Source organism: Cognatishimia activa, assembly GCF_017798205.1.
GTDB classification, from domain to species: Bacteria; Pseudomonadota; Alphaproteobacteria; order Rhodobacterales; family Rhodobacteraceae; genus Cognatishimia; species Cognatishimia activa_A.
In genome coordinates, this window is record NZ_CP060010.1 from 2,655,549 (window position 1) to 2,712,570 (window position 57,022).

At 57.7% G+C, this 57,022-nt stretch carries 52 protein-coding genes (2 of these 52 only partly in view); 30 read left to right on the forward strand and 22 right to left on the reverse strand.

Going from position 1 to position 57,022, the window contains the following annotated elements; genetic code table 11:
- The 3 genes from HZ995_RS13075 to HZ995_RS13085 form a co-directional block, all read left to right on the forward strand.
- Positions 1 to 452: the 3' portion of a peptidylprolyl isomerase gene (locus HZ995_RS13075; RefSeq protein WP_209356109.1), read on the forward strand. 58 nt of this gene lie to the left of the window's left edge; the window shows 452 of its 510 coding nt (coding positions 59–510); the start codon falls outside the window, past its left edge; it ends in the stop codon at positions 450 to 452.
- On the forward strand, positions 452 to 1,087 hold the full coding sequence (locus HZ995_RS13080) for a peptidylprolyl isomerase (protein ID WP_245168669.1): 636 nt from the start codon (positions 452 to 454) through the stop codon (positions 1,085 to 1,087). Before HZ995_RS13075 ends, HZ995_RS13080 begins: the two co-directional genes overlap by 1 nt.
- A 318-nt stretch (positions 1,088 to 1,405) precedes the next feature.
- On the forward strand, positions 1,406 to 2,380 hold the full coding sequence (locus HZ995_RS13085; RefSeq protein WP_209356110.1) for a DUF3179 domain-containing protein: 975 nt from the start codon (positions 1,406 to 1,408) through the stop codon (positions 2,378 to 2,380).
- Positions 2,381 to 2,452: 72 nt separating this feature from the next.
- Here the strand turns inward: HZ995_RS13085 and HZ995_RS13090 are convergent, their stop codons facing one another.
- From HZ995_RS13090 to bcp, 5 genes are all read right to left on the reverse strand, one after another.
- Entirely contained in the window at positions 2,453 to 3,580 is a 1,128-nt protein-coding gene (locus HZ995_RS13090; protein ID WP_209356111.1) for a cobalamin-independent methionine synthase II family protein, read from the reverse strand.
- Positions 3,581 to 3,760: 180 nt separating this feature from the next.
- Positions 3,761 to 4,267 (reverse strand): bactofilin family protein, encoded by a 507-nt coding sequence (locus HZ995_RS13095; RefSeq protein ID WP_209356112.1) that lies wholly within the window; start codon positions 4,265 to 4,267, stop codon positions 3,761 to 3,763.
- Positions 4,257 to 5,564: a M23 family metallopeptidase gene (locus HZ995_RS13100; RefSeq protein WP_245168670.1), complete on the reverse strand. Its 1,308-nt coding sequence runs from the start codon at positions 5,562 to 5,564 to the stop codon at positions 4,257 to 4,259. The genes HZ995_RS13095 and HZ995_RS13100 overlap by 11 nt, the downstream gene beginning before the upstream one ends.
- A gap of 185 nt (positions 5,565 to 5,749) precedes the next feature.
- Positions 5,750 to 6,565, reverse strand: a complete 816-nt coding sequence (locus HZ995_RS13105) for a ferritin-like domain-containing protein (protein ID WP_209356113.1) — start codon at positions 6,563 to 6,565, stop codon at positions 5,750 to 5,752.
- Positions 6,565 to 7,026 (reverse strand): thioredoxin-dependent thiol peroxidase, encoded by a 462-nt coding sequence (gene bcp, locus HZ995_RS13110; RefSeq protein ID WP_209356114.1) that lies wholly within the window; start codon positions 7,024 to 7,026, stop codon positions 6,565 to 6,567. Before bcp ends, HZ995_RS13105 begins: the two co-directional genes overlap by 1 nt.
- Positions 7,027 to 7,121: 95 nt before the next feature.
- Between bcp and HZ995_RS13115 the strand changes: the two genes are divergently transcribed.
- From HZ995_RS13115 to HZ995_RS13150, 8 genes are all read left to right on the forward strand, one after another.
- On the forward strand, positions 7,122 to 10,403 hold the full coding sequence (locus HZ995_RS13115) for a DUF3971 domain-containing protein (RefSeq protein ID WP_209356115.1): 3,282 nt from the start codon (positions 7,122 to 7,124) through the stop codon (positions 10,401 to 10,403).
- Positions 10,404 to 10,417: 14 nt separating this feature from the next.
- On the forward strand, positions 10,418 to 11,467 hold the full coding sequence (queA, locus tag HZ995_RS13120; protein WP_209356116.1) for a tRNA preQ1(34) S-adenosylmethionine ribosyltransferase-isomerase QueA: 1,050 nt from the start codon (positions 10,418 to 10,420) through the stop codon (positions 11,465 to 11,467).
- A gap of 159 nt (positions 11,468 to 11,626) precedes the next feature.
- Positions 11,627 to 12,892, forward strand: a complete 1,266-nt coding sequence (locus HZ995_RS13125; RefSeq protein ID WP_209356117.1) for an MFS transporter — start codon at positions 11,627 to 11,629, stop codon at positions 12,890 to 12,892.
- An 88-nt stretch (positions 12,893 to 12,980) separates the two neighbouring features.
- Positions 12,981 to 13,556, forward strand: coding sequence for a DUF924 family protein (locus HZ995_RS13130; RefSeq protein ID WP_209356118.1), 576 nt, complete (start codon positions 12,981 to 12,983; stop codon positions 13,554 to 13,556).
- Between the two features lie 114 nt (positions 13,557 to 13,670).
- The gene (gene lpdA / locus HZ995_RS13135) at positions 13,671 to 15,065 is read left to right on the forward strand and encodes a dihydrolipoyl dehydrogenase (RefSeq protein ID WP_209356119.1); all 1,395 of its coding nucleotides are present in this window, start codon (positions 13,671 to 13,673) and stop codon (positions 15,063 to 15,065) included.
- A gap of 57 nt (positions 15,066 to 15,122) precedes the next feature.
- Entirely contained in the window at positions 15,123 to 15,683 is a 561-nt protein-coding gene (locus tag HZ995_RS13140) for a methyltransferase domain-containing protein (protein WP_209356120.1), read from the forward strand.
- 201 nt (positions 15,684 to 15,884) lie between these two features.
- A complete protein-coding gene (gene uvrA, locus HZ995_RS13145; protein ID WP_209356121.1) occupies positions 15,885 to 18,743 on the forward strand; it encodes an excinuclease ABC subunit UvrA in 2,859 nt (952 codons plus the stop codon).
- 137 nt (positions 18,744 to 18,880) lie between these two features.
- Complete coding sequence (locus HZ995_RS13150) at positions 18,881 to 20,158, forward strand: FAD-binding oxidoreductase (RefSeq protein ID WP_209356122.1); 1,278 nt, start codon at positions 18,881 to 18,883, stop codon at positions 20,156 to 20,158.
- A 52-nt stretch (positions 20,159 to 20,210) separates the two neighbouring features.
- Here HZ995_RS13150 and HZ995_RS13155 read toward each other — a convergent pair whose 3' ends face one another.
- Positions 20,211 to 21,410: an autotransporter outer membrane beta-barrel domain-containing protein gene (locus tag HZ995_RS13155; RefSeq protein WP_209356123.1), complete on the reverse strand. Its 1,200-nt coding sequence runs from the start codon at positions 21,408 to 21,410 to the stop codon at positions 20,211 to 20,213.
- 126 nt (positions 21,411 to 21,536) lie between these two features.
- A complete protein-coding gene (locus HZ995_RS13160) occupies positions 21,537 to 21,974 on the reverse strand; it encodes an excinuclease ABC subunit A (RefSeq protein WP_209356124.1) in 438 nt (145 codons plus the stop codon).
- 121 nt (positions 21,975 to 22,095) lie between these two features.
- Between HZ995_RS13160 and HZ995_RS13165 the strand changes: the two genes are divergently transcribed.
- Positions 22,096 to 22,860, forward strand: coding sequence for a helix-turn-helix domain-containing protein (locus HZ995_RS13165; protein ID WP_209356125.1), 765 nt, complete (start codon positions 22,096 to 22,098; stop codon positions 22,858 to 22,860).
- Positions 22,861 to 22,875: 15 nt separating this feature from the next.
- Here HZ995_RS13165 and mmsB read toward each other — a convergent pair whose 3' ends face one another.
- The 4 genes from mmsB to HZ995_RS13185 form a co-directional block, all read right to left on the reverse strand.
- Positions 22,876 to 23,748, reverse strand: coding sequence for a 3-hydroxyisobutyrate dehydrogenase (mmsB, locus tag HZ995_RS13170; RefSeq protein WP_209356126.1), 873 nt, complete (start codon positions 23,746 to 23,748; stop codon positions 22,876 to 22,878).
- Entirely contained in the window at positions 23,745 to 24,791 is a 1,047-nt protein-coding gene (locus tag HZ995_RS13175; RefSeq protein ID WP_209356127.1) for an enoyl-CoA hydratase/isomerase family protein, read from the reverse strand. Before HZ995_RS13175 ends, mmsB begins: the two co-directional genes overlap by 4 nt.
- A gap of 2 nt (positions 24,792 to 24,793) precedes the next feature.
- Positions 24,794 to 25,933, reverse strand: coding sequence for an acyl-CoA dehydrogenase family protein (locus tag HZ995_RS13180; RefSeq protein WP_209356128.1), 1,140 nt, complete (start codon positions 25,931 to 25,933; stop codon positions 24,794 to 24,796).
- Between the two features lie 156 nt (positions 25,934 to 26,089).
- Positions 26,090 to 27,589, reverse strand: coding sequence for a CoA-acylating methylmalonate-semialdehyde dehydrogenase (locus tag HZ995_RS13185; protein ID WP_209356129.1), 1,500 nt, complete (start codon positions 27,587 to 27,589; stop codon positions 26,090 to 26,092).
- A 109-nt stretch (positions 27,590 to 27,698) separates the two neighbouring features.
- On the opposite strand from HZ995_RS13185, the gene HZ995_RS13190 reads away from it, so the two are divergent.
- From HZ995_RS13190 to HZ995_RS13205, 4 genes are all read left to right on the forward strand, one after another.
- Positions 27,699 to 28,595, forward strand: coding sequence for a LysR family transcriptional regulator (locus HZ995_RS13190; RefSeq protein ID WP_209356130.1), 897 nt, complete (start codon positions 27,699 to 27,701; stop codon positions 28,593 to 28,595).
- Between the two features lie 62 nt (positions 28,596 to 28,657).
- On the forward strand, positions 28,658 to 29,092 hold the full coding sequence (locus tag HZ995_RS13195; RefSeq protein WP_209356131.1) for a CBS domain-containing protein: 435 nt from the start codon (positions 28,658 to 28,660) through the stop codon (positions 29,090 to 29,092).
- 117 nt (positions 29,093 to 29,209) lie between these two features.
- On the forward strand, positions 29,210 to 29,701 hold the full coding sequence (gene coaD / locus HZ995_RS13200) for a pantetheine-phosphate adenylyltransferase (RefSeq protein WP_209356132.1): 492 nt from the start codon (positions 29,210 to 29,212) through the stop codon (positions 29,699 to 29,701).
- A gap of 76 nt (positions 29,702 to 29,777) precedes the next feature.
- Positions 29,778 to 30,749 carry a DUF808 domain-containing protein gene (locus tag HZ995_RS13205; protein WP_209356133.1) on the forward strand — a complete coding sequence of 324 codons (972 nt, stop codon included), beginning with the start codon at positions 29,778 to 29,780 and terminating at the stop codon, positions 30,747 to 30,749.
- 118 nt (positions 30,750 to 30,867) lie between these two features.
- On the opposite strand, the gene tkt is transcribed toward HZ995_RS13205, so the two are convergent.
- Positions 30,868 to 32,841, reverse strand: a complete 1,974-nt coding sequence (gene tkt, locus HZ995_RS13210; protein WP_432417992.1) for a transketolase — start codon at positions 32,839 to 32,841, stop codon at positions 30,868 to 30,870.
- 311 nt (positions 32,842 to 33,152) lie between these two features.
- Here tkt and HZ995_RS13215 point away from each other — a divergent pair, with 311 nt between their 5' ends.
- Both HZ995_RS13215 and HZ995_RS13220 read left to right on the forward strand, forming a co-directional pair.
- On the forward strand, positions 33,153 to 33,716 hold the full coding sequence (locus HZ995_RS13215; RefSeq protein ID WP_209356135.1) for a hypothetical protein: 564 nt from the start codon (positions 33,153 to 33,155) through the stop codon (positions 33,714 to 33,716).
- A complete protein-coding gene (locus HZ995_RS13220) occupies positions 33,716 to 34,105 on the forward strand; it encodes a cell division protein ZapA (RefSeq protein WP_209356136.1) in 390 nt (129 codons plus the stop codon). The genes HZ995_RS13215 and HZ995_RS13220 overlap by 1 nt, the downstream gene beginning before the upstream one ends.
- A 28-nt stretch (positions 34,106 to 34,133) precedes the next feature.
- Here HZ995_RS13220 and HZ995_RS13225 read toward each other — a convergent pair whose 3' ends face one another.
- On the reverse strand, positions 34,134 to 35,348 hold the full coding sequence (locus HZ995_RS13225) for a flavin monoamine oxidase family protein (RefSeq protein WP_209356137.1): 1,215 nt from the start codon (positions 35,346 to 35,348) through the stop codon (positions 34,134 to 34,136).
- A gap of 124 nt (positions 35,349 to 35,472) precedes the next feature.
- Between HZ995_RS13225 and HZ995_RS13230 the strand changes: the two genes are divergently transcribed.
- Complete coding sequence (locus tag HZ995_RS13230) at positions 35,473 to 36,057, forward strand: TetR/AcrR family transcriptional regulator (protein WP_209356138.1); 585 nt, start codon at positions 35,473 to 35,475, stop codon at positions 36,055 to 36,057.
- 78 nt (positions 36,058 to 36,135) lie between these two features.
- Here HZ995_RS13230 and grxD read toward each other — a convergent pair whose 3' ends face one another.
- The 6 genes from grxD to HZ995_RS13260 form a co-directional block, all read right to left on the reverse strand.
- Positions 36,136 to 36,498, reverse strand: a complete 363-nt coding sequence (grxD, locus tag HZ995_RS13235) for a Grx4 family monothiol glutaredoxin (protein ID WP_209356139.1) — start codon at positions 36,496 to 36,498, stop codon at positions 36,136 to 36,138.
- Positions 36,499 to 36,516: 18 nt separating this feature from the next.
- Entirely contained in the window at positions 36,517 to 36,687 is a 171-nt protein-coding gene (locus HZ995_RS13240) for a hypothetical protein (protein WP_209356140.1), read from the reverse strand.
- 118 nt (positions 36,688 to 36,805) lie between these two features.
- Complete coding sequence (locus HZ995_RS13245) at positions 36,806 to 37,036, reverse strand: BolA/IbaG family iron-sulfur metabolism protein (RefSeq protein ID WP_209356141.1); 231 nt, start codon at positions 37,034 to 37,036, stop codon at positions 36,806 to 36,808.
- A gap of 31 nt (positions 37,037 to 37,067) precedes the next feature.
- Complete coding sequence (locus HZ995_RS13250) at positions 37,068 to 37,604, reverse strand: hypothetical protein (protein WP_209356142.1); 537 nt, start codon at positions 37,602 to 37,604, stop codon at positions 37,068 to 37,070.
- Positions 37,605 to 37,634: 30 nt separating this feature from the next.
- Positions 37,635 to 39,794 (reverse strand): phosphoribosylformylglycinamidine synthase subunit PurL, encoded by a 2,160-nt coding sequence (purL, locus tag HZ995_RS13255; RefSeq protein WP_209356143.1) that lies wholly within the window; start codon positions 39,792 to 39,794, stop codon positions 37,635 to 37,637.
- A gap of 262 nt (positions 39,795 to 40,056) precedes the next feature.
- Positions 40,057 to 40,962: a LysR family transcriptional regulator gene (locus tag HZ995_RS13260; protein WP_209356144.1), complete on the reverse strand. Its 906-nt coding sequence runs from the start codon at positions 40,960 to 40,962 to the stop codon at positions 40,057 to 40,059.
- A 177-nt stretch (positions 40,963 to 41,139) separates the two neighbouring features.
- Here HZ995_RS13260 and HZ995_RS13265 point away from each other — a divergent pair, with 177 nt between their 5' ends.
- The 10 genes from HZ995_RS13265 (at position 41,140) to HZ995_RS13310 (ending at position 52,568) form a co-directional block, all read left to right on the forward strand.
- Positions 41,140 to 44,556 carry an indolepyruvate ferredoxin oxidoreductase family protein gene (locus tag HZ995_RS13265; RefSeq protein ID WP_209356145.1) on the forward strand — a complete coding sequence of 1,139 codons (3,417 nt, stop codon included), beginning with the start codon at positions 41,140 to 41,142 and terminating at the stop codon, positions 44,554 to 44,556.
- A gap of 131 nt (positions 44,557 to 44,687) precedes the next feature.
- A complete protein-coding gene (locus HZ995_RS13270) occupies positions 44,688 to 45,566 on the forward strand; it encodes a lysophospholipid acyltransferase family protein (RefSeq protein WP_209356146.1) in 879 nt (292 codons plus the stop codon).
- A 27-nt stretch (positions 45,567 to 45,593) separates the two neighbouring features.
- Positions 45,594 to 46,406, forward strand: a complete 813-nt coding sequence (locus HZ995_RS13275; protein WP_209356147.1) for a glutamate racemase — start codon at positions 45,594 to 45,596, stop codon at positions 46,404 to 46,406.
- 87 nt (positions 46,407 to 46,493) lie between these two features.
- Positions 46,494 to 47,522: an N-acetyl-gamma-glutamyl-phosphate reductase gene (gene argC, locus HZ995_RS13280; protein ID WP_209356148.1), complete on the forward strand. Its 1,029-nt coding sequence runs from the start codon at positions 46,494 to 46,496 to the stop codon at positions 47,520 to 47,522.
- 19 nt (positions 47,523 to 47,541) lie between these two features.
- Complete coding sequence (gene ccmE, locus HZ995_RS13285) at positions 47,542 to 47,985, forward strand: cytochrome c maturation protein CcmE (RefSeq protein ID WP_209356149.1); 444 nt, start codon at positions 47,542 to 47,544, stop codon at positions 47,983 to 47,985.
- Positions 47,986 to 48,072: 87 nt separating this feature from the next.
- Positions 48,073 to 48,681 carry a holin-associated N-acetylmuramidase gene (locus tag HZ995_RS13290; RefSeq protein WP_209356150.1) on the forward strand — a complete coding sequence of 203 codons (609 nt, stop codon included), beginning with the start codon at positions 48,073 to 48,075 and terminating at the stop codon, positions 48,679 to 48,681.
- A complete protein-coding gene (locus HZ995_RS13295; protein ID WP_209356151.1) occupies positions 48,672 to 49,205 on the forward strand; it encodes a holin family protein in 534 nt (177 codons plus the stop codon). Before HZ995_RS13290 ends, HZ995_RS13295 begins: the two co-directional genes overlap by 10 nt.
- A gap of 82 nt (positions 49,206 to 49,287) precedes the next feature.
- Positions 49,288 to 51,255, forward strand: coding sequence for a heme lyase CcmF/NrfE family subunit (locus tag HZ995_RS13300; protein WP_209356152.1), 1,968 nt, complete (start codon positions 49,288 to 49,290; stop codon positions 51,253 to 51,255).
- On the forward strand, positions 51,252 to 51,704 hold the full coding sequence (locus tag HZ995_RS13305; protein ID WP_209356153.1) for a cytochrome c-type biogenesis protein: 453 nt from the start codon (positions 51,252 to 51,254) through the stop codon (positions 51,702 to 51,704). Before HZ995_RS13300 ends, HZ995_RS13305 begins: the two co-directional genes overlap by 4 nt.
- Before the next feature lie 72 nt (positions 51,705 to 51,776).
- Positions 51,777 to 52,568: an enoyl-CoA hydratase-related protein gene (locus HZ995_RS13310; protein ID WP_209356154.1), complete on the forward strand. Its 792-nt coding sequence runs from the start codon at positions 51,777 to 51,779 to the stop codon at positions 52,566 to 52,568.
- A gap of 83 nt (positions 52,569 to 52,651) precedes the next feature.
- On the opposite strand, the gene HZ995_RS13315 is transcribed toward HZ995_RS13310, so the two are convergent.
- From HZ995_RS13315 to gltX, 3 genes are all read right to left on the reverse strand, one after another.
- Positions 52,652 to 53,152 carry a DUF2087 domain-containing protein gene (locus HZ995_RS13315; protein ID WP_209356155.1) on the reverse strand — a complete coding sequence of 167 codons (501 nt, stop codon included), beginning with the start codon at positions 53,150 to 53,152 and terminating at the stop codon, positions 52,652 to 52,654.
- Positions 53,153 to 53,383: 231 nt separating this feature from the next.
- Positions 53,384 to 54,679, reverse strand: a complete 1,296-nt coding sequence (gene gltA, locus HZ995_RS13320; RefSeq protein WP_209356156.1) for a citrate synthase — start codon at positions 54,677 to 54,679, stop codon at positions 53,384 to 53,386.
- An 81-nt stretch (positions 54,680 to 54,760) separates the two neighbouring features.
- The gene (gene gltX / locus HZ995_RS13325; RefSeq protein WP_209356157.1) at positions 54,761 to 56,161 is read right to left on the reverse strand and encodes a glutamate--tRNA ligase; all 1,401 of its coding nucleotides are present in this window, start codon (positions 56,159 to 56,161) and stop codon (positions 54,761 to 54,763) included.
- Positions 56,162 to 56,239: 78 nt separating this feature from the next.
- Here gltX and HZ995_RS13330 point away from each other — a divergent pair, with 78 nt between their 5' ends.
- A protein-coding gene (locus HZ995_RS13330) for a ComEC/Rec2 family competence protein (protein ID WP_245168671.1) crosses the window boundary here: on the forward strand, positions 56,240 to 57,022 show its beginning. The gene runs 1,260 nt beyond the window's last position; only the first 783 of its 2,043 coding nucleotides appear in the window; the start codon lies at positions 56,240 to 56,242; its stop codon lies off the right edge, out of view.

A 57,022-nucleotide genomic window follows, 5' to 3' on the forward strand; every position in this document is an offset into this window, starting at 1 on the left:
TCGTCATCGAACTTTTGCCTGATGTGGCGCCTGGTCACTGTGAGCGCATGAAGGAGCTGGCGCGCTCGGGTCAGTATGACAACGTCTGTTTCCACCGCGTGATCGACGGTTTCATGGCGCAGACCGGCGATGTGGCCAACGGCAATATGGAAAAAGACTTCAATATCCGCATGGCGGGCACCGGTGGGTCGGATCTGCCGAACCTGAAGGCGGAATTCTCGGGTGTGCCTCATGATCGCGGCACCTTGGGCGCGGCGCGTAGCCAGATGCCAGATTCTGCGAACTCTCAGTTCTTTATCAACTTCAAGGACAACCACTTCCTGAACCGTCAATACACCGTCTATGGCCGCGTGATTGAGGGCATGGAGCATGTGGATGCCATCGTACGCGGCGAGCCGCCAATGGATCCTGATCGTATGATCTCGGTCAAAGTCGCAGCGGACGCGGAATAATGAACGGCGGGAGCAACAAACTCGTCGGCGTCGCAATGATGGTGGCAGTTCTGGGTGTAGGCGCTGTGTTTCTGGCGCAGGAAGGCACGCCGGGGCTGACCGATATCACCGAGGTCAGCAGCCAGTTGCCAGACTACGGTCTGGAAATTACCGTCGATGGTGAGGCCGAGGGTACGATTGTGATCGACCTCTTAGAAGGCGTTGCTCCGAACCATGTGGAGCGCATTGTGACGCTGGCGCAGGAAGGGTCCTATGATGACGTGATTTTCCATCGCGTGATCGAGGGCTTTATGGCACAGACGGGCGATGTGCAGTTCGGCAAAGTTGGCGGCGACAAGCGGATGGCGGGTCGCGGTGGGTCAAGCTATAGCGACCTTTTGCAGGAGTTCTCTGAGGTGCCATTTGAGCGTGGCACGGTTGGGATGGCGCGGGGCGGTCATAGCGTAGATTCTGCCAATTCCCAGTTCTTCATCATGTTTGATCAGGGCTATTTCCTGAACGGTCAATATACGGTCGTGGGTCAGGTGACCTCTGGCATGGATGTGGTGGATGCGATCAAACGTGGGCATCCGCGCTCGGGCGCTGTGGACGGCGATCCTGACCGGATGGTCTCGGTCAAGGTCACACAGAACTAAATCTGCTGCATATCTAATTTTAAAGGCTCGGGGTCTCCCGGGCCTTTTCGCATTTGGCCCGAAGCGCCTGCTGCAAGCAGGCAGGGCCATCGCCGGCCCGACCCACCGGGCTGGCGATTTGCTGGCGGCTGGACATGACATAGCTGATTGAGGTTTGTCGCGGGCATTAATCGCAATGCCGGTCACGCCGGACGCCACCCCGTCGGGCCGGCGATGGCCCTGCGGTACCGATGACCACCCATCACAAGCACGTTAGGGGGGCTATGCAGGTGGGGTTTATTGGTCCCAGATGAGGCTAACGCTTTAGGGAGCCCCATCATGTTCGCACGATCTATCCTTTTCGCCGCAGGCCTCAGCCTCGCTGTTAGCACGGCTTTCGCCAGCCCCGCCCGTTGGGTCTTTGAATGGCCCAATACGGATTTTGAGCAGACCTCGATTGAGGATTGGACGGAAATCCTGTCAGGCGGCCCACCCAAGGACGGCATCCCAGCAATTGACGACCCGGTCATGGTGCCCATCAAAGAAGGCGCTCAGATCGGCGAACGCGAACCAGTGATCACGGTTGAGATCGAAGGCGAGCTGCCGCGGGCCTATCCGATCCGCTATCTCACCTGGCATGAGATCGTGAATGATCAGGTCGGAGACCTACCGATTGCCGTCACCTTCTGCCCGCTTTGCAATTCCGGCATCACCTTTGATCGGCGCGTGGGCGACGGTGTGCTGAGTTTCGGTGTCTCGGGCAAGCTGCGCAACTCGGACATGGTCATGTATGACCGCGAGACCGAAAGCTGGTGGCAACAGGCCATTGGCACGGGCATCGTGGGTGAAATGAATGGCGTCGAATTGACCACCTTGCCGACCTGGATGGAAAGCTGGCGTCAATTCGCCGAGCGTAATCCCGATGGTTTGGTGATGGCAGAGCCTCGGTTCGGGCGGCCTTACGGGCGCAATCCTTACGTGAATTACGACAGTTCAGCGCGGCCGTTCCTTTATCAGGGTGAAAACCCGCCCCACGGTATTCCGCCGCTGGTGCGTGTGATACGCGTGGGCGATCGCGCCTGGCCAATGACGCGGCTGCGTGAGGCCGGAGAGGTCACCGAGGCAGGCGTTACGTTGACATGGACCGAAGGGCAGGCGTCAGCTTTGGACGGGCGCGATATCGCGAAAAGCAAAGAGGTCGGAACTGTGCGCGTGAAGGACGCCAACGGCAAGGATCTGGCGCATGATGTGATGTTTGCTTTCGCCTATCATGCGTTCTGGCCGAACGGCGAATGGATGCTGGGGGACGGTTAAACACCGTAATCCCAAAATAGACAGCCCCGCGAAAATCTCGCGGGGCTTATTTTTGTTACGAATCCAGAATAATCAGTTCCGCGCTTCCGCCAAATCCGCGCCCGTGCGCAGGTTGCGGAGTTTCTTCCACGTCACGTCTGGATCAATCTTGCCATAGCCCGCGAAGGTGCCAAAGCCGCAATCAGTGCTCGCTACCACGCGGTCCATGCCGACGATATCGATGAAGCGCTGCAGACGCTGGGCGATAAGTTCAGGGTGTTCGACGTAGTTCGAGCACGTGTCAATCACACCCGGCGCGAGGATCTTATCCTCTGGAATGTCAGCGTCGCGCCAGACGGTCCATTCGTGTTCATGACAGGGATTAGCGCTCTCAAACAGGATCGTGTTCGGGCGTGCAGACAGCACGATATCGATGACTTTTTCCAAGGCGATGTCGTGATCGTGCGGGCCTTCGTAGTTGCCCCAGCAAAGGTGCATCCGCATTCGGTCAGCAGGCAGGCCTTCGGTTGCGGCGTTCAGAACCTCGACATTGGCGGCGGCCATTTTCACGAATTCTTCTTCAGTCGCGTCCTGATAGCCCGTGTGACGTGACATCGCCAAATCCGGGCAGTCGAACTGAATATCAAGCCCCGCATCCAAAATGGCCTCATATTCTGGGCGCATCGCACTGGCCAAAGCCTCGAGATAGGCTTCGTGGCTGGGGTAGTATTTGTTCACCTGAAAGGCAGTGATCAGACCCGGAGACGCCGCATTCATAAAGGCGCGTGTGCCTTGGCCCTCTTTGTCGAGCGCTTCTTTGTAGCGGCGAATGTCTTCAAGGGCAGGTTCGAGGTTGACCAGTTTCACCTCTCCAACACAGGAGGCACGGGTGAATTCCTGGCTACCCATAATCGCGCTGAGCTTTTTGGCCAGACCCGGATGGGCCGCAAGGTCTTTGGCCGGTTTGCGATCAATATGGCCGCCAAACCCGCTGAGGCGCTCTTGCATGTAGGTGGAGTAACCGACCTTGCCGAGTTCTCCATCAGAGACAATGGTCACACCGGATTCCCGCTGCTTTTTTACGGCTGCCGTGATGGAGTCCTGAACGGTCGTCTCAAACTCTTCCTTGTCGTAGTCGCGGCCATTGTCTTTGGCCAGAAGCAATTCCGAGAGGTGGTCTCCGCGGGGGAGGCTGCCGACATGGGTTGTCTCGATGGTCATAATGCGTCCTTCGTCTTTTAGGTGAGAGGAGCATAGGCGGTGTCGGAGCGGGGGCGAAGTTAAAACTTAAAAAATATGCTGACGGGCCTCACAAGGTGAGATTTGTGTGAATGAATCAGCGGCCAAAAATGAAAAAGCACCGCCGAGGCGATGCTTTTCAGATTGATATTTAAGCAAGGCTTATTTGCCAGCAGGTGCCGGAGCTGCTTTCGCTGGGGCAGGGCGTTTGCCTGCGCCACCCAGTGGGTCGTCCTGACGCTGAACAGAGCCTTCGAAATGCGCGCCGCTTTCGATGGCGATGGTTTTGTGGATGATGTCACCCTCAACACGTGCGGTCGAGGTCAGGCGGACCTTCAAGCCACGGACGCGGCCCACGATGCGGCCGTTGACGACGACGTCGTCGGCAACCACTTCGCCTTTGACGGTGGCGGTTTCGCCGACAGTCAGAAGATGCGCGCGGATGTCGCCTTCGATGGTGCCTTCGATTTGTACGTCACCGGTGGTTTTCAGATTGCCTTTGACATGCAGGTCCGAAGACAAAACGGATGCGCCCACTTTTGGACGTGGCGCCGCGGCTGGGGCAGCGGCCGCTGCTGGAGCGGCCTTTTTGGCTGCTTCTGGCAGAACCGGCTTTGCGGTATCAGCAGGTGTTGCGGCAGGTTCGTTGATTTTGCTTTTAGAAAACATCTCTTGCAGCCTTGATAAATTTCATCGGGTTTACGGCCCGACCGTTAATCCGCACTTCATAGTGCAAATGGGTTCCTGTCGAGCGTCCTGTGTTGCCCATATCACCTATGTGTTGCCCGCGCGACACTCGGTCTCCCTTTTTTACGCGGAATTTCGCCAAGTGGGCATAGCGAGTTTCGATGCCATGGGCATGTTTGATCTTGATCAGCTTGCCATAGCCCGAGGACCAACCGGCGTGGATGACCACTCCGTCAGCGGTGGCGAAGATATCGGTGCCATGCGGGCCAGCGATATCTGCACCGCGGTGCATCCGGCCCCAACGCATGCCAAAGCCAGAGGTATAGCGGACTGCGGTTTTATATGGCACGGCGAACGGCGTGGTTTCCGCAGCGATACGATACATGTTCAGACGGTCCAACTGGCCCAGCAGCGCATTGGCGCGTTTCATTTCGGGCGACAGTTCTCCGCCAGAGGTGGTCACGGTTAGAGGCAGGTTTGGACCGCCAAGGCCGGTGTAGCCGCGCTTGACCTCTTCCAGCAGGGCGTCCGTAGAAAGACCTGCGGAGGCAAACATCTTTTCCAGAGGTTCAACCGAGACGGTCATCGCGTCCTCGAGCTGGGTAAAGATCTGGTCGTTCATTTCCTCAAGCAGCTTGAGCTCGAGTTCCATATTGTCGGCAATCGCGACAGCTTCGCGGGCTTGAACAAAGAGTTCGTCGCGTTCTGCAGCAGTTTCAGCAAGGGCGGTGACGATGGATTCGACTCCCTCGGTGTTCAGATCCTGCGCGACGGTGGATTCAACATAGGCATCTGCATCTGCCGTGACGCGCTCGAGTTCGGTGCGGGCCTCGTCGCGTTCTTTCATTGTGCGGCGCAGGGTGGACTGGATCACTTCAATGCCAGTTTCCAACTCGCGCGAGCGGGTTTCAGCCGAGAGCAGCTCGGATTGCATCAGAGAGATCTGCTCAAGCGCAGCAGTGAAACGTTCTTGCGCGGCGAGTGCCTCTGCCGAGCGCTGGTCGCGTTCATCAGACAGTGTATTCAGACGCAGCTGATAGTTTTCCTGATCGCGTTTAGCCTGCTCGCGGAAGTTGCCAGAGCCGATCGAGTCCATGAACAGAACGGCCGTCACGATGATCGCCCAGCCCACCACAAGCGCACCGCATCCAGCAATCATCAGTTGGGTGTGAGGTTTCAGGCGAATAAAGCGTGTGTCCGTGTCGGACCGTAGGAACAAACGGCGTTCCGGGAACCACTTTTCTAGCAGCACATGAATTTTAGACGCAATTCCACGCAAAACGTCTTAGTCCTTTGGTTTTTTCCCCGTTGGTGCGCCAATGTCCCCAGGCGCTCCAATTTCATTAACGGGCAGGTAAAGTTTCGGCAAGTTTTTTGACGTCGCAGGCAAGTTTCCGCTTTGATTGTCCACGCATCTCGCGAAGTTTAACCTTTTGTTAAGGCTTTGTTTCCGCCTCTGTCGGCTCAAGGCCTAGGGTCATCTGCCAGGGGCCAATAGAAATCCGGTGGCAGGCCTGCTTCGGCGCGCTTTTCTTCGTTAAACGGAGGTTTAAGAGCACCGTGGAAGTATTTGCGGACCAACGTGTGAAAAACTTCTTTGGGATCAAGGTCATGGCGGCCGCAAAGGAAGTGGAACCATTTGGAGCCATAGGCCACATGGCCGACTTCTTCGGCGTATATCACCTCTAGCGCCTCGACCACTTGATCAAGCTTAGCTTTGCGGAAAATGTCGATCATGCCGGGGGTCACGTCCAATCCACGCGCTTCCAGCACCATAGGAACGACGGCCAGACGGCCCATGAAATCATCTACCGTGTCCTCGGCGGCTCGCCACATGCCGGCGTGGGCGGGGAGGTCTCCGTAGAAACTGTCGAGATCCTCAAGGCAGTCGCAGATCAGGTTGAAATGTTTGGATTCCTCGTCAGCCGCTTTGACCCAATCGTCATAAAAGCCAATGGGCATCTTAACATCGGTAAACCGCGCGATGATGTCCCAATGCAGATCGACGGCGTTCAACTCGATATGCCCCACCGCATGCAAAAGCGCGATCTGGCCGGGGCGAGAGCCGGGGCGGCGGCGCGGCACATCACGCGGCGACAAAAGTTCCGGTTTTTCAGGACGGGCTGGATGCAAAGGCGGCGTGGCGGACCCGATTTCCGGCGTTTCACCCGCCGCACGCGCGGCAAACCACTGCGCTGCATAGTCCCGAGACAGCGCCGTCTTGGCGCGGCCATCTGCGGTCGAGAGCACCTCGACCGCCATGTCTGCAAGGGTCTTCATCAGAGCGCTTTCGCCGCCTCCATGACCTCGTCCACATGTCCCGGCACTTTCACCTTGCGCCATACCTCGGCGATTTTGCCCTCGCCGTCGATCAAAAAGGTCGAACGTTCGATGCCCATATAGGTCTTGCCGTACATCTTCTTTTCTTTCCAGACGTCATAAGCCTCGCAGACGTCCGAGTCGGCATCCGTCAACAGCTCGACAGACAGCTCTTGTTTTTCAACAAACTTATGGTGGCTTTTCATATCGTCTTTGGACAGGCCAAAGACCTCGACGTTCTCCGCCGCAAAAGCCTCTTTCAATTCGCTAAAACCGATGGCTTCTTTGGTGCAGCCGGATGTGTTGTCGCGGGGATAGAAAAATAGCACCACCGCTTTGGGTTTCAGGCTGGATAGGGTGACGTCCTCGCCAGAGGTGCTGGGCAGGGTAAAGTCGGGCGCGTTCTCGCCGATCTCGGGCATGAGTTCTCCTTGGGCTTTCAGTTTGAAGCCTATATGGTAGTGCGCAGAGCGCGACAAGAAACCGATTGCCGCAATAAAAAATTACCCGAGCCGCCGTGCCTGAACAGATGACCCAGCCTGATCCCGTCAAACCCAAGTCGCGCTTGCGGCGTGTGGGGCTGTGGAGCTTGGGGATCGTGCTGGTGCTTGGTATGGGGCTGGGTGTTTTGGCGGTGACCTCGATTGGGCGCACAATCCATGTCGCGCCTTGGATCAATGCGCAATTGGTGACGCAATTGTCCGGCGCGGTGCCCGGAGCGTCCGTCCAGTTCGAAGGCGCGACTTTGCTGATTGAGGATGATCTGCATCCGCATGTAGTCTTTGAACGCCTGGATCTGGTGCCTGACGATGGTGGCCCGGTGATGTCGATCTCCGAGGTTGAGGCCTCTTTGTCATATCGCAAGCTTTTGCAGGGAAAGATCGCGCCGCGTGAAATTCGTATGTCCGGGGTGATCCTGAATGCCACCCGCGCCGATGAAGGCGAGGTCGCGCTGGCGATTGACGGCGGACAGGGCGGGGCTGCGACCTCGACTTCTTTGGGCGACATCGAGCGAGAAATTGATCGCCTCTTGCAGACATCAGAGTTCGAGAACCTTTCGCGCGTGTCGCTGGATGCGATCACCATTCAGTTTGACGACCAGCGCGCGGGACGCAGTTGGACGGTGGATGGGGGCAGCTTCCTTCTGACACGCGACAACAAAGCACTGCGCATGACGACGAATATCGCGTTGCTGGGCGGGCGTGACTATGTGTCGACGCTTGAATTTAATTTCGAAACCGAACTCGGCCAGCGGGAAGCGCAATTCGGTGTGAACTTTGAAGACGTACCCTCCACCGACATCGCGTCGCAATCACCTGCTTTGACATGGCTAAGCATCCTAGATGCGCCGATCTCCGGTGCGATGCGCTTTGAGATTGATGAAAGCGGAGACCTTGGCCCGTTGAATGCGGCCCTGCGGATCAGCGAAGGCGTTCTGCAACCCGGTGGCGTCGTGCGTCCGGTGCCGTTTAAATCAGCGGGGACGCACTTCACCTATGATCCTCAAAGTGACGCTATTGAGTTCACCGAACTTGTGGCGGACAGCGCCTGGGGACAGGCGCGCGCCGAAGGGGTGGCCTATTTGCGCGACCTGCAGGGCGGCCTTCCCGGTGCGCTTTGGGGACAGTTTAAATTCACCGACCTCAGCGGCAATCCGGCGGGATTGTTCGGTGCACCGGTCTCGATTGATCATGCGCAGGCGGATTTTCGGCTGGATCTGACGAATTTCACCATCGATGTGGGCGAGTTTCTGTTGAAAAGCGAGGGCCAAACCGCTGTCGCAAAAGGACAATTCATCCCTCTTGTAGAAGGTTGGAAGGTCAGCCTGAATGCTCAAATGGCAAAGGTGGACGCCCGCGAAGTGATCCGCTGGTGGCCGGAAAACGCCCAACCCAAGCCGCGCAAATGGGTCGATGAGAACATCTTGGCGGGGCAGCTGAGCGACGTGAACTTTGCCTTGCGCGCTGTGCCAGGCGCTAAGCCTGATATCTATCTGGATTTTGAATTTGACGAGGCCGAAGTGCGCTATGCCAAAACGCTCCCGCCGGTGAAAAAGGCAAAGGGGCGTGCGGTCTGGGTCGACAACCGCTTTGTTGTAACGGCTGAGGGCGGAGAGGTCGCGCCGGGCGCTGGCGGCGTTCTGGATGCGACAGGCACGAGTTTCGTGATCCCCAATACCCGGATCAAACAGGGGCCCGCCGAGGTCTGGCTAAAAACCCGAGGCACGGTGACAGCCGCATTGCGCTTGTTGGACCACAAGCCGCTTGAGGTCTTTTCCAAGGCGGGGCTGCCTGTGGATCTGGCGGAGGGCGAGGTCGAGGTCGACGGCAGGATCAACCTTTTCCTGCGCAAGGGTCTGAAACCAGAGGAGGTCAATTTCGACATTGCGGCCACCGCGCGCAATGTGCGCTCAACGCAGCTTGTCCCTGACAAACAAATCGCGGCCCCCGAACTCTCGATCCTAGCCACGTCTCAGGCGGTGTCCGTGGCCGGGCGCGGGCGCATCGGCAGCGTGCCGATTGAGGCCACTTGGTCGACGGCGCTGGGTCAAGAGAACGGTGGAAAAAGCCAGCTTCTGGGGTCTGTCGAGCTCAATGAGAGCACGGTGGATGAGTTCAACCTCGGTCTGAGCCGTGAGATGTTGTCAGGGCAGGGCAAGGCGGCCATTCGGATTGATTTTGAGCGCAACAAACTGCCTGAAATGCAAGTCACCTCGGATCTGCGTGGGCTGCGCATGGCCATTCCGACCTTGGGCTGGAGCAAACCTGTGTCGCGGGCAGCAGAGCTGGCCGTCACTGTGGCCTTGGACCAACCGGCGCGCGTAGAGAGCCTGCGCATGTCGGCCCAAGGTCTTGAAGCGCAAGGGAATATCACACTCAAGCCTGATGGTGGGATGGAGGTGTTTACGCTTGATCGGTTGACTGTTGGTAACTGGTTCGATGGGTCTGCGAAGCTCACGGGCCGTCCTGGACAAATAACGCCGGGAATTGAATTGACGTCGGGCACTTTGGACCTGCGGAAACTGCCAGAGGCAAGTAATGCAGGCGGTGATCGCACACCGGTTCTGGCGAACCTGTCCCGCGTGCGCGTGTCTGACACGATTGACCTGACCAGCTTTGGCGGCTCGTTTCTTGCAGGTGGCGGCATGCAGGGTGAGTTTCGCGCGCGTGTGAATGGCGGGGCCGCGATATCGGGGTCTCTGACGCCCTTGGGGGGGCGAAGCGCGATCCGGATATTGTCGGCGGATGCGGGCAATGTGTTGCGATCCGCGGAATTCCTTCGCAACGCCAGCGGGGGCACGTTGCAGCTGGATTTGAACCCGCTGGGCAAAAACGAATTTGACGGGCGGGCAATCATCAATGATGTCCGCATTCAGGATGCCCCGGCTTTTGCAGAATTGTTGAATGCGGTCTCGGTTGTGGGTCTGCTTGATCAAATGGCGGGCGAGGGGATCTTGTTCACGGACGTGGAATCCCGTTTTCGGATTGGCCCAAACCGCATCGCTATTGCCCAGGGCAGCGCGGTTGGCCCCTCGATGGGCGTCTCGGCGGATGGGATTTATCATACGGACACGCGAAGCTTTGACATGCAGGGCGTGGTCTCGCCAATTTACGTTTTGAATGCCATCGGACGCCCGATTGCGCGCAAGGGCGAAGGCCTTTTTGGTCTTAACTACACGCTCAGGGGACCGGTCGAGGATCTGCGGATCTCGGTAAACCCACTCTCGGTCTTGACGCCGGGGATATTCCGGAACATTTTCCGCCGCCCGCCTCCCTCGCTGGATGAGGCGAGCGAGTAACTTCGGAAGATACAATGCAACTCTCTGACTTTGATTTTCACCTGCCTGAGCAGTTGATTGCCACGCGCCCTGCGGTACCGCGGTCCTCGGCCAAGCTTTTGGTGTCGCGACCCAGTGGGATTGTGGACAGTCAGGTGACAGAGCTCGCGTCCTTTCTGGAGCCGGGAGATCGGTTGGTCTTTAACGACACCAAAGTGATCCCGGCGCGTCTTACGGGGCAGCGTCATCGTGTGTCAGCGCAGGGAGAGACGAGCGCGAGGATCGAAGTGACCCTGTTAGAGCCGCGCGAAAACGGGCGCTGGCTGGCGCTGTTGAAGCCTTTGAAAAAAATTTCTGAGGGCGAAGATATTGTCTTCTCGGACCGCCTCAAGGCGCGGCTGGTAGAGAAAGCGGACGGTCAAGGTCTGCTAGAGTTTGATCTGACAGGTGAGAGTTTTGAAGCAGAACTGGATCAGGCCGGCATGATGCCATTGCCGCCCTATATTGCCGCAAAACGCGCGACAGATGCGCAGGACAAGACCGACTATCAGACTGTTTTTGCAAAACATTCCGGGGCCGTGGCAGCGCCTACGGCGTCTTTGCATTTTGACGACAGCGTGCTGGCGAGCCTCAAGGCCGGAGGCGTCGATATGAGTTTTGTGACGCTGCACGTAGGCGCAGGGACGTTTCTGCCGGTTAAGGTTGAGGACGTGAAAACCCACAAGATGCACGCAGAATGGGGTCGCGTCAGCGAAGAGGCCGCTGCCGAGATCGCAGAGACCAAGGCCAAGGGCGGGCGGGTGATCCCTGTTGGCACGACGGCGCTACGGTTGATCGAAAGTGCGGGCCGGTCCGGGGCGATTGCGCCTTGGGAAGGCGAGACGGATATCTTTATCTATCCGGGCTTTGAATTTCATGTGGCCGACGCCCTGATGACGAATTTCCATTTGCCCAAGTCGACCTTGATGATGCTGGTCTCTGCCCTTGCAGGCCAAGAGCGGATCAAAGACGTCTATGCGCATGCGATTGCCAATGAGTACCGGTTTTTCTCTTACGGGGATTCTTCGATTTTATTTCCCGAGTAGGCGGAAACTTTGAAAGTTTCCGACGCCGATTTCTTTGAAAGAAATCGTGGGTTTGGGGTAAGGGCGCGAAACGACATCATTCAAATTGGCGTGTCGCGAATGGCTACGTAAATTTTAGCGACTCTGTTAGGGTGAGCTCACGCAGTAAGGAGTTTCCAAATGGGACAGGTGATTTCCAGCACATGGGCGTTGATGCTTGGCATGTTGCTGTTGATGGTTGGAAACGGTGTTCAGGGCTCTTTGCTGGGTATTCGCGGAGAGATCGAAGGCTTCTCGACCGTCGAGATGTCCTTTGTCATGTCGGCCTACTTCTTGGGCTTTCTCGGTGGCTCGCGTCTTGCGCCTGAAATGATCCGCCGAGTTGGGCATGTACGGGTCTTTGCGGCCCTTGGCTCTTTCATCTCTGCAGCGTTGATTGTTTTCCCATGGCTCACGGATCCATGGGTCTGGATGTTCTGCCGAGCGGTCATCGGCTTTGGGTTCTGCGGGGTTTATGTGACCGCAGAGAGCTGGCTCAACAATGCAGCCACAAATGAGAACCGCGGCAAGACGCTGTCGCTTTATATGTACGCGCAGGTCACAGGCATCATCGCGGCCCAGGGCCTTCTGGTCACCGCAGATCCGTCTGGCTTTGTGCTCTTTGTGATCCCGTCTATTCTGGTTTCCCTGTCTTTCGCGCCGATCCTTCTGTCGATCTCGCCCACACCGGCGTTTGAAAGCACCCACAGCATGAAGCTGACCGAGATCTTTCATGTCTCGCCTCTCGGTGTGGTCGGCATGTTCATCCTCGGCGGCATTTTCTCGGCACAGTTTGGCATGTCTGCGGTCTTTGGCTCTCAGGCCGGTCTGACGATCCCGGAAATCTCGCTCTTTATTGCGATGTTCTATATCGGCTCGGTCGTCACCCAGTATCCCATCGGCTGGTTCTCAGACCGCATGGACCGCCGCGTGGTCATCTTTACCGTTTCAGCCTTTGCAACGGCAGGTGCGGCAGTTGGGTTACTGTTTCCAGGATCTTACACACTTTTGCTGGTCGCGGCCTTCGTGGTCGGCGGCGCCACAAACCCGCTTTATTCGCTGCTGATTGCGCACGCCAATGACTTCATCTCGCGCGAGGATATGGCCTCGGCTTCGGCAGGGCTTTTGTTCGTCAATGGCTGCGGCGCGGTCCTCGGTCCGATCGCCATCGGTTGGTTGATGACCAACCTTGGCACCAGCGCATATTTCTTATTTCTCGGGGTCTTAACCGGCATCATGGGGCTTTATACTATGTACCGCATGACCAAACGTGCGGCACCGTCTGTTGAGGAAACCGGCAGCTTTGCTCCGGTTCTGCCAACCTCGACCTCGGTCGCGATGGAGGCGGCGCAGGAATATGCTCAATATTCCATCGATGAGGAGTCTGAGTCACAATCCGCGAGCTAAGTATCCGCTTTGTTGCATTTTGTGACTGTTAAGACTCAAATTTTTGTGGGTAACATTTTCATGACAAAAGCCCACGAGGATAATGCCGATGTCTACGCCCGAAGAGGTCCTGAGTTTTTGGCTGGATGAATGCGAGCCAAAAGATTGGTATGTTGAGAACGCTGAGCTGGACGCAACCATACGCACGCGTTTTGAACCCGTTTGGAACAAGGCGATGGAAGGGGGGCTTGGTCAGTGGATGGCTTACGCCTCGGGTTGCCTCGCTTATGTGATCCTGACCGATCAGTTCTCTCGCAATATGTTTCGCGGCACGGGCAAGGCTTTCGCCTCTGACTTCGCGGCCCGCGCGGTGACCAAACAAGCGATTAGCAAGGGATGGGACATGCGCATCGATATGCCGGCGCGCCAGTTCTTTTACACGCCGCTGCTGCATTCCGAGAACCTCTGCGATCAAGAACGCTGCGTGCGTCTGATGATGGAGCGTCTGGAGAGTGACGGAAACCTCCTGCACGCCAAGGCGCACCGTGAGGTGATCCGCGAGTTCGGCCGCTTCCCATATCGCAACGAAGCGCTTGAGCGGAAGTCGACCGCGGCAGAGCTGGCTTACATCGCCAAAGGCGGCTATGGCTTCACCGTTCAGGGACTGCAAGCGCAAGCTGCCTAAAGCATAATCACCCCAGATTTCAAACGGCCGCGCATGAAAATTGCGCGGCCGTTTCTACGTTGCACTTCTGGTCAGGGGGGCTAATCTCTTTTCAAAAGAATGTGGGAGGAACCTATGGCGGCCAAGACATTTGATGTCATCGTAGTTGGGGCTGGGCCTGGTGGATATGTCGCAGCAATCCGTGCGGCGCAGCTGGGCCTGAACGTGGCGGTCGTGGAACGCGAGCATCTGGGTGGCATATGTCTGAACTGGGGCTGTATTCCGACCAAGGCGATGCTGCGGTCTGCCGAAGTCTTTCACCTGATGAATCATGCCAAGGACTATGGGCTTGGTGCAACGGGCGTGAGCTATGATCTGGACGCTGTGGTTAAACGCTCGCGCGGGGTCGCGAAACAGTTAACCGGTGGCGTCGGCCATCTGCTGAAGAAAAACAAAGTGACCGTCGTGATGGGCGAGGCGACGCTGCCTGCGAAGGGCAAGGTGTCGGTGAAAACCGACAAAGGGACCGAGGAGCTTGCGGCCAAGCATATCATCCTCGCCACCGGCGCGCGGGCGCGCGAGCTGCCGGGGCTTGAGGCGGATGGGGATCTGGTCTGGACCTACAAACATGCTCTGCAACCGCCGCGCATGCCCAAGAAACTCTTGGTGATCGGATCGGGCGCAATTGGGATCGAATTCGCGAGTTTCTACAACACGCTTGGGTCTGACACGACGGTGGTTGAGGTCATGGACCGCGTGTTGCCGGTCGAGGACGGCGAGATTTCCGCCTTTGCCAAGAAAGCCTTTGTCAAACAGGGCATGACGATCATGGAGAAAGCCATGGTCAAACAGCTCGATCGCGGCAAGGGTAAGGTGACAGCCCATATCGAAACCGGCGGTAAGGTCGAAAAGCACGAGTTTGATACTGTGATTTCGGCTGTTGGCATCGTCGGCAATGTCGAAGGGCTGGGGCTTGAGGCTCTGGGCGTCAAGATCGACCGCACCCATGTTGTGACCGACGAATATTGCCGCACTGGTGTCGACGGGCTTTACGCTATCGGAGACATCGCCGGCGCGCCTTGGCTTGCCCATAAGGCCAGCCACGAAGGCGTTATGGTGGCCGAGATGATTGCAGGCGGTCATCCACATCCGGTGAAGCCGGAAAGCATCGCCGGCTGTACCTATTGCCATCCGCAGGTGGCCTCGGTCGGTCTGACAGAGGCCAAGGCGAAAGAGGCGGGATATGAGGTCAAAGTTGGCCGCTTCCCCTTTGTCGGCAACGGCAAGGCGATTGCATTGGGGGAACCCGAGGGCATGGTGAAAACCGTCTTTGATGCGAAGACCGGAGAGCTTTTGGGCGCGCATATGGTGGGCGCTCAGGTGACTGAGATGATCCAGGGCTATGTAGTCGGGCGTCAACTTGAGACGACGGAGGAAGATCTGATGAACACGGTCTTCCCGCATCCGACCCTGTCTGAGATGATGCATGAGAGCGTTTTGGACGCCTATGATCGCGCAATTCACTTCTAGACGCTGAAATCATACCGCTAAAAGTCTGAATATCATACCAAGGATGACCCTCATACCATGCCAAGCCTGAACCGCATTGTCATGAACCGTCGCAGCCGCGCGATCCTGAAAGAGATCGGCACCCAAGATCTTGATATCGCAGAGATTTCAGGGCAGTGGGGCAAGAGTCTGCCTGCGCGATCCTACGTGCAATATATGCATCGCGATCATGACATCTGCAAAGGTCCGGTGACCTATGCGGACGGCACGGTTCTGAAATACGATCTGATCCTCGCCAACCAAGTCTGGGAGCATCTGGACCGTCCCTATAAGGCCACCCAGCACGTCCTCGAGATGCTGCGCCCCGGTGGGTATTTCTGGCTGGCCGTGCCGTTTCATATCCCGTTCCATCCCGCGCCACATGACTGCACGCGCTGGTCCCCAAGGGGCTTGCGGAATTTCCTGATCGAATGCGGTTTTCCTCCGGCGGACATCAAAGCCGCAGGTTGGGGCAACCGCGCGGCGGCGGCTCGGAATTTGGAAGAGGTCTGGCCGCCGGAATATAACCGGGATGAGGATGATCTGGAGAATGATCCTCAGTTTCCGATTGTGACCTGGGCTTTGGCGCGGAAGGCGTAACGCGAGCCGTGCCGCGCGCCGGTCCATGGGGCCGGTCCGACGCGGGGCGCGGCGGGTCTGCGGCTCTTGACCCCGTGCCGTCGTGTCAAAAACTGGCAGCATTACGCTCCTAATGTATTTGTTCACTAAATGTTCACATTTTCTGCTTGGCGTTTTTACACGCTCGGACTATCTCTGGAGAATGCGAACTTGGGGGCCAGAATGGCTGAGCTAAAGAACATCGAGGTGCGCGGCGCGCGCGAGCATAATCTGAAGTCCATCGACGTGGATATCCCGCGCGATCAGCTGGTGGTGATCACGGGGCTTTCCGGCTCTGGCAAGTCCTCGCTGGCCTTTGACACGATCTATGCCGAAGGGCAGCGCCGCTATGTCGAGAGCCTCTCGGCTTATGCGCGCCAGTTCCTCGATATGATGGAAAAGCCCGATGTGGATCACATCGCGGGGCTCTCTCCGGCGATCTCGATTGAGCAGAAGACCACGTCCAAGAACCCGCGTTCGACCGTGGGCACTGTGACCGAGATCTATGACTATATGCGGCTGTTGTTCGCGCGTGTGGGCTCGCCGTATTCGCCTGCCACCGGTCTGCCGATTGAGGCGCAGCAGGTGCAGGATATGGTCGACCGGATTATGGGGCTTGAAGAAGGCACCCGTGGCTATCTGCTGGCGCCGATTGTGCGGGACCGGAAGGGTGAATATCGTAAAGAGTTCCTAGAGCTGCGCAAGCAGGGCTTTCAACGTGTGAAGGTCGACGGGGCGTTTTACGAGCTGGATGAGCCGCCGACCCTGGACAAGAAATTCCGCCATGACATTGACGTGGTTGTCGACCGTCTGGTGGTACGCGAAGGGATGGAGACGCGGCTCGCGGACTCCTTACGCACCGCGCTCGATCTGGCTGATGGTATCGCGATTTTAGAGACTGCGCCGAAGGATGCGGATCCTGAACGGATCACATTCAGCGAGAATTTTGCCTGCCCTGTCAGTGGCTTCACCATCCCCGAGATCGAGCCACGCCTGTTTTCGTTCAATGCCCCGTTCGGCGCTTGCCCGGATTGTGACGGCCTTGGCAAAGAGCTGTTCTTTGACGAACGTCTTGTGGTGCCTGACGCCACGTTGAAGGTTTATGACGGGGCATTGGCGCCGTGGCGGAAGGGGAAATCTCCGTATTTCCTGCAGACGATTGAAGCGCTCGCCAAACATTACGAGTTCGACAAGAACACCCCGTGGAAAGACCTCGCGACGCATATTCAGCAGGTGTTTCTCTATGGCTCGGGCAATGAGGAAATCGACTTCCGCTATGATGAGGGTGGGCGGGTCTATCAGGTCAGCCGCGTGTTTGAGGGCGTCATTCCGAATATGGAACGGCGCTACCGCGAGACGGATTCCAACTGGATCCGTGAAGAGTTTGAACGCTATCAGAACAACAGGCCATGCGGCACCTGTGAGGGCTATCGTCTGCGGCCTGAGGCGCTCGCGGTCAAGATTGCGGGGAAACACGTCGGGCAGGTGGTGGAACTGTCGATCCGCGAGGCTTTGGCCTGGATTGAGGATGTCCCCAATCACCTGACCCAACAACGTCAGGAAATCGCGCGGGCGATTGTGAAAGAGATCCGTGAACGGCTGGGGTTCCTCAACAACGTGGGACTTGAGTACCTGACGCTCTCGCGCAACTCTGGCACCTTATCTGGTGGTGAGAGCCAGCGGATCCGTCTGGCAAGCCAGATTGGGTCCGGTCTGACTGGTGTTCTTTACGTGTTGGACGAACCCTCAATTGGCCTGCACCAACGCGACAATGATCGCCTGCTTGGAACGCTCAAGAACCTGCGCGATCAAGGTAATACAGTCATTGTGGTCGAACACGACGAAGAGGCGATCCGTGAGGCGGATTATGTCTTCGATATCGGTCCGGGCGCGGGGGTGCACGGCGGGCAGGTGGTCAGCCATGGCACGCCGCAAAAGATCCAGAAGGATAAGAAATCCATTACAGGTCAGTATCTTGCGGGCACGCGTGAGATCTCTGTTCCGGTGGAACGTCGCGAAGGGAATGGTAAGTTTCTGGAGGTCGTGAAGGCCACGGGGAACAACCTGAAAAATGTCTCAGCCAAGTTCCCGCTGGGCAAATTCGTCTGTGTGACCGGTGTCTCTGGCGGCGGGAAATCGACGCTGACGATTGAGACCCTGTTCAAGACCGCCTCGATGCGTCTGAACGGCGCGCGCCAGACGCCTGCACCTTGCGAGACCATCAAGGGGCTCGAGCATCTGGATAAAGTCATCGACATCGACCAGCGCCCAATTGGGCGGACACCGCGGTCCAACCCTGCGACCTACACGGGGGCCTTCACGCCCATCCGCGACTGGTTTGCCGGGCTGCCCGAGGCCAAGACACGCGGCTATAAACCCGGGCGCTTTAGTTTCAACGTCAAAGGCGGGCGCTGTGAGGCCTGCCAGGGTGATGGGGTCATCAAGATCGAGATGCACTTCTTGCCTGACGTCTATGTGACCTGCGAGACTTGCAATGGCGCGCGTTACAATCGCGAGACGTTGGAGATCAAATTCAAAGGCAAATCTATTGCCGATGTGCTCGATATGACCGTCGAAGACGCGCAGGACTTCTTTAAGGCCGTGCCAAGCATTCGCGACAAGATGGACGCGCTGATGCGGGTCGGCCTTGGCTATATCAAGGTCGGTCAGCAGGCGACGACGCTGTCAGGCGGCGAGGCGCAGCGGGTGAAGCTGTCCAAGGAATTGGCGAAGCGTTCGACGGGGCGCACGCTCTATATTCTGGATGAGCCGACCACGGGGTTGCATTTTGAGGATGTGCGTAAGCTCTTGGAAGTTCTGCATGAATTGGTGGATCAGGGCAACACGGTCGTTGTGATTGAGCACAATCTGGACGTCGTGAAAACCGCCGATCATATCATCGATATCGGTCCTGAAGGCGGCGATGGAGGTGGTACAATTGTGGCCGAGGGCACGCCTGAGGAAGTTGCCGAGGTCGAAGCCAGCCACACAGGGCGCTACCTTAAGCCGATGCTGAAGGGTGCCTTGGTGGCGGCGGAATAAGCGGGTTGAACGCAGGTCATATCCATAGGCGGTCGTTTATCGTTAAGAGCGGTGCGGCTCTTGCTGAATCTGTCTCAGGGCTTGCCTTAACGGGCGCTGCGCTCCCTTTGCGGATGGCGCAGGCGCAGGAGGCGGGCGTGGCCTTGCGCGCGCACAATCTGGCGCTGGCTGTGCAGCCTAAGGAGCACATCCGGTGTCGCTCGACAGAGGATGTGACGCGCGCTGTCAAAGACCTCACAACCCGCGGGACGTCGTTTTCGATCTATTCAAGTGGTCATTGTTTTGCAGGGTTCTCATTGGGAAAAGAGGCCGTGATTGACGTGAGCCCCATGTCTCAGATCGAGGTGGACGGTGCGCGCGTGACGGCTGGACCGGGAACGCAGGTTGGCGTTTTGACGCGGGCCTTGGGGGCTGCCGGGCGTATGCTGCCGATGGGGTTTTGCCAGACGGTGGCGCTTGGCGGGCATCTTGGGTGCGGTGGCATTGGGCATCTAAGTCGGTCGCACGGGTTGCTGGCGGATCAGCTGGAGGCCGCGACAGTTGTCTTGGCTGATGGGGAGGTTGCGTCGGCCAGTGAGGACAGTCATCCCGATCTCTTCTGGGCTTTGCGCGGTGGCGGTCCGGGCAGCTTTGGGATTGTGACCGAAATGACATTCCGCACACTGCCTGACCGTCCCGCGACCCATATTTCTGCATTGGTGCGTCTGCCCGTGGTTGAGGCCGCGCGAGTGGCTGCGGCGTGGCAGGGCTGGTCCATGCAACTGCCGGAGGCCGTGGCGACGACGCTTGAGGTTTTTTCACCGGATTTCGAAAACATCCAATTGCGGCTTGCGGTGATCGCCTCAGAAGACAGCCCGGATCTGCGCAGCGCGATTGTTGGGTTTATGTCTGCCGTACCTTGGCAGGACGCGCCCTCTGTCACGCAGGGGCTCTATTCACAACTGGCCGATGCTTTTTGGCCGAGGGACTACTACCCGTCAGAGGCGCTGGCCTACGGAGCGGCCTTTGCCGAGACCCCAACCAATGTAAACGTCTGGGCTGCGATGTTCACGCAGGTGGTCCAGCAGAAAGCGCCGCGGCAACATCTGTTTATTGAACGGCTTGGGGGTGCCATCGCGCGCGTTTCATCGAAAGCCACAGGCTACGCGCATCGGGATGCTGCTTTTCTATGGCAGATCGAAGGGCGATTTAACCGGCTGCATGACGCTGAGGAACAAGCCCAAGCGGTGGAGGATCTTACCCAGATCCTGCGGCGCTCGACAGGCGGGGCGTCTTATGCGGGATACCCAAACCCACGGCTTGCCGACTGGCCCACAGCCTATTGGGGCGGGAACTATGCGCGCCTGCAGCAAGTGAAGTCCGCCTATGATCCGGGCAATGTGTTTGCCCACGCGCAATCAGTGCGCCCGGCCTGAAACAAAAAAGCCGCCCAATTGAGGGCGGCTTTTCAAAGGGTTAAGGTGGGGGTCAGAAGCTGACTTCCCATTTCATTTCGATACCTCTGTCAAACACGTCAGAGCGCGTCTTGCCGTAGTCGATATCCAACGTCAGGAATCCCATCCCAACAGGCCCAGAAAGACCGACTCCCAATCGCCCATAGGCGAAACGATCCGTCGCCGCCAATGTGGATTGCGTGGATTTGCCATCTACGCCGACGCGCATGTGTGGCGTGAGGCCCGAATTGCCCATTTCCTGCAGGGCGGAAATCTTCGCGCCAAGGCTCACCGTGTAGCTGGTGATCTTATTGGCCGCGATGGCGCCGTAGGCCGGCTGGCTTTCCTGGAAGGCCTTCAGGTCAAAGTAGGGCGAGATGTAGGGCGCGTTTGCCAAGGCGTCCCCATTTGCCGAAAGGCCGATCGACCAACGGGTCGAGGTGAAATTACCAGCCGTGGTCTCATACTGTGGCCGCGCGAAGGTTAGGAAACCATCAATAATCATACCATTTGATCGACGCGCAAAATAGGGACCTACAGCCAGGGATTTCTGGTCAGAGGTGTTGGTGCCGTCGGTAAGGTCCATCCGGCTATAGCCGAGCAAGAAGCCCACCATGGTCTCGTTGTTGATGAAACGGTCGACACCCGCAACGAAGTCCAAAGAGTCACCGCTCAGCGCGTCATTGTATTTGCGGTATTCAACAGAGGCCCATGCGTTCCAGTCAGTCTCATTGAGGCCCGCGCCTTGGGTCGAGATGAAGAGCGAGTTCTGGTTAACTTGCGTACCATTGCCCGTGCCGAGCTGAGACTGTGCGTTGTCGCTCGTTCCGGTCGAGATTGAATTGGTCTGGCTGGATCCGCCGATCTGGCCAGTTATATTACCGTCCGCACCTGTTCCGGTCGGCACGGTTCCGCATGAAATGGTTGTACTCCCGGTGTTGACAATCGAATAGCTAATGGCTCCATCAGCCGTAATTGTCGCCGAGCCATTGGCGTTGTCACCTGTGGAAGTGAAAGTTGCGGATGCTCTAGCGACATTCACTAGTGCAGTTCCAGAAGTTTGTGTCCAAGAAACGCGCTCACCGGCAACCAGTGGGGTTACTGTTAGAAAGTCGCCCGCATTGAATGCAATGCCTGCACCGAGGCCTGCGCATGAAATGGTTCCGCCGCCGCCGGCAAAGCTGGCGGTAGGCAACAAGAGCGCAAATGCACTTAGCTTAAGAATTTTACGCATGGTTTCCCCGTTTCCCAAAAATCATTAAATTCCCCGCGGTGAGCTAAGCATGAAAAATCGCGCAACTGCGAAAAATTTAATGATTTGTTAATATTTTTTGAGTGGGTGTATCCAATTGTAGACAGATCAGACCATGTCGACCTGCAGTTTTTCTTGTTGTCGCAGCACCGGCGAGATCAGCGCAATCAAGAAGACTGTGTTCAAAATCCCGTTCATCCATGCGCCTACAATCAGCGAGCCTGTCGTATCAATCACGTACCAAGCGATGACCGATGATAGGATCATGCGGCGGCCCAGGAGGGGGTCTTTGACGTAGACCTCGGTCGTGACCTGCCACAGCAGGACGCAGAACCCAAAGAAGATGCCTGCAGAGATCGCGGTTAACACTTCCTCGGTATCGCGGCTTAGGTTTTGTGCGCCGTCCAAGGGCATATGCACGAGGTCGAGAAAGAAACTCATGACCTCGCGTAGGGGTGTGAAGAGGCTGGCGAACATGAAGAGAGCGAAACCTGCGCTGGCGATGATGGTGATCTTGAGGGATTTTATGCTTTTGTCGTGGGTCATGGTGACCTCCTTTTACAGTGATGCGCTTTTGTGGCCGTGCAGAGGAGGGCAAAACAATTACCTATGAGGTAAGTGAAATCATGTCTCGCTCTGGTAAGGTGACCCCAAGAGGAGGCCGGGTATGGAACAGAGCTTTGGAACCGTCCTGAAAGAATGGCGGCAGATCCGACGGATGAGTCAGTTGGATCTGGCGAACGAGGCCGGGGTCTCGGCGCGGCATGTGTCGTTTCTGGAAACCGGGAGGTCTCAGGCCAGTCGGGGCATGGCGTTGCGGTTGTCAGAGGTCTTGCAGATGCCTTTGGCGGAAAGCAATCGGTTGTTAACGGCTGGGGGACTGGCGCCTGCATACGGGCAGCGCGCGGCGGCGGATGAAGAGCTTGCGCCGCTTGATACCGCGATGCGCTGGACCTTGGACAATCACGCACCCTATCCGGCGATGGCTTTGGATCGGCATTGGAAGCTGGTGGCTTTGAATGGGCCTGCACAGATGTTTCTGGGGCCGATGGGATTGGCCGAAGGGGACAGTCTGATTGAGGCCATGCTGGATCGTGGGGACCTACGCGCGGCGATTGAGAATATCGAAGAGGTGGAATACCAAATCCTCTCGCGCCTACGGGTGGAACTGGCGCATTTGGGGCGCGATGTGGTCCTGAGTGGGTTGATTGAGCGGTTGAGCGCGCGGGTTGAGGGCTATGTGCCGCCTGCGCAAAGCCCGGTTATACTGGCGACACGCTATAGGATGGGCGGGGTCACTTTGTCTTTGTTCTCAACGATTTCGCAGTTTGGTGGAATTGGCGAGATCGCCTATTCGGACATCAAGATCGAACAGCTTTTTCCGGCGGATGAGCAAACCCGCGCGGTGTTGATGGCAATGGCGGGGCAGTGACCCCGCCGATATGGCTTATCCCCGACCGCGTTTTTCAAAGCGGGGCAGCATGGCTGAGAAATCCATGCCTTGGCCGTTTTCGTTTTCCACGAATTGCGCGTAGAGGTCGGTTGCGATTTGACCCATGGGGGTGTCGGCGTCTGCGGACTCGGCAGCCTGCTGGGACAGGCGTAGATCTTTGAGCATGAGGTCTGCGGCGAACCCCGGTTGATAGCCATTGTCCGCAGGGCTTTGCGGGCCGACGCCGGGGGCAGGGCAGTATGCGTTCATGGTCCAGCTGTAGCCTGACGAGGTCGACACGACGTCAAACATCTTTTGGCGATTGAGGCCCAGTTTGTCTGCCAAAGCAAAGGCTTCGCAGGTGGCAATCATCGTCACGCCAAGGATCATATTGTTACAGATTTTGGCGGATTGACCGGCGCCTGAGGCCCCACAATGCACCGCCTTTTGGCCCATGATCTCAAACAGAGGTTCCGCCTTGGCAAAACCCGCATCCGAGCCGCCTGCCATAAAGGTGAGCGTGCCGCCGGCCGCGCCTCCGACACCGCCGGAGACGGGTGCGTCGACGGCCAAAAGGCCTGCGGCTTCGGCTTGCTCGGCGACCGCTTTGGCGCTGTCGACATCGACGGTGGAACAATCCACATGGGCCGCGCCTTGGGTCATGGCGGGTAGGATCTCATCGGCGACAGCTCGCAGGATCTGGCCGTTGGGGAGCATGGTGATGACCACGTCCGCGCCAGTGGCGGCGGCCGCGGCGCTTTCGGCCAAGGTGACGCCGTCGATGGCAACATCCGCCATGTCAAAACCCGTCACCTCATGGCCGGCTTTCGCGAGATTTGCCGCCATGGGGCCGCCCATATTGCCCAATCCAATGAACCCGATTTTCATGCCGTCTCTCCCTTTTCAAATGTCAGTTTTTCCGCGCCCAGAGGCATTAGCATTTTCATGACCATCGCGGCCGGAGGGTTATCCAGCGTATGTGTCCACTGCGGGTTGCGGTCTTTGTCGATGATCGCGGCGCGGATGCCTTCGACGAACTCGCCGGACTCACCGGAGCGATAGGTGAAGCGGAACTCTTGTTCCAGCGAGGGGCGGATATTGTCAAAGGCCCGGCCTCGGCGGATGATTTCAAGACCGCAGGCCATCGAGAGCGGCGAGTTGCGACCCAAGGCTTTGAGCGTATTGGCTGCGAATTCACTGTCCTCGGATTTGAGGGAATTCACGATGTCCAAGAGCGTCGCACCCGCGAAATGTCGATTGATCTCAGAGAGCTGCGCGGTGATCTTGCCTTGGGCGGGCTCGGAGGCCGCTGCGTCGATTAGGCTGAAGTCGCCAGTCTCTTCAAGCTGAGCGATGAGCGCGGGCCATTGCTCCTCTGGGATATAGTAGTCGGCAAAACCCGCGGTGATCGCGTCGCCTGCGTCCATGCGCGCCGCCGTCAGGCCGAGGTATTCGCCCATATGATCTGGCGCTTTGGCGAGGATATAGCTGCCGCCGACGTCGGGGACCAATCCGATGCCGACCTCGGGCATGGCGATCTGGCAGGTGTCGCCGACGACGCGGTGGCTGCCGTGACAGCCGACACCAACGCCGCCGCCCATGGTGAAGCCTTGCAGGAAGGTGGCGACGGGTTTGGGGAACTCGAACATCTTGGCGTTCATGCGGTATTCGTCGCGCCAGAACTTGCGGCCATAGTTATAGTTGCCGGCCTTGGCCGTGTCATACATCTCTTGAATGTCGCCGCCGGCGCAAAAGGCGCGGTCGCCTTCGGCGTCGATGACAAGCATTTTGATGCTGTCGTCCGTCGCCCAAGCGTCCAGAGCGTCCTCGATTGCGAGGCACATGTCGTAAGAGAGCGCATTAAGCGCCTTGGGGCGGTTCAGCGTGATACGGCCCGTCAGGCCGATTTTGCGGATGTGGATGTCAGTCATATTTACTCTGCAATCATCTGACGCGAGACGATCAAACGCATGATTTCATTGGTGCCTTCCAGGATCTGATGCACGCGCAGGTCCCTCACGATTTTCTCGATGCCGTAGTCGGCGAGATAGCCGTAGCCGCCATGCAGTTGCAGACATCCATTGGCGACCTCAAAGGCAACGTCTGTGACCATGAGCTTCGCCATGGCGCAATGTTTGGTGGCGTCAGGCGCTTTTTGATCCAGTTTCCAGGCGGCTTGGCGCAGGAAGACGCGGGCGGCCTGGAGTTTGGTTTCAAATTCGGCGAGGCGGAATTGGAGGGCTTGGAACTGGTTGATGGATTTCCCGAAAGCCTTGCGTTCGCCCATATATTGCACGGTTGCGTTTAGGGCTGCTTGTGCGCCGCCCAAGGCGCCTGCGGAGATGTTGAGGCGGCCACCATCAAGTCCAGCCATGGCATAAGAGAACCCTCGGCCCTCGTCTCCGACGCGGTTCTCGGCGGGCACTTTGCAGTCGTCGAATTGCACCTGAGAGGTCGGTTGATTGAGCCAGCCCATCTTCTTTTCGAGTGCTCCGAAGGAGAGGCCCGGCGTGCCGTCTTCGACCACGACGGTTGAGATGCCTTTGGGGCCGTCCTCGCCGGTGCGGCACATGACGACATAGGCGTCCGAATAGCTGCCGCCGGAGATGAAGGCTTTGGTGCCGTTGAGCACGTAGTCGGCATTGGTTTTCTCGGCGCGGGTTTTGAGGGCAGAGGCGTCAGAGCCGGACCCCGGTTCGGTCAGGCAGTAGGAGAAGACTTTGTTCATGGCGCATAGGTCGGGGAGGAATTTGTCCTTGAACGCGTCAGAGCCGAAAGAATTCAACATCCCGCCACACATGTTGTGGATCGACAGGAAAGAGCCAACGGAGGGGCAGGACATTGCAAGCGCCTCGAAGACCAGCGTGCCGTCCAAGCGGGAAAGGGCAGAGCCGCCGTATTTTTCGTCCACATAAAGTCCGCCAAAGCCAAGCTCTGCCAGCTTGGGCCAGAGGTCTTTGGGGATCGATCCCGCCGCGTCCCAGTCGCGCGCGAAAGGCGCGATATGCTCTTCGCCAAAGCCCTTGGCCATGTCGAAAATTAAGGTTTGTTCTTCACTCAGTGCAAAGTCCATTCGGGCCTCCCATTCCACAATTGAACCTTCGTTCAATTATAAAATCCTTACAGAACTATGTCAGGCGCAAAAGTAGTTTAGATCGTCACGTCACTTTTGCAAAAAACGCCCCGGATTTTCAGGATCCGGAGCGTTTCTGTGTTTTTAAACAGATGCTTAGTCCATCGCTTTAAAGTTGAACTCGCCGCCTTCCTTGATGCCGGAGGGCCAGCGCGATGTCACGGTTTTGGTGCGCGTATAGAATTTGAACGCATCCGGGCCGTGCTGGTTCAGGTCGCCAAAGACGGATTTCTTCCAGCCGCCAAAGGTGTGATAGGCCAGAGGCACCGGGATCGGGACGTTAATGCCGACCATGCCGATGTTGATGCGGTTGGCGAAATCGCGCGCCGTGTCGCCATCGCGGGTAAAGATCGCGGTTCCGTTGCCGTATTCGTGGTCCATCGCGAGGCCAAGCGCTTCTTCGTAAGAGCCTGCGCGGACGGTGGACAGCACAGGACCAAAGATCTCGGTCTTGTAGATGTCCATGTCGGGTGTCACGCGGTCAAAGAGGTGCGCGCCGACAAAGAATCCCTCTTCATAGCCTTGCAGCGAGAAATCACGCCCGTCGACCACCAGTTCCGCCCCCTGATCGACACCGGTTTGAACCAGCCGCAGAATGTTTTCCTTGGCCTGTGCCGTCACAACGGGGCCGTAGTCCACGTCATCGCCCGAGGTATAGGGGCCGACTTTCAGTTTCTCGATCCGTGGAACCAGTTTTTCGATGAGCCTATCAGCGGTCTCTTCTCCCACAGGCACAGCCACGGAAATCGCCATACAACGTTCACCCGCCGCGCCATAGCCCGCGCCGACCAGCGCGTCTGCGGCCTGATCCAGATCCGCGTCCGGCATGATGATCATGTGGTTTTTCGCGCCGCCAAAGCACTGTACGCGTTTGCCCTGCGAACAACCGGTGCCGTAGATATATTCTGCAATCGGGGTCGAGCCCACAAAGCCGATGGATTGTACTGTGTCATTGTAGAGCATCGCGTCTACGGCTTCTTTGTCGCCATTGACCACCTGGAGGATGCCCTTTGGCAAGCCCGCTTCTTCGATCAGTTCAGCCAGCATCAGAGGCACAGAAGGATCACGCTCGGAGGGCTTCAGGATAAAGGCATTGCCGCAGACAATTGCTGGGGCAAACATCCACATTGGGATCATCGCCGGGAAGTTGAACGGGGTGATGCCGCCCGTGACGCCCAGAGGCTGACGCAAGGAATACATGTCGATGCCGGGGCCCGCGCTGTCGGTGAATTCACCCTTCAACATCTGAGGCGCGCCGATGCAATATTCCACGACCTCAAGACCACGCTGAATATCGCCTTTCGCGTCAGGGAAGGTCTTGCCGTGCTCGCGGCTGAGCGCCTCGGCCAGCTTGTCCATATCGCGGTTCAGAAGATCCACGAATTTCATCATGACGCGCGCGCGACGCTGCGGGTTGGTTGCGCCCCAGGCGGGTTGTGCGGCGGCGGCGATTTCCACCGCGGCATCAAATTCGTCCTTATTGGCCAGAGGCACCTTGGCCTGAACCTCGCCAGTGGCCGGGTTGAACACATCGGCAAAGCGCCCGGAAGTGCCTTTGACGTGTGCGCCATTAATGTAATGAGTCAGTTCCTGCATAGGACTCTCCTGCATCTCTAAATTTCCCGCGCAGTGTGCACTTGCAATTTCACACGATAAAGCGGAAATATCACATTCATGTTTTGCAAAAATGCAAAGGGATTTGGCTTTGGATCTGAAATGGGATGACTTGCGGGTGTTTCTGGCGGTGGCGCGGGATGAAAGCCTGAGCAAGGCGGGCAAACGCTTGCGGATTGATCCTGCGACAGTAGGGCGGCGCATAGCGCGGCTTGAGGCGGGCTATGGCGCGCCTCTGTTTGGCAAGTCTCCGACGGGCTATGCGCTCACAGATCGCGGGGAGCGCCTGATGGAGCACGCGATCCGCATTGAGCAATCTGTGGCCGCCGCCAATGAAGAGCTGAGCGGGCAAACGGAAGGCTTAACAGGGCAGGTCAGAGTAGGGGCGCCCGATGGTTCGGCGAATTTCCTGTTGCCTCAGGTCTGCGCGCAAATCGCACGAGACAATCCCGAGTTGGAAATTCAGATCGTCGCTTTGCCGCGTGTTATCAATTTGTCCAAACGTGAAGCGGATTTTGTGATCGCCGTTAGCCCGCCGACCGCGGGACGCATGATCGTGCAAAAGATCTCGGACTATCATCTGAGCCTTGCAGCCTCTGAGGAGTATCTGGCCAAAAGCGCGCCGATTGAACGGGTCGAGGACGTCAAAGACCACATGGTCGTGGGCTATATCCCGGATATGATCTTTGACAAGGAACTCGACTATTTGTCTGAAATCGGGATTGAATCGCCTGATCTGGCGTCAAACTCGGTCTCTGTTCAGATCAATTGGATCCATCAGGGCGGTGGTTTGGGCTTTGTGCATGACTTTGCACTTCCGCTCTATCCCAATGTGAAACGGATCCTGTTGGATCAAGTGCGGCTGACGCGCAGTTTCTACTTGGTGCGCCATGAGGACGACAAGCGCCTCGAGCGCATGAACCGGTTTGCCGACGCCCTTATCGAAGGTTTGCGCAGGGAAGTGACGCGACTGGAAGCGCTCGCTTGACATTTTATTGCGCAGGCAACACGCTGAGCTTACGGAAAGTTTTAGTACGGAGGCGTTTCTGAATGCTCGTTCAACAGATTCTCAAGTCAAAAGGCGATACAGGGGTTGTGACGGTTTCACCGGGAAGTTTGGTGCAGGATGCAGCCAAAATTCTGGCAGAGAAACGGATCGGGACCGTTGTCATCTCTGGCGACGGGAAGACGGCGGACGGGATCCTGTCGGAACGCGATATCGTGCGTGACCTTGCTGCGCGTGGTGCGGCCTGTATGGAAGATAAGGTCGACAACCTGATGACGTCCGATTTGGTGACCTGTGGTCTCACGGACAGCGCGGACTCGGTTCTGGAAAAGATGACCGAAGGGCGGTTTCGTCACATGCCAGTGGTCGAAGGCCGTGACATGGTTGGCCTTGTAACGCTGGGCGACGTTGTCAAAGCGCGACTCTCCGAACTTGCGATGGAGAAAGATGCCCTCGAAGGCATGATCATGGGGCACTAAGTCGGAATTTTGCGAGACTGCACTGACGTTCCGTAAAACTTCGGGACCCTCGTCGGAAGGCTTGCAAAACGTCGCGCAATATTGTTGCGTGCCGCAAGACTAATTCGGAGCATTCTCATGCGCACAGGACTCTACCCCGGCACCTTTGATCCCGTCACACTGGGACATATCGATATTATCCGGCGGGCTGCTGTTTTGGTGGACCGTCTGGTGATCGGCGTTGCGATCAACCGCGACAAGGGGCCTTTGTTCTCGCTTGAGGAACGTGTGGCCATGATCGAAGCGGAATGTGCGAAACTGTCGGCCGAGACAGGGACTGAGATCGTTGCGCATCCGTTTGAGAACCTTTTGATCGATTGCGCCAAGGATGTTGGAGCTCAGATTATTGTGCGTGGCCTGCGGGCTGTGACCGATTTTGAGTATGAATATCAGATGGTTGGGATGAACCGTGCGCTTGATGACAGCATCGAGACGGTGTTCCTCATGGCCGATCTCAAGCATCAGGCGATTGCCTCAAAACTGGTTAAGGAAATCGCGCGCTTGGGGGGCGATATTAGCAAGTTCGTGACTCCGGCGGTCAAAGAGGCGGTTCAAGCTCGAATGGGATAATCAGGGGCCATTTCCCCTTGCGTACAAGGGGCGTGCCTTTAGGGTAACCGCAGGTTAACGAGCGAAGAGGATACCGATGAGCGGTTTGCTTGCCCTTTTGGATGACGTTGCAGGGATCGCCAAAGTCGCGGCCTCCTCGCTGGATGATGTGGCCTCTCAGGCGCTGAAGGCAGGCTCCAAGGCCGCAGGGGCCGTGATCGATGACGCCGCGGTGACTCCGAAATATGTTGCGGGCTTTGAAGCGAGCCGAGAGCTGCCGATCATTTGGCGCATCGCGCGGGCTTCTTTCCGCAATAAGTTGCTGATTTTGCTGCCGATTGGCCTTCTGTTGGCCAATTTCGCCCCTTGGATGATTGCGCCACTGTTGATGCTCGGAGGAGCCTATCTGTGTTTTGAAGGGGCGGAGAAAATCTATCATCTGATCGTTCCACATCACGAGGACCATAAGGATCACCACGAAGCGCCTGTAGATGCGGCGATGCTGGAAGAACAGCGCGCCTCTGGTGCGATTAAAACCGATTTCATTCTGTCTGCCGAGATCATGACCATTGCCTTGGCGGCAGTGCCTGCGAGTACCTTTTGGATGGAAGCGGCGACCTTGGCCCTAGTGGCGATTGGGATCACGATTGCGGTCTATGGCTCGGTTGCCTTGATCGTTAAGGCGGATGATGTGGGTCTTTGGCTGTCTCAGAACGGGCGGCTCGGACTGACGCGCGCCGCGGGTAGGGGGCTTGTGCGCGGTATGCCTCATTTTATGCGCCTGCTGACGATTGTGGGCACAGCGGCGATGCTTTGGGTCGGTGGCTCGATCATCGTGCACGCGCTGAAGGAAATGGGCTTTGGTGGGCTTGGGTATCTCATTCACGGATGGGCTCATGCGGTGGCCGTGATGGTGCCGGAAGCCTGGCAAGGGTTCACCGAGTGGTTTGCGACTGCGACGCTCGATGGGATCCTAGGTTTGGCGCTTGGGTTTATTCTGATCCCAATCGGGACACGGTTTGTGACGCCGATTTGGAAGGCGGCGACGGGGGTGTTTTCACGCTCGTAGGTCTTTGCTGGTGGAGGCCGTGGGAGCCTCCGGCGGGGATATTTTTGGCAAGAGAAAACAACGAACACAAAAAGGGCGGCCCGAATGGAGCCGCCCTTTGTTGTGATATGTGACGCGCTTAGAGCATCGCTTTGACGTTGGCGACCACATTGTCTGCGGTGATGCCGAACTTTTCAAAGAGCTCGCCTGCAGGGGCACTAGAGCCGAAGCTGTCCATGCCCACGAAGGCTGCTTTGTTTTCGCGACCACGTTCGCCCAAGAGCCAGCGATCCCAGCCGTGGCGTACGCCTGCCTCAATCCCGACGCGGACTGGGCCTGCGGGCAGGACCTTGCGGCGGTAGCTTTCGTCTTGCTGAGCAAACAGCTCCATGCAGGGCATAGAGACAACGCGGGTGCCAATGCCTTCGGCTTCCAGTTTTGCGCGGGCGTCCATGGCGACAGAGACCTCAGAGCCGGTCGCGATCAGGATTGCCTGACGTTTGCCGGTGGCTTCGGCAAGAACATAGGCGCCTTGCTCAGTGAGGTTCTTGAGTTTGTGCTCGGTCCGTACGGTCGGAAGGTTTTGACGGGTCAGAGACATGACCGATGGGGTGGTCTTGCTGGTGGCCGCAATTTCCCAGGCCTCGGCGGTTTCCACTGTGTCTGCCGGACGGAAGACGTAAGTATTTGGTGTGGAACGGGAAATGGCGCAATGCTCGACTGGCTGGTGGGTCGGGCCGTCTTCGCCGACGCCGATGGAGTCATGGGTCATGACAAAGACCGTTGGGATCTTCATCAGGGCCGCCAAACGCATGGCAGGGCGCGCATAGTCGGTGAAGGCCATGAAGGTGCCGCCGTAAGGGCGCAGGCCGCCGTGCAGCGCGATGCCGTTCATCGCCGAGGCCATACCGTGCTCGCGGATACCCCAGTAGATGTAGCGACCGCCACGGTTGTTGGTTTCAAACATACCCAGATCATCGGTCTTGGTGTTGTTTGAGCCAGTGAGGTCAGCAGAGCCGCCCACGGTTTCAGGCATCACAGCGTTGATCGCTTGCAGTGCCATTTCCGAAGACTTACGGGTCGCGACTTTTGGTTGATCCTCAGAGACCTGCTTTTTCAGGGCTTTAATGGTGGCCGACAGCTTTTTCGGCGCATCCCCCGCCAGCGCGCGGTTGAATTTTGCCTGCTTCTGGGTGGAAGCCTCTGCAAAACGGGCTTCCCATGCTTCGCGCTCGGATACGCCGCGCGCGCCGATGGCTTCCCATTGGGACTTGATCTCGGCAGGGACTTCGTATTCGCCGCCGGTCCAGCCCCAGATCTCTTTGGCCGCTTTGGCCTGATCCGCGTCAGTCAGAGCGCCGTGACCCTTGGATGTGTCTTGCGCCGCATGGCCCAGAGCGATGTGGGTTTTGCAGGCGATCATGCTTGGCTTTTTGGATTTCTTAGCCGCGATGATGGCCGCGTCGATGGCCTCTGGATCGTGGCCGTCGATTTCCTGAACGTGCCAGCCCGAGGCTTTGAAGCGCTGCACCTGGTTGGTTTTGTCAGACAGTTCAACTGTGCCGTCGATGGTGATGTTGTTGTTGTCCCAGAAGACGATCAGCTTGCCGAGGTTATGACGGCCTGCGATACCGATGGCCTCTTGGGAGACGCCCTCCATCAAACAACCATCGCCTGCGATCACATAGGTGTGGTGGTCGACAAGTTTCTTGCCGTATTGCGCGCGCAGGATTTCTTCGGCGATCGCAAAACCGACGGAATTGGCGATACCCTGCCCAAGCGGGCCGGTGGTGGTTTCAACCGCATCCAGCAGGAAGTTTTCCGGGTGACCCGCTGTCAGCGATCCCATCTGGCGGAAGTTCTTGATCTGATCCAGCGTGACCTGCTGGTCGCCGCAAAGATAGAGCAGGGAATAGATCAGCATCGAACCGTGGCCCGCAGACAGGATAAACCGGTCGCGATCAGGCCAGGTCGGGTTTTTTGCGTCAAATTTCAGGTGCTTCTCAAACAGCACGGTGGCGACGTCTGCCATGCCGATCGGCATGCCGGTGTGGCCAGAGTTGGCCCCTTTGACGGCATCCAGGGCAAGGGCGCGAATGGCGGTGGCCTTCATCCAGTGGTCAGGATTTTTGGCTTTAAGTGCAGCGATGTCCACGGGGATCTATCCTCTTTCTTGGGCGCTTTACGTCTAGGGTCGAGAGGCTCAATAGCAGGGTTACGTATAAGATCAAGCGCCGCCGCCAAGTCCTTGATGTTAAAGGGGCAGCATTTTGGTTTTTCATTGGGTAAACTCGCAGACACCGCTCGATTCGGCCTTTGATATGTTTGCGTTAACATTTTGGTCCGTCGCGTGGGTGGGCAGGCCCGAGGGTACATCGGGCGTTGAACTGGGTGAAACGACGTGAAGAAGAATGGGGGCGCGGGATGACCGATATTGCTGATTTGGAAAATCGGCTGTCAGCGGCCATGGATCGGATCGCAACGGGGCTGAATAACTTGGGCGATGCCCCGGCGGCGGCCAGTGGCGATCAAAGTGGTGATCAATCAGAAGAAATTGCAGCATTAAAAGCGGCTTTGGAAGAAGAACGAACCGCGAATGCGCAGCTTGAGGCGCGGGTGAAGGCACTGACTGCTGCGGCAGAGGCACGGGCCTCGGGCGATACAGATGGCGAGGTGGCGGCAGTCACCGGTGCGCATCAGCAAGAGATCGAGGCGATCCGCGATGCGGCCGCCGAGGAACGCGCGGCCTGGGCGGGGCTCAACCAACGTCTGGTGCGGCTGCGGCGGTCTAACAAATTGATGCGCTCGAACACGCTGGCGCTGCGTCAGGCAGCAGCGGATATGGTTGTGGATCCCGAACTGATCAACAATTCGCTGCAAGTGGAACTCGATGCCGCTATTGCTGCGCAGGAACTGGAACGCGCTGAAGCGGATGTGATCATCAAGACCTTGATGCCAATGGTGAAAACCGGAACGGAGGGCGCGTAATGCCAGAAGTCGATATCAGCATTGGCGGTCGTAATTTTGAAGTGGCCTGCCAAGAGGGCGAACAGCATTTCCTGCGCTCGGCGGCCAAGATGCTGGATGATGAGGCGCGGGTTCTGACGTCTCAGATCGGGCGCATCCCTGAAGCGCGGATGTTGTTGATGTCAGGCCTCATGCTGGCGGATAAATCCGCGGGTATGGAAGACCGGATGCGCGAGCTTGAGGCCAAGGTGGCTGAGCAAGAAGAAGAGCTGGCGCGGCTGCGGTCTGCCCCTGCGCATATCGAACGGGTTGAGGTGCCGGTGGTGCCAGCGAGCACGCGCGACGCGATGGCGGAACTGGCGGCACGGGCCGAGGCACTGGCTGCGCAGGTTGAGGAGAAGGTGGGGTAGGGCACCCCATAGATCTGCGATCCTTCACCTAAGAATAAGCCATCTCCAACGTCCGCCGCGCGCGTTTGACCAGTTCTGCATCTGACAGGCGCGCAAGGTCGCGGGCGGGTTGGGCTCCGTTGAAGGCCATGATCACGGGCTGGCCGGTATAGCGGTAGAGATTGAGCCATTGGTTGAACTGGCCTTGCGGCAGGCTGTTCTCTGGCGTGGCGATCCAGGTGACGTCTTCGTCCCAGAACACCTCATTGTAGCGCAGATAGAGTTTGTCCAACGTGCCCATACCCAAGCGGTTGATCGCTGCGGTTTTCCAGTCGGGCAGGGCGGGAGAGAACTTGATCGCGCCTGCCTTAAGCACCCCAAGAGGCACCGTAATAATCACCGCATCAAAGCTGGCGGTGCGGCCTTTGCCGTCACGCAGATGCACGCCGTCCTCGTCGGTTTTCACATGGGTGAGGACATGGCCGAGACGGATGTCCAGAAGGGATTGCACTCCGGTAAAGAGCTGATCATAGCCGCCGGGAAAGATCACCTCGTCACCGCCATAGTCTGCGTCTGACCAATAGGCCGAGGCGTTGACGTCGGATGTGTCCGCGCCAAGATTATGCTGCACGGACAAGACGTTATCCAGCCAATCCGGGGTTTGAGAGTCCGGGATCTCGCGGCCGTCACCGCCTCGGACCACATAGGTTTCATCGGTTTCGCGGGTTTGTACTCCCAGTTCATCAGCAAGGTCGGTCAGAGGGTTGCCGCGGGTGCCGTGGATCCAGCTTGCGCCCAGATCCAGTGGCAGGCCGAGGCTGCGGTCGGTCAGGATGCGGCCCCCAATGCGGCGGCGTGCTTCTAGGACGGTGACGTCGTAACCTTCCTCAGAAAGCCAGAGCGCCGCGGCCAAGCCACTGACGCCTGCACCGATTACGGCAACAGATTCTGCGTCTGTGGTGTCATAGATCGCTTCGGCAGCAATTTGGCCTGACTCATAGGCGGCGTGCACGGTGCTGTTGTAATCGGGATGGGCCGCTTCGCCCGCGAAGAAGAGCTGTTCGCCAACGGGTTCGCCGAGGGCTTCGTGATCGCGGCGGCGTGCGCCTTTGGCGACATAGGAGTAAGACCCAAGGCTATAGGGATCGCGGCTCCAGTTTGTGCGCAGATAACCTGTGGGCGCGCCTTGGGCCGATGCCGCGAGTGGGACAAAGCCTGCGGCCATGGCCGAGATCGAGGTGTTCAGGAAAGTTCTGCGGTTCATCTTTGTGCCCATTGTGATTGCGCGCCCGACGGCTAGACTGAAGAAAGTGTTCAATCTGTCATATGACAGGTAACGAAACCTGTCAATCGACAGGTGAACTTGCTATGTTGAGGCAATGAGACCCGTGAAGACGTCAAAAAATCGTAAAGGCGAGATCGTTGCTGCAGCTGCAAACTTGCTGGCTCAGCAGGGCGAGGCGGGGTTTTCTCTGCGCGAAGTGGCGAAAGTCGTGGGGATCAAGCTGGCGTCCCTGCAGTATCATTTCCCAACACGGGAAATGCTGGTGACGGCTGTACTAAATGATGTGATGGATGGCTATGTCGACCAAGTCGGGGCTGCCTTGGAGACCGCCGGTGAGGATCCCGAAGAGCAGCTTCGGATCGCCGCGAGGGCCTTGTGCGAGGACTCCGGCGGCGATGGCAGTCAGCAGCGGCTAGAGATTCATCTGTGGTCGATGGCGCTGAATGACGCTTTGGTGCGCAATGCGCTGGACGACAGTCACCGGGACTATATCAATAACATTTGCGACATGATCCTGGCCGCGCGTCCGTCTGTCAGCGCCGAAGAGGCCCGCAGGCGCGCGATTGTGATCGCGAGCATGTATGAAGGCAGCATGTTGTTTACGGATGAGCAGGTGACAGGGGTGTCGCAAAACGATCTGCGCGAGACGATCTATAGGGCGAGCCTCGAGATCGCTTTGGCGCACTAGGTCAGATGTGCCATCAAAAAAGCTCCCGACCTGTAGATCGGGAGCTTTTGAATTTCTGTCCAGCCTGAGCTTATTAAGTTACGCGTTCGCAGCCCGGATCTTGTCCGCCATCTCTTTGTCAAACCCGACGCCGTTGGCTTCGAACATCGTATCCAGCTCGCCAGACAAAGTCATCTCGGTGATGATGTCACAGCCGCCGACGAACTCGCCTTTGACGTAGAGCTGCGGGATGGTTGGCCAGTCGGAGTAATCCTTGATGCCCTGACGGATCTCATCGTCTGCAAGAACATTCACGTCGGTGTAGTCCACGCCCATATAGTTCAGAACGCCCGCCACACGAGAGGAGAAGCCGCACTGGGGCATCTCTTTGGTGCCTTTCATATAAAGCACCACGTCGTTGGCTTTGACGGTCTCATCAATGCGGGTCTTTGCGTCAGTCATGTCTTTCTCCGATCGTTTTCACGATGTTTCGTCTTTGGGGCCGTAAAGGCGATGATAGTCACGCGCGTAATCTGCGTCGTCTTTAAAGGTCTTGACCGAGCGGTCGGTGGCCTCGGCAAAGCTGCCATGCCAGGTGTTGCCCCGGTCGAGTGATTGGTTGCGGCGGTGGGCGGCGTCGACGATCTTCATGTCGGTGGCCTCCATGCCCAGTTCGACCTCTCGGTCCTTAAAGTGCGGTTGGCGTGTGGCGAGCGGCCGGCGGGGGCCCGGCAGAAACAGCGATATGATCCGCCGCCACAGGGCCATTTTAGTTAGGCGCCTTTGTGGTCAGGGCCAAAGCATGCAGCGCGCCGCTGTCGATGGCGGATTTCACGGTGGCGTTCACCGCGCGCTGTTGGGCCACGCGGGATTGGCCGCGAAAGCTCTCGTCGATCACTTCGGCCGCGAAATGCGCACCATCGTCGCCTTGCACAGTGATCTGAGCGTTTGGAAATCCTTCGCGGATCAGGGCTTCGATGTCAGAGGCGAGAATGGCCATGCGGGCTCCTATTTGGTGTTTGAGATGTAACTTAGGTCGCGGCCCGTAGGGCTGCAAGAGCCTTTGGATCGTCAAACAGCGATTGAAAGGCGGGAAGGGCGGTGTGGTAGAGGTCAAAGGCCCCGTCGGTTTCCAGCGCTGTGAGGGTGGACAGCGTCCAGCCGTCGTCGGGTTCGGTGAAGCCTGCCTTGAGCATGTTCACGAGGTGGAGTTGTTCCTCCCCCAGCGGCATGAGTTCAAGGTACTTCAGGATTTCCAGAGATTGATGCAGGCGACGCAAAAGGCGGAAGACTTCCATCATTTCGGGCAAGAGTTCGGGGTGCCTGCGCCAGTCTGTGCCGCCGAAAACCCCTTGTACCGTGTGTTGTCCCGCGCCGAGGCAGTCAAATTTGATGCATCCGGAGAAGCCCGCTTTGACGAGGTCGTCGTGGATCGCACACGAGAATTTCTGTGGGTCAAGGTTGGGGCAAGCAATGCCCGCCGGTTTGTCGAGCGCAAAGTCAGTGCCCCGATCAAAATGCAGCGCCACGCAGCAAAGCGAGCTGCAGGCGCTGCAGTCTGTTTTCATGTCCGGGTAGGCGAAATCCCGGGGCATGGATCAGGCGACAGCGGCAGCAAAGCTGCTGCGGAAAGTCGCAGCCAGATCAGCCAGAGGCGCCTCGGAAGAGCCCATGCGGACCTTGTCGCCGGTGAATTTGCCGACCGATTGCAGGGTGACACCCGCCTGGCCTGCGGCGACCATAAGCGCCTCGGCCTGATCGAAATTGCAGGCGATCAGATAGCGGGCCTGGTCTTCGCCGAAATAGGTCGCGGTGTTCGCGTCATCCAGATGGACGCCGACGCCCGCGGTTTCCGCCATTTCAAAGGCTGCCAGCGCGAGGCCACCGTCCGAGAGGTCGGTGCAGGCTTTGATCATCTCGCGGTTGGCGCGGATGAAGTCGCCGTTTTTCTTTTCCTCGGCCAGGTCGACCGCAGGGGCGTCGCCTTCTTCGCGGTTGAAGACTTCGGCGAGCAGAGCGGATTGTCCCAGATGCCCGTTTGTTGCGCCCACGACCAAGGCCACGTGACCTTCGCGCGCTTCGCCGATGATCTCTTCTTCGTTGGCCTGAATAAGGCCAACTGCGCCGATGGTTGGGGTTGGCAGGATGCCTTTGCCGTCGGTCTCGTTGTAAAGGCTCACGTTGCCCGAGACGATTGGCATGTCGAGCGCCGCAACGGCCTCGCCGATGCCTTTGATCGCGCCGACGAATTGTCCCATGATTTCAGGCTTTTCCGGGTTGCCGAAGTTCATATTGTCGGTGGTCGCCAGAGGGGTTGCGCCGACGGCTGTGAGGTTGCGATAGGCTTCGGCGACGGCTTGTTTGCCGCCCTCTACAGGGTTGGCTTTCACGTAGCGTGGGGTCACGTCCGAGGTGAAGGCGAGCTTCTTGTCGGTGCCATGCACACGCAACAGGCCTGAACCCACGCCCGGGCCACGCGCGGTGTCGGCCATGACCATCGAGTCATATTGATCATAGACCCACTGTTTGGCGGCATAGTTGGGGCTGGAGATCAGCGCCTTGAGACCATCAATCGGGTCAATCTCTGGCACATCGGCCAGAGGCTCTGCCGCAGGCGTCTCGACCCATGGGCGGTCGTATTCTGGTGCAGTGGAGGAGAGCTTGGACAGAGGCAGATCGGCTTTGACTTCGCCGTTGTGCATGATCAGGAAGCGGTCTTCTTCGATGGTTTCGCCGACGATGGCGAAATCGAGGTCCCATTTTTCAAAGACGGCGCGTGCCCCGGCCTCGAGCTCTGGCTTCAGAACCATCAGCATGCGTTCTTGGGATTCCGACAGCATCATTTCGTAAGCTGTCATGTTTTCCTCGCGCTGGGGCACGTCTTCGAGGTTGAGCTTCACACCCAAGCCGCCTTTGTCGCCCATCTCGACGGCAGAGCAGGTCAGACCCGCTGCGCCCATGTCTTGGATCGAGATCACGGCGCCGGTGGCCATCAGCTCGAGCGTGGCTTCCATCAGGCGTTTCTCGGTGAAAGGGTCGCCGACCTGAACGGTGGGGCGTTTTTCCTCGATGGTGTCGTCGAATTCGGCCGACGCCATTGTCGCGCCGCCAACACCGTCGCGGCCGGTTTTCGCGCCAAGGTACACGACCGGCATGCCGACGCCAGAGGCTGCGGAGTAGAAGATTTTGTCAGCGTCCGCCAAGCCTGCCGCGAAAGCGTTCACAAGGCAGTTGCCGTTATAGGCCGGGTGGAAGCGTACTTCACCGCCCACGGTGGGAACACCGAAACAGTTGCCATAGCCGCCGACGCCTTCGACCACGCCGTTGACGAGCTGTTTGGTTTTGGGATGCGAGGTCTCGCCAAAGGACAGAGAGTTCATCGCCGCGATTGGACGCGCGCCCATAGTAAAGACGTCGCGCAGAATGCCACCAACACCGGTCGCCGCGCCTTGGTAGGGTTCGATGTAGGAGGGGTGGTTGTGGCTTTCCATCTTAAAGATCACGGCTTGACCGTCGCCAATATCAATCACACCCGCGTTTTCGCCGGGGCCGCAGATCACCTGAGGGCCTTCGGTTGGCAGAGTGCGCAGCCATTTCTTGGAGGATTTATAAGAGCAATGCTCATTCCACATCGCCGAGAAAATGCCCATTTCGGTGAAGTTTGGTTCGCGGCCCAGAATGTTGATCACTTCGGCATATTCGTCCTTGGTGAAACCGTGGTTTGCGATGACCTCATCGGTGATGACTGGATCTTGCATTCTCTGTCCTTAGGGCTGGTGGCTGGCGTTGCGCGCTCTTTACGCCATGGGTGCCCAAAGGGGAAGGCCTAAGCGTCGCGCGCGTTATGCCAAAAAAAAGGGCCGAGCAAACAAGCTCGGCCTAAGTCCAACAGGGAGGTATGAAGATGATGTGCGAATAAGCAATCATCGCCTTCGAGAGATGAAATAAGCAGCAGCGTGTTAACTTTCAAGAAAAACCATGCTGCGCCTGCAGCAAAGCTGATATGCGCCTAGTGCATACCTAGAGGTTTCCCTGTTCTTTCATGTGTTTACGGCTAAGCGCGATCTCTTCTTGTACAAAGTCACGGAAGGCTTGAATGCGCTTGGAATGCCGTAATTCCTCTGGATAGGCCAGATAAACAGGGATTTCCTGACTTTGAACCTCGGGCAGGACCCGCACCAGATCAGGGGATTCCTCGACGATATAGTCGGGCAAAGACCCGATGCCGAGGTCATGCAAAACCGCCTGCAGAACGCCATAGTAGTTGTTCACGTTCAGGCGGGACTGAATATTGTTGGTCAAAAGCGACTGGATCATCACCGCACCGGCCGACACCTGATCAGAACCCGGGTTCTGACAGATCAAACGATGGTCCGCCATGTCCTGTGGCGTTTCCGGCGTGCCATGGGCGTCCAGATAGGCTTGCGTTGCATAGAGCCGCATGCTCACAAACATCAGGCGCTTGCGGATCAGGTCGGCCTGGCTGGGTTCTTTCATGCGGATTGCGCAGTCGGCCTCGCGCATGGGCAGGTCGAGCACCCGTTCCTCAAGCATCAGATCAATATTCAGATCAGGGTATTTTTCGTAGAGCTTATGCAGACGTGGCGCGAGCCACATGGTGCCAAAGCCAAGCGTCGTGGTGACGCGCAGTTCGCCAAAAACCTCTTCTTCACTGTCGCGAATTCGGGCAGAAGCCGCATCCAGCCGTTTCGCCATGGCTTTGGTCGCGTCAAACAGTAATTCGCCTTGTTCCGTCAGAATCAGACCCCGCGCATGGCGGTGAAAGAGAATCGTATTGAGGCTTTCTTCCAGCGCGCGCACCTGACGGCTGACCGCCGATTGAGACAAATTAAGGGTATCACCGGCATGTGTGAGGCTGCCTGCGTCTGCTACTGCGTGAAATATTCGAAGTTTGTCCCAGTCCATATCCGCAACTTTCTATTTGCTTGCCCCATTCCTAGAAGAATTTCCCGAAAAACGAAACATTGTGACGCGAGGTTTCAAAAAAACCTCACAAATAACTGTTCCAAAGGTCAGCAATTGTGACCTAACCTTAGGGTATACTCGATGTAGCAGCCAAGTGTTGGGAGGCACATAGCACGCATGAGCATCCAAAAGGTTTCCCTCAAGGACAAGTTTGATCTGACTAAAAAACAGGTCCTGTTGAACGGTACGCAGGCATTGGTGAGACTGATGCTGACCCAAAAGGCGCGTGATACCGCCGCCGGGCTGAACACGGCGGGCTATGTAACGGGGTATCGCGGGTCTCCGCTGGGGGCTGTGGATAGTGTGATGATGCGGGCCGAGCCTGAATTGTCGGCGGCTGATGTGCTGTTTCAATCCGGTTTGAACGAAGACCTTGCGGCGACGCAACTCTGGGGCGCGCAACAGGCGGAACTGCGGGGCGAGGGCAAATTCGATGGTGTCTTTGGTCTGTGGTACGGCAAGGGGCCGGGGGTTGACCGGACCGGCGATGCGATGCGGCACGCGAATATGGCGGGCACCTCGAAATTTGGCGGCGTGCTGATGGCGATGGGGGATGACCATACGGGCGAGAGCTCGACGGTTCTGCACCAGTCGGAATGGGCTTTGGTGGATGCCTATATGCCGGTGGTGTCTCCGGCGGGTGTGCAGGAGGTCATTGATTACGGTCTTTACGGCATTGCACTGTCTCGATTTGCGGGCGTTTGGGTTGGTCTGAAGACCATGAAAGACACGATCGAGGCGACCTCGGTTGTTGATGGATCGCTGGACCGCGTTCAGATTGTTGAGCCAGAGTTTGATATGCCCGAGGGTGGCCTCAATATCCGCCTTGGTGACACGCCCCACGCGCAGGAAGCGCGGATGATTGATTACAAACGCTTTGCGGCTGAGGCGTTTTCCCATGCCAATAAAATGGACAAACGCATGTGGGGCAAACCCGGTGCCAAGATCGGGTTTGTGGCGGCGGGTAAGAACTGGCTGGATCTGACCCATGCGATGTCCTTGCTGGGGATTGATGAGGCCGAGGCCGAGCGTCTGGGGATCACCACCTATAAGGTTGGGCAGGTCTTTCCGCTGGATATGAAGGGCTTTCATGATTGGGCCGAAGGGCTTGATCTGATCGTAATCGTTGAGGAAAAGCGCAAGCTGATTGAGGTTCAGGTCAAAGAAGCGATTTTCGATGACCGTCGCGGTCGTCGTGTTTATGGCTGGTATAAGGGCGGTGCAGGTCAGATGCATCGCGAAGAACTGTTCCCGACACGGGATGCGCTCAATCCCATCATGATCGCGCAGAAGATTGGCGAGATCCTTGTGGAAGAGGGGCGCGACACGGAGGCCGTGAAAAACGGGATCGCGCTTCTGGATGAGGCGCAACGCGCCGACAATGCCGAAGATATCACCGCACGGATCCCGCATTTCTGCTCCGGCTGTCCGCATAACTCCTCGACCAAAGTGCCCGATGGCAGCCGCGCCTATGCGGGGATTGGCTGTCACTATATGGTGCAATGGATGGATCGCGAGACCTCTGGGTTCACCCATATGGGGGCCGAAGGGGCGAACTGGATTGGCGAGGCACCTTTTTCCAATCGGGATCATGTTTTCCAGAATCTGGGGGACGGGACCTATAACCACTCGGGCGTTCAGGCGATCCGGGCGGCTTTGGCGGCGAAAACGAATATCACCTACAAAATCCTCTACAATGACGCGGTCGCGATGACGGGTGGGCAGTCCAATGACGGCGGGCTGGACGCTCCGAAAATCACGCGCGAATTGCTGGCGATGGGTGTTGAGGATCTGGTCGTCGTTTATGACGAGAAAGAGGATGTGGTGCAGAGCGCCTTCCCCTCTGGCGTCCCATTCCATGAACGTGCAGAGTTGATGCAGGTTCAGGAAAGACTGAGCAAAGGCAAAGGCGTATCGGCCATTATTTATGTGCAAACCTGCGCCGCCGAAAAACGGCGTCGCCGCAAACGCGGGACGTTTCCTGACATCGACAAGCGGGTCTTTATCAACACGGACGTCTGCGAAGGCTGTGGCGATTGCGGGGTGCAGTCCAACTGTATTTCCATCGTGCCGGTCGAAACAGAACTGGGCCGCAAACGGGCGATTGATCAGTCCAGCTGTAACAAGGATTTCTCTTGTGTGAATGGCTTCTGCCCGTCCTTCGTGACGCTCAAGGGCGCGAAGGTCCGCAAAGAGGCGGCAAAGGACGTTACCCTGCCGGATATGCCGGAACCAGAGATCACCCCGATCAAATCCACCCACAACGTGGTCATCACAGGCGTTGGCGGTACTGGAGTTGTCACTATTGGTGCAGTCCTCGCCCAAGCCGCGCAGATCGACGGCAAAGCTGCAGGCATGATGGAGATGGCAGGTCTCGCGCAGAAGGGTGGCGCGGTGCATATCCATTGCCGTCTGGCCGAGACCCCGGAAGCGATCAGCGCGATCCGTGTGGCGACCGGGGAATGTGATGCTTTGATCGGCGGCGACCTCGTGGTCAGCGCGGGCGCAAAGACACTCGGTTTGACCGCCGCGGGGCGGACGGGCGCTGTGGTGAACAGCCACGAGATCATCACCGGCGAATTCACCCGCAATACCGAATTCACCATCCCAACCGACCGTTTGACCGTGGCGCTCGAGGCGCGGCTGCGTGAGGGGCTTGCGTTGTTTAACGCCTCCGAGCTGGCACGAGTGATCATGGGGGACTCGATTTATTCAAACATGATGATCTTTGGTGCGGCCTGGCAAAAGGGCCTCGTGCCGATCAGCCGAGATGCGATCCTTGCGGCGATTGAGTTGAACGGAGCGGCAGTAGAGCGCAACAAACGCGCCTTTGAGCTGGGCCGTTGGGCGGTGCTTTATCCCGAGGATGCCCGCGCGATGATGACGCCCAATGTGGTGGAATTGCCGAAAACGCTGGACGAGAAAATCGCCATGCGTGCGGATCATCTGACAAAGTATCAGAACAAACGTCTGGCCAAGACATACCGCAAGATGGTGGATGGCATAGAGGATGCACGCCTGAAAGAGGCCGTGGCAAAAGGCTATCATAAGCTCTTGTCTTATAAGGACGAATACGAAGTCGCGCGTCTGCATCTGAGCACGATGGAGAAGGCCGCAGCACAGTTTGAAGACGGCTTTGAAATGACGTTTCACCTCGCGCCGCCGATGATTTCAAAGGACGGGCCCAATGGCCGCCCCGAGAAACGTGAGTTCGGCCCAGGCATTATCCGCTGGTTCAAACTGCTCGCGCGTATGAAAGGCCTGCGCGGCACCGTACTTGATATCTTTGGTCGCACCGAAGAGCGCAAAATGGAGCGTGCGCTGATCAAGCAGTATGAGGCCGATATGGCGGATATCCTGCCCGCCAATCGCGCCACTGCGAGCGATGAAGCCGTCGCCCTTGCCGAACTGCCGCTGCAAATCCGTGGCTTTGGACCGGTGAAAGCCGCCAATGAAGCCAAGGCAGCCAAGCGCCGCGAAGAGATTTTGGCGGCCATCCGCATGTCAAAAACGCACAAAGCGGCGGCAGAATAGGCAAAATGCTGCGGTCAATTGTCATGATTGCGTTACCAGCCTGTCATAAAGACTTTGAAACCTTGGTGCTTGCCCTTATGTAAGCGCCAAACTCGCCAAACTCGCCAAACAGCCTTTAGGACAGACCTCTCATGGCCAGCAATCGTGCCATCGTTCGGGATATCAGCTACGCCCATTCCGCCGCCACAAAGGGTGGGCGGGCCTTTATTCGTGTGCTCGAAAACACCACGGGGCGTCTGCGTCTGATCAAGCGGGCCAAAGGCTATGAGGATGAGGTCGCGAATGGCCGCGATTTCTGGCAGGTCATGGTGGAACGCTATGGGCTGAGCCTTGAGGTTTCAGGCGGCTCTTTAGACAATATCCCCAAAGAGGGGCCGCTTTTGCTGATCGCGAACCATCCTTATGGCATTCTGGATGGGCTGATGATGGGGCATATCCTGTCAGAGGTGCGCGGCGATTTCCGCATTCTGGCGCATCAGGTGTTCCGCAAGGCCGAGGATCTCAACCGCATCATCCTGCCGATCAGCTTTGATGAAACCAAGGAAGCCATGAAGCTGAACCTGCAGACCCGCAAAGAGGCGGTGAACTACCTAAGCCAAGGTGGCGCAATTGGCATTTTTCCGGGTGGCACAGTCAGCACCGCGGAAAAGCCCTTTGGCGAACCAATGGATCCGGGCTGGCGCGGTTTTACCGCGCGGATGGTAGCGAAATCCGATGCCGCTGTGGTGCCTGTGTTCTTTGACGGAACGACCTCGCGGCTGTTTCAGGTGGCGAGCCATCTGCATTACACGCTCCGCATGGGTTTCCTCATTCGCGAATTCAAAAAGCGCGTCGACAGGCCGGTGCAGGTGGTGATCGGCAAACCGATTGCGCGCGAAGAGCTCGATAAGCGGCGCCAAGACACCAAAGCGCTCATGGACTTCCTGCGGCAGGAAACCTATGCTCTGTCTCCAAAGCCTGTCGATGCAGACGCCTATGGCTTTGAGTTTGAAGAGAAATACAAGGCGTAAAGCCGGTTTCACGAGGGTCATAAGGGCATGGCGGTAGGAATTTTCGATAGTGGCCTAGGGGGTCTGACGGTCTTGGATGCTGTATCCAAGGCGCTGCCGGATGTGCCGTTTGTTTATTATGGCGACAACGCCCATGCGCCTTATGGGGTGCGCGATGCGGATGATATCTACAATCTGACGACTGCCGCATTGGAGCGTATGTGGGAAGAGGGCTGTGATCTGGTGATCCTGGCCTGCAATACCGCGAGCGCGGCGGCCTTGCGACGGATGCAGGAAAGCTTTCTGCCGACTGATAAGCGCGCCCTGGGCGTATTCGTGCCTTTGATCGAAGCTCTGACCGAGCGGCAATGGGGCGACAATTCCCCGCCGCGCGAGGTGGCTGTGAAACATGTGGCGCTCTTTGCGACGCCGGCGACGGTCTCTAGCCGGGCGTTTCAACGCGAGTTGGCGTTCCGTGCGATTGGCGTGGACGTCGAGGCGCAGGCCTGTGGTGGCGTTGTCGACGCCATTGAGGATGGCGATATGATCCTCGCGGATGCGCTGGTGCGTAGCCATGTGGACGCCTTGATGCGCAAAATGCCGACGCCTGAGGCGGCCATTTTGGGATGCACGCATTATCCGCTGATGGAAGAGATTTTTCAGGACGCTTTGGGCCCAGACGTAAAGGTCTATAGCCAAGCGAACCTCGTGGCCGCGAGCCTTGGAGATTACCTGAAGCGTCATCCAAACATGCGTGGCACGGGCGAAGAGAGCAAATTCCTCACGACCGGCGATCCAGCCCGCGTGTCCGCGCGCGCAACGCAGTTTTTGCGACGAAAGATCGAGTTTACCGCTGCTTGATCCCGCGCGTCGCTGCGCTTAAAACCCCATGAAATTCACGCGTGCGCCCGAAGTGGGCCGCCGCGATCTATGAGAAAGAGGTCTGACATGACCCATAAAATCGCAATTCTTGGTGCCTCTGGCTACACAGGTGCCGAACTGATCCGGATTATCGCCACCCATCCCAGCATGGAGATCGTGGCACTGGCCGCCAATTCCAAGGCGGGGAAATCCATGGCCGAGGTCTTTCCGCACCTGCGCCATTTGGACCTACCGGATCTGATCAAGATCGATGAGATCGATTTTGACAATGTGGATCTGGTGTTCTGTGGTCTGCCTCATGCGACCAGCCAGAAGGTCATTAAGGCTCTGCCAAACACAGTCAAAGTCGTTGATTTGTCAGCGGATTTCCGGCTGCGGGATCCCGAGGAATACGCCAAGTGGTATGGCGGTCAGCATGATGCCGTCGAGCTGCAGGGCGAGGCAGTTTATGGTCTCACTGAGTTCTACCGCGAAGACATCAAGACCGCGCGGCTGGTTGCGGGCACGGGCTGTAACGCGGCGACAGGGCAGTTCCTGTTGCGGCCTTTGATTGCGGCGGGTGTGATTGATCTGGACCAGATCATTCTCGACCTGAAGTGCGCAGTGTCCGGCGCGGGGCGGTCGTTGAAAGAGAACCTGCTGCATGCGGAACTCTCAGAGGGTTACAACGCTTACGCTGTAGGCGGTACGCACCGGCATCTGGGTGAGTTTGATCAGGAATTCAGCGCAATTGCAGGTCGTCCTGTGAAAATCCAGTTCACCCCGCATCTGCTGCCGGTCAACCGGGGCATTCTTGCGACGGGCTATGTGCAGGGTGATGCACAAGCGGTCTATGACACGATGGTCGCTGCCTACAAAGACGAGCCTTTCATCGAAGTGCTGCCCTTTGGCGAGACCCCATCGACCCACCACGTGCGCGGATCGAACTTTTGCCACATCGGCGTGACCAAGGATCGGATCGACGGGCGGGTGATACTTGTTGCCGCACTCGACAATTTGACCAAAGGCTCCTCTGGACAAGCGGTTCAGAACGCCAATCTTATGCTAGGAGAGGCGGAGACCGCCGGGCTGATGCTCGCGCCGTGCTTCCCGTAAACCAGCGCAGGAGGGCCGTATGAAGGGCCTCAAGAAACAGAGACGCATTCAGATCATCATCGCCGCCATGGTGGCTTTGGTGGTCTCAACGGGCTTGATTGGCTATGCGATGCGGGACGGGATCAATTTTTTCCGCTCCCCCAGTCAGGTGGTCGAGGAACCGCCTGCGCCCAATGAGGTGTTCCGTATTGGCGGGTTGGTCGAAGAAGGCACGCTGGTGCGCGGTCAGGGCGACACGGTTACGTTTTCTGTGACGGATGGCGGGGCCTCGGTGCCTGTGAGTTTTGTGGGTGTGCTGCCGGATCTGTTTGCCGAGAACCAAGGTATGGTCGGGCAAGGGCGTTACATTGACGGTGTCTTTCAAGCCTCTGAAATCCTTGCCAAACACGATGAGACCTATATGCCTAAAGAGGTCGTAGATGCTCTGAAAGAACAGGGCGTTTACAAAGGTGAAGACAGCTAAGCGCGTTGCGCAGGCGGCGCGCGGGTGGCTCAAGCCGGATTAGGGTCTGAGGCGCAGGCTCCTTGCAGATAATCATGCGAGGTGCCCATGGACGTCAGACAAATTGCCAAAGAAATCGTGGGTCGCGAGGGCGGCTATGTGAATGACCCCGATGACCCGGGTGGGGCGACGAAATACGGCGTGACCATCGGCACGATGCGGCGTCTGGGGATGGATCTGGACGGCGACGGGCAGGTCACGACCCATGACGTGAAGGCTCTGACCCAAGCGCAGGCGGTCGAGATCTTTGTGCGCGACTATTTTGAAGCCCCTCGGATCAACGAGCTCCCTCCGGCGCTGCAGGCTTCGGTGTTTGACATGTATGTCAATGCGGGTGGGAACGCGGTGCGTATTCTGCAGCGTCTGCTCAATGATATGGGGCAGGCGGTGTCGGTGGACGGGGGCATTGGTCCTCAGACGCTTGAGGCCTGTGAGGCGGCCGCCGCCCTTGCGCCGCATCATCTGGCGGATGCTTATGGGATCGCGCGGCGGAACTATTATTTCCGCATCGCTGATGAGACGCCGAAATTGCGCAAATTCGCGCGCACCAAAGCGGGCAAGAAGGGCGGTTGGATCAAACGGGCTGAGGAATTCATCTCGCCGCGCTATCACCTGTCCCCACGCGAATTTGACCGTCGGGTGGCGACATGGGCGTAGTGGGGCGGATACTTGATGTGATCTTTGGCGGGGGTCGCAATGTGGTGGCCGAGACCGCCGAGGTGTTTCGTCAGAACTCCGAGAAGGGTGCTGCGCGGGAGCATGATCTGCGGGGGGCGACTTTGGCGCAGTTTGGCGGGGAATTTCGACAGAGCAATCGCGGTGGCTTTGATCGTGTGATGGATGGGATCAACCGTCTGCCGCGGCCTTTGATGGCCTTGGGCTGCATCGGCCTCTTTGTCGCAGCCATGGTGGATCCGCTCTGGTTTGCGGCGCGGATGCAAGGGATTGCCCTGGTACCCGAGCCATTGTGGTGGTTGTTGGGCGTTGTGGTCAGTTTTTACTTCGGAGCGCGGCATCAGGCGAAAGGGCAGCAATTTCAACGTGATATCGCGCGGGGTTTGGCGCGGTCCGCGCAGGTTGTGAATGCGATTTCTCAGATCGAGAACCTTGCGGTTGAAAGTGCCGACCAAAGCACTGAGGTCAATCCCGCTCTTGCCGAATGGAAGCGCTCCCAAAGCTGACGTGCCAATCGGTCGCGCGACATCTGCGCCCTTGTCGGGAATTTGAATTGGCGCGGGCTGCGGCGGGTTCTATATCTGGCCCATGATAGTAGAACTCGGCCACTTCGCTTTGATTCTCGCAGCCGTCACGGCTGTGGTGCAATCCATCGTCCCCCTTATCGGCGCGCACAAGCGTTGGAGCGGCTGGATGGCCATGGGCGACACCGCAGCGACGGTGCAATTCGTGCTGACGGCTGCAGCCTTTGCAGCGTTGACCTATGCTTTTGTGGTCAGCGATTTCTCGGTGCATTTGGTCTATGCGAACTCGCATACGCTGAAGCCGATGATCTACAAGATTTCAGGTGTTTGGGGGAACCACGAGGGTTCGCTCCTGCTGTGGGTTCTGATCCTGACACTGTTTGGTGCTTGTCTCGCGTGGTTTGGAGGCAACCTGCCGCCTACGCTAAAGGCGCGGGCTTTGGCGGTACAGGCCTCAATCGCGGTGGCGTTTTTTGCATTCATGCTGCTGACCTCAAACCCATTTGTCCGCATGGAGATGGTTCCCTTTAACGGCCAAGACCTGAACCCGCTGTTGCAGGACGTGGGTCTCGCGCTGCACCCGCCGTTTTTGTATCTGGGCTATGTGGGGCTTTCGATGGCCTTTTCCTTTGCAGTGGCGGCCCTGATCGAAGGCCGCGTCGATGCGGCTTGGGCGCGGTGGGTTCGGCCTTGGACTTTGGCCGCTTGGATTTTCCTGACCATCGGCATCGCGCTTGGATCTTGGTGGGCCTATTACGAGCTGGGCTGGGGCGGGTTCTGGTTTTGGGATCCGGTTGAAAACGCGTCCTTTATGCCTTGGCTTTTGGCGGCAGCGCTGTTGCATTCGGCCATTGTCGTCGAGAAACGCGAGAGCCTTAAGGCCTGGACGATCCTCTTGGCGATCCTTGCTTTTGGGTTCAGTCTGATTGGGACGTTTATCGTGCGGTCTGGCGTTTTGACCTCGGTGCACGCTTTCGCCAATGACCCAGAGCGGGGCGTGTTTATCCTGATCATTTTGGCGGTCTTCTTGGGAGGCGCTTTGACGCTCTTCGCGGCCCGCGCCGCGGTGCTTGAAGCCAAGGGAGTCTTTGGCATGGTCAGCCGGGAGGGCATGCTGGTCGTGAACAACATCCTCTTGGCCGTGGCCTGTTTCGTGGTCTTTATCGGCACGATCTGGCCGCTGGTAGCTGAGCTGTTCTTTGATCGCAAACTCTCGGTTGGGCCTCCGTTCTTCAATATGGCTTTCACGCCCTTCATGGTGGCCCTTGGGGCGCTCTTGCCGATTGGAGCGATGACGCCTTGGAAACGGGGCAAGCTCGGGCGCATTTCGCGACCTCTGGTGCCTGCTTTGGTTCTGGCTTTGGCGCTGGCGGGGCTCGTCTGGGCGATGCAGACGGAGAGAACGTTGCTTGGCCCAATCGGGCTGTTGCTGGCGAGCTGGATGGTCTTTGGCGCGATCTTTGATCTTTGGACGCGGACAGGGCGCGGAGACCGTGCCGCTCGGCTGCGGCGGTTGCGTAATCTGCCCGGTGCCGATTGGGGTAAGGCGATTGCCCATGGGGGGCTTGGCATCACCATGTTTGGGATTGCAGGGCTGACCGCTTGGGAAGTCGAAGACATTCGCGTTGTGCAACTGGGCGAGCAATTCTCTGTCGGGGCTTATGAAATGGTGCTGGAAGAGGTCCATGACATAGAAGGCCCGAACTACCTCGCGACCACTGGCACCGTGCGCGTGACGCGCAACGGAAACGAGGTCGCCGAGCTGCACCCGGAAAAACGCATCTATCCGGTGGCGCGCATGCCCACGACCGAAGCCGCGATTGATTACCGCTTCTTGCGCGACATCTATGTGGTGCTCGGAGACCCGCAGGACGACGGCGGCTATACGGTGCGCAGCTACATCAAACCTTTGACCAATTGGATTTGGCTAGGCTGTATTCTGATGTCCTTGGGCGGTCTGGCGAGCCTGTTTGATCGCCGCTACCGCGTAGCCTCTGGCGCGCGCAAGACCAAGGCGGTGCCTGCGGAATGAAACGTCTGATTTTCCTGCTCTGGCTCTTTGCAACGCCGCTTTATGCCGTAGAGCCTGATGAGGTTCTGGCCGATCCGGGCCTTGAGGCGCGCGCGCGGTCTTTGTCTCAGGAGTTGCGCTGTTTGGTCTGTCGCAATGAGAGCATTGATGAAAGCAATGCAGAGGTCGCGCGTGACCTGCGCCTCTTGGTGCGCGAACGTATAATGGAGGGCGACGCGGATGACGAAGTCCTCGCCTTTGTGGTCCATCGCTACGGGGAATACGTGCTGCTGAACCCGCGGGCCGATGGCGCGAATTTGGTTCTGTGGATGGCAGGGCCTGTGATGCTTCTGATCGCTTTGGGGCTGGGCTTTGGCTATGTGCGTCGCCGCAGTCGCGCCAGCACACCGGGCTTTCGTGCCTTAAGTGCGGATGAAAAGCAGCGCTTGGATGAAATCTTGAAGGAATGACGCGCGGTTGCTCTTCACAACCGCCAAACTCTTCTTATTTTGAGGCCAAACGTTAAGCGGGAAGGCCTTTTTATGGAATATCAAGAGATAGAGTTCAGTGTCCAAGACGGCTATGCGCTGATAACGCTCAACCGGCCTGACAAGATGAACGCCCTGAATGGGCAAATGCGGGCCGAGATTACGCATGCGGTGCGCGACGTGTCACAAAACCATGAAAGCCTTGGCGCGCGGGCGCTGGTGATCACCGGCGCAGGCAAAGGGTTTTGCGCGGGGCAAGATCTGGGCGGGCAGGGATCTATCGCGACGATGGATCTTGAGCGTGTGCTACGCGATGAATACACCCCGATGCTGCGCGCGATTGTGGATTGCGAAGTTCCTACGATTGCGGCCGTACATGGCGCTGCGGCGGGGGCCGGGGCGAACCTTGCTTTGATCTGTGACGTGGTGATCGCCGCGGACAGCGCATATTTCCTGCAGGCCTTTTCGCGGATTGGTTTGATCCCCGATGCAGGCGGCACCTATATGATGCCGCGTCTGGCGGGCACTGCCAAGGCCATGGGCGCTGCTCTCTTTGCGGAAAAGATCTCTGCCAAACAGGCGGATGACTGGGGGCTGATTTGGGAGGCCGTGGCTGACGGTGGTTTTGAGGCCCATTGGAAGGCGCGGGCTGCGCATCTGGGGGCAGGGCCAAGTGGCGCGTATCGCGCACTCAAGCAGGCGTTTCGCGCGACTTGGGGCAATACATTGGAAGAACAATTGGCTCTTGAAGCGAAGCTGCAGGGCAAATGCGGAAAATCTCGTGATTTCCAAGAAGGCTCTGTCGCGTTCTTTGAAAAACGCCCGGCGGTTTTTGAGGGGCGATGACGCGATTTCTTTGAAAGAAATCGACGTCGGAAACTTTCAAAGTTTCCGTTTGAAAAGGCCGCCAGTTGGGCGGCCTTTGGTTTTTAGCGTTTCATAAGGGCGCGGAGAAACAGTTGAGCTTCCTCTGCAGGTTTGCGTTCAATGCGCCGATATACTGCACCGTCGATCGTTCGTTTCATCAAGCCGTTCTCGATCAAAGAGCGCCGGATCTGAACGTGATCGCCAAAGGTGGCGCGCGTTTTAAGCACCTCATTCACGTCTTTCTCGGTCAGATCCTGTTTGGCAGGCAGAAACCGCCAGATGGCCCACAAACATAGCGCCTGAACCTGCGTGCGACGCGGCCAGCCCGACATACGGCCCTCGGCGTCCATAAAACGCAAAGCACGTTGCGTGTCTTTGCTAAGACCACGCGGTTCAGGTTGCTGGGCCTTCAGGTGTTGGGTGTTCTTAAAGCCCGCGGCCCGCGCCACGAGGCTCATGAATTGCGCATGTCCGGGCACGGGCGCACCGTCCAAAGATTTTCGCAAGGTTTTGGTAAATGTAGATAAATCCGCAATATAGAGCGGCGTGAGGTCTTGAGCCATAACAGCATCCTTCAGACACGTGCGTCTCGGAACCGAGGTGGTGGTCGCCCTTGCCAACTGCACGAAAGTGAAAGTGCCGTTGTGTGTATCTCACAGGTTTAGCTTGGCCGAAAAGGCTGGCGACGCCTGGGTGAACTGCGGACCCAGCTTCAGACAATCAGAACTGCCCTTGTGCCTCAACAAAAAAGGCCGCGCGGACTGCACGGCCTTTCGAAGTGTTGTGATTTGGACTTACCGGTCTTCGATATCGGTATAGTCGCGCTCGGTTTCGCCGAGATACAGCTGGCGAGGGCGACCGATCTTGTTCTGTGGATCTGCGATCATTTCTTTCCACTGGCTGACCCAGCCCACGGTGCGGCTTAGCGCGAAAATCGGTGTGAACATCGAGGTTGGGAAGCCCATCGCCTCGAGGATAATGCCGGAATAGAAGTCCACATTCGGGAAGAGTTTCTTCTCTGCGAAATATGGATCCGCAAGAGCTGCTTGCTCCAGCTCTTTGGCAGTCGCGAGGATTGGGTTGTTTTCCACGCCCAGCAGGTCCAGCACTTCGTCGGCGGACTGTTTCATCACGGTCGCGCGTGGGTCGAAGTTTTTGTAAACGCGGTGGCCAAAGCCCATCAGACGGAACGGATCGTTCTTGTCTTTCGCGCGGGCAATGAACTCAGGGATACGATCCGGTGTGCCGATCTCTTTCAGCATTTCCAGACACGCCTGGTTCGCACCACCATGGGCAGGGCCCCAGAGGCATGCGATACCTGCCGCAATACAGGCAAAGGGGTTCGCGCCAGAGGAGGACGCCAGACGCACGGTCGAGGTCGATGCGTTCTGTTCGTGGTCCGCGTGCAGTGTAAAGATACGGTCCATCGCGCGGCTCAGGATCGGATCGACGTTATATTCCTCGGCAGGGACGGCAAAGCACATGTGCAGGAAGTTGGACGCGTAATCCAGATCATTGCGTGGATAGATGAACGGCTGGCCGATCGAATATTTATAAGCCCATGCCGCAATAGTTGGCATCTTTGCGATCAGACGATGGGACGCGATCTCGCGCTGGCGCGGGTCGGTGATGTCTGTGGAGTCGTGATAGAAGGCAGACATTGCACCTGCGACACCGGTCATGATCGCCATTGGGTGTGCGTCACGACGGAAGCCGCGGAAGAAGTTCACCATCTGCTCGTGCAGCATCGTATGGCGGGTGATGGTGCTTTCGAATTTCTCAAGCTCTGCCGCGGACGGCAGCTCACCGTAGAGCAGCAGATAGCAGACCTCTAGGTAATGGGATTTACCCGCCAGTTGGTCGATCGGGTAGCCACGGTGCAACAGCTCGCCTTTGCCGCCATCGATATAGGTGATGGTGGAATCACAGGAGGCTGTCGAGGTGAAACCTGGGTCATAGGTAAAGACGCCCGCTTGGCCATAAAGCTTACGGATATCAAGAACATCGGGTCCCGCAGTTGGCGAGAAGATCGGCAGGTCGTAGGACGCATCTCCAATAGTCAGCGTCGCGGATTTTGTGCTGTCGGTCATAATTTTCCCTTCCTCGGTGGGCTCCTGGGCGAAAGGCGCCCGGGGCTCTTTTACGTCAAAGCAAGGGTCGTTGCCCTTGCCCTAATCTGCTGCCGCGTCTTGCAACCGAGCGATGGATTCGTCCGGCCCCAACACGAGCATCATATCAAAAACACTTGGGGTCACCGCGCGTCCGGCCAAAGCCGCCCTTAGTGGGCCCGCCATCTTGCCGAATTTGATTTCCTTCGCCTCAGCAAAAGAACTGGTGACTGCCTCAAGTCCGTCTCGCGTCCAGCTAGCATTTTGCAGCTGCGGCGTCAATTCTTTCAGTATACCACGGGATACATCATCAAGATTTTTTGATGCCTTCTCGTCTGGCTGAAGAGGGCGTTGCGCCGTAATAAAGTGAGCCTTTTCAAGGAGTTCCGGGAATGTTTTGGCGCGTTCTTTCAAACAGTACATGCCCACCCGTAGTAATTCGGTTGTCGCTGCGTCAAAGGGTTGCACACCCATAACGTGTTGAAAATCAACCAATTCATGCAGCAGTGCGGCATCGTCGCTCGCGGCAATATGTTGACCGCAGATGTTTTCCAGCTTTTTGAAATCAAACCGCGCTGGCGATTTGCCAATCCCACCCAGATCAAACCACTCTTTGGCCTGTGCATCGGTAAAGAATTCGTCATCGCCGTGGCTCCAACCCAGCCGCGCCAGATAGTTGCGCATGCCGGCCGCCGGATAGCCCATCTTTTGGTACTCTTCCGCACCAGTCGCGCCGTGGCGTTTGGAGAGTTTCTTACCATCCGGACCAAAGATCAGCGGGATATGCGCGTAAGTCGGCAGATCCCAGCCCATGGCCTCATAGATCATCATCTGGCGCGCTGCGTTGTTGAGGTGATCGTCACCACGGATCACATGAGTCACGCCCATGTCGTGGTCATCCACAACGACTGCAAGCATATAAACCGGCGTGCCATCAGAGCGCAGCAGGATCATGTCATCCAACTGTGCATTGGCGATTTTCACATCACCCTGAACCTCATCACGGATCACCGTCGTGCCTTCCTGAGGCGCTTTGATCCGCACCACATATGGCGCATCGGGATGGCTTGATACCTCCGCATCCCGCCAAGGGCTGCGGTACAGCGTGGATTTGCCTTCCTCTTTGGCTTTGTCACGGAAGGCCTGAATTTCGTCCTGTGTCGCGAAACACTTGTAGGCCTTGCCCTCGGCCAAAAGTTGCAGTGCCACCTCGGCATGCCGATCGGCACGTTCAAACTGGCTGATCACATCACCATCGTGATCAAGGCCAAGCCAAGCCATGCCTTGCAGGATCGCATCCGTTGCCTCTGGGGTAGACCGCGCGCGATCTGTGTCCTCAATCCGCAACAGGAATTTACCGCCACGCCCGCGCGCATAAAGCCAGTTAAACAGCGCAGTGCGCGCGCCGCCGATATGCAAAAAGCCTGTCGGAGAGGGGGCGAAGCGGGTGACGACGTTGGACATAGGCGGTTTACCCTTCAGTAACCAAGAGTGGCATAGATTTTTCCGGGCCTGTCTATCGCTCAGAGGAGGGCAGAACAAGTGCTCCGGATTGCCCTGTTTTTGGAAAGAACGCTCAGGGGGCAAAGCGGGCATCTGTTTCATTGGTGTCCGGTGTTTTTGGCACTGGGGATCGGGCTCTATTTTTCGATCCGCTTTGAACCGGATCAGGCTTTGGTTCTTGGCCTCTTGGCGCTTGCGATACCGCTGTTGATCTGGGCGGCACTCGACCGAAGTGGATTCATGGCGATCCCGATAGCGCTGACGCTTGTTATCGCGGGTTTCGCCCTTGCCACATGGCGCGCCCATGAGGTCGCGGCGCCGCGATTAGATTTGCCTTACAACGGGCTTGTTGCCGGGCGGGTGATCGAGATTGATCGCTCGTCATCTGATGCGCTGCGTGTGACCTTGGATCAGGTTGCAATGTGGGATCTGGGCGCGCGTGCACCACCGGAACGGGTGCGCTTGTCGTTGCATGGCAAGGCCAAGGGGTTTCGGCCTTTGCCGTTGCAACGCATTGAAATGAGGGCACGATTGGCACCACCGTCTGGACCGGTGGAACCGGGGGGCTTTGATTTCCAAAGACACGCCTGGTTTCAAAGCCTTGGCGCGCTTGGCTACACACGTGCGCCGCCTCGTGAGATTGCGCTACCTCCTGACGGTGTGTCCGTTGCGAGCGTTCGATTTGCGCTGTCCGAGGGGATACGCAAACACCTGAGCGGCGACGTCGGCGCAGTTGCCGCGGCCATCACGACCGGCGATCGCAGCCACTTGCGCCAAGGCACAACCGAGCATCTGCGAACAACGAACCTCGCGCATCTTTTG

Excerpts from the sequence above, each read along its gene's own strand:
- HZ995_RS13080 (WP_245168669.1), top strand. The coding sequence starts at position 452 with ATGAACGGCGGGAGCAACAAACTCGTCGGCGTCGCAATGATGGTGGCA.
- HZ995_RS13085 (WP_209356110.1), top strand. The coding sequence starts at position 1,406 with ATGTTCGCACGATCTATCCTTTTCGCCGCAGGCCTCAGCCTCGCTGTT.
- HZ995_RS13090 (WP_209356111.1), bottom strand. The coding sequence starts at position 3,580 with ATGACCATCGAGACAACCCATGTCGGCAGCCTCCCCCGCGGAGACCAC.
- HZ995_RS13095 (WP_209356112.1), bottom strand. The coding sequence starts at position 4,267 with ATGTTTTCTAAAAGCAAAATCAACGAACCTGCCGCAACACCTGCTGAT.
- HZ995_RS13105 (WP_209356113.1), bottom strand. The coding sequence starts at position 6,565 with ATGAAGACCCTTGCAGACATGGCGGTCGAGGTGCTCTCGACCGCAGAT.
- bcp (WP_209356114.1), bottom strand. The coding sequence starts at position 7,026 with ATGCCCGAGATCGGCGAGAACGCGCCCGACTTTACCCTGCCCAGCACC.
- queA (WP_209356116.1), top strand. The coding sequence starts at position 10,418 with ATGCAACTCTCTGACTTTGATTTTCACCTGCCTGAGCAGTTGATTGCC.
- HZ995_RS13125 (WP_209356117.1), top strand. The coding sequence starts at position 11,627 with ATGGGACAGGTGATTTCCAGCACATGGGCGTTGATGCTTGGCATGTTG.
- HZ995_RS13130 (WP_209356118.1), top strand. The coding sequence starts at position 12,981 with ATGTCTACGCCCGAAGAGGTCCTGAGTTTTTGGCTGGATGAATGCGAG.
- lpdA (WP_209356119.1), top strand. The coding sequence starts at position 13,671 with ATGGCGGCCAAGACATTTGATGTCATCGTAGTTGGGGCTGGGCCTGGT.
- HZ995_RS13140 (WP_209356120.1), top strand. The coding sequence starts at position 15,123 with ATGCCAAGCCTGAACCGCATTGTCATGAACCGTCGCAGCCGCGCGATC.
- uvrA (WP_209356121.1), top strand. The coding sequence starts at position 15,885 with ATGGCTGAGCTAAAGAACATCGAGGTGCGCGGCGCGCGCGAGCATAAT.
- HZ995_RS13155 (WP_209356123.1), bottom strand. The coding sequence starts at position 21,410 with ATGCGTAAAATTCTTAAGCTAAGTGCATTTGCGCTCTTGTTGCCTACC.
- HZ995_RS13160 (WP_209356124.1), bottom strand. The coding sequence starts at position 21,974 with ATGACCCACGACAAAAGCATAAAATCCCTCAAGATCACCATCATCGCC.
- HZ995_RS13165 (WP_209356125.1), top strand. The coding sequence starts at position 22,096 with ATGGAACAGAGCTTTGGAACCGTCCTGAAAGAATGGCGGCAGATCCGA.
- mmsB (WP_209356126.1), bottom strand. The coding sequence starts at position 23,748 with ATGAAAATCGGGTTCATTGGATTGGGCAATATGGGCGGCCCCATGGCG.
- HZ995_RS13175 (WP_209356127.1), bottom strand. The coding sequence starts at position 24,791 with ATGACTGACATCCACATCCGCAAAATCGGCCTGACGGGCCGTATCACG.
- HZ995_RS13180 (WP_209356128.1), bottom strand. The coding sequence starts at position 25,933 with ATGGACTTTGCACTGAGTGAAGAACAAACCTTAATTTTCGACATGGCC.
- HZ995_RS13185 (WP_209356129.1), bottom strand. The coding sequence starts at position 27,589 with ATGCAGGAACTGACTCATTACATTAATGGCGCACACGTCAAAGGCACT.
- HZ995_RS13195 (WP_209356131.1), top strand. The coding sequence starts at position 28,658 with ATGCTCGTTCAACAGATTCTCAAGTCAAAAGGCGATACAGGGGTTGTG.
- coaD (WP_209356132.1), top strand. The coding sequence starts at position 29,210 with ATGCGCACAGGACTCTACCCCGGCACCTTTGATCCCGTCACACTGGGA.
- HZ995_RS13205 (WP_209356133.1), top strand. The coding sequence starts at position 29,778 with ATGAGCGGTTTGCTTGCCCTTTTGGATGACGTTGCAGGGATCGCCAAA.
- tkt (WP_432417992.1), bottom strand. The coding sequence starts at position 32,841 with ATGAAGGCCACCGCCATTCGCGCCCTTGCCCTGGATGCCGTCAAAGGG.
- HZ995_RS13215 (WP_209356135.1), top strand. The coding sequence starts at position 33,153 with ATGACCGATATTGCTGATTTGGAAAATCGGCTGTCAGCGGCCATGGAT.
- HZ995_RS13220 (WP_209356136.1), top strand. The coding sequence starts at position 33,716 with ATGCCAGAAGTCGATATCAGCATTGGCGGTCGTAATTTTGAAGTGGCC.
- HZ995_RS13225 (WP_209356137.1), bottom strand. The coding sequence starts at position 35,348 with ATGAACCGCAGAACTTTCCTGAACACCTCGATCTCGGCCATGGCCGCA.
- grxD (WP_209356139.1), bottom strand. The coding sequence starts at position 36,498 with ATGACTGACGCAAAGACCCGCATTGATGAGACCGTCAAAGCCAACGAC.
- HZ995_RS13240 (WP_209356140.1), bottom strand. The coding sequence starts at position 36,687 with ATGAAGATCGTCGACGCCGCCCACCGCCGCAACCAATCACTCGACCGG.
- HZ995_RS13245 (WP_209356141.1), bottom strand. The coding sequence starts at position 37,036 with ATGGCCATTCTCGCCTCTGACATCGAAGCCCTGATCCGCGAAGGATTT.
- HZ995_RS13250 (WP_209356142.1), bottom strand. The coding sequence starts at position 37,604 with ATGAAAACAGACTGCAGCGCCTGCAGCTCGCTTTGCTGCGTGGCGCTG.
- purL (WP_209356143.1), bottom strand. The coding sequence starts at position 39,794 with ATGCAAGATCCAGTCATCACCGATGAGGTCATCGCAAACCACGGTTTC.
- HZ995_RS13260 (WP_209356144.1), bottom strand. The coding sequence starts at position 40,962 with ATGGACTGGGACAAACTTCGAATATTTCACGCAGTAGCAGACGCAGGC.
- HZ995_RS13265 (WP_209356145.1), top strand. The coding sequence starts at position 41,140 with ATGAGCATCCAAAAGGTTTCCCTCAAGGACAAGTTTGATCTGACTAAA.
- HZ995_RS13270 (WP_209356146.1), top strand. The coding sequence starts at position 44,688 with ATGGCCAGCAATCGTGCCATCGTTCGGGATATCAGCTACGCCCATTCC.
- HZ995_RS13275 (WP_209356147.1), top strand. The coding sequence starts at position 45,594 with ATGGCGGTAGGAATTTTCGATAGTGGCCTAGGGGGTCTGACGGTCTTG.
- argC (WP_209356148.1), top strand. The coding sequence starts at position 46,494 with ATGACCCATAAAATCGCAATTCTTGGTGCCTCTGGCTACACAGGTGCC.
- ccmE (WP_209356149.1), top strand. The coding sequence starts at position 47,542 with ATGAAGGGCCTCAAGAAACAGAGACGCATTCAGATCATCATCGCCGCC.
- HZ995_RS13290 (WP_209356150.1), top strand. The coding sequence starts at position 48,073 with ATGGACGTCAGACAAATTGCCAAAGAAATCGTGGGTCGCGAGGGCGGC.
- HZ995_RS13295 (WP_209356151.1), top strand. The coding sequence starts at position 48,672 with ATGGGCGTAGTGGGGCGGATACTTGATGTGATCTTTGGCGGGGGTCGC.
- HZ995_RS13300 (WP_209356152.1), top strand. The coding sequence starts at position 49,288 with ATGATAGTAGAACTCGGCCACTTCGCTTTGATTCTCGCAGCCGTCACG.
- HZ995_RS13305 (WP_209356153.1), top strand. The coding sequence starts at position 51,252 with ATGAAACGTCTGATTTTCCTGCTCTGGCTCTTTGCAACGCCGCTTTAT.
- HZ995_RS13310 (WP_209356154.1), top strand. The coding sequence starts at position 51,777 with ATGGAATATCAAGAGATAGAGTTCAGTGTCCAAGACGGCTATGCGCTG.
- HZ995_RS13315 (WP_209356155.1), bottom strand. The coding sequence starts at position 53,152 with ATGGCTCAAGACCTCACGCCGCTCTATATTGCGGATTTATCTACATTT.
- gltA (WP_209356156.1), bottom strand. The coding sequence starts at position 54,679 with ATGACCGACAGCACAAAATCCGCGACGCTGACTATTGGAGATGCGTCC.
- gltX (WP_209356157.1), bottom strand. The coding sequence starts at position 56,161 with ATGTCCAACGTCGTCACCCGCTTCGCCCCCTCTCCGACAGGCTTTTTG.